Here is a 57,540-nt window from a genome sequence, read left to right as displayed (position 1 = left end):
CATCCACTCGCTGGGCGCGTCCGAGGTCGAGCACATGGCGCGGATCTCGGACGTGACGGTCGAGGAGGCCATCACCCGTATCCACGCGGCCGGCCTCGACTCCTTCGCCGGCGCCGGCGCCGAGCTGCTCCCCGCGCGTCCGCGCAAGGCCATCGCCCCGCTCAAGGAGTCCGGCGAGCGCTGGCTGGAGATCATGGAGATCGCGCACGGGCTGGGCGTCGAGTCGACGTCCACCATGCTGATGGGCACCGGCGAGACCAACGCCGAGCGCATCGAGCACCTGCGGATGATCCGTGAGGTGCAGGACCGTACGGGCGGCTTCCGGGCCTTCATCCCGTACACGTACCAGCCCGAGAACAACCACCTGAAGGGCCGCACCCAGGCGACCCTCTTCGAGTACCTGCGGATGATCGCGATCGCGCGCCTGTTCCTCGACAACGTCCGTCACATCCAGGGCTCCTGGCTGACGACGGGCAAGGAGGTCGGCCAGCTCTCCCTGCACTACGGCGCGGACGACCTCGGCTCGATCATGCTGGAGGAGAACGTCGTCTCGTCGGCCGGCGCCAAGCACCGCTCCAACCGCATGGAGATCATCGACCTGATCCGGAAGGCGGGCCGCGTCCCGGCGCAGCGCGCTACGACGTACGAACACCTCGTCGTCCACGACGATCCGGCGAACGACCCGGTCGACGAGCGGGTCATGAGCCACATCTCGTCCACGGCGATCGCGGGCGGCACGGCGCACCCCGAGCTGAAGCTGCTCGCGTCCAACTAGCCCGCGCATGCTGACCATTCACGCGGACTCCCGAGGCCGGGCGCTCGCCGTCAAGGGCGCGTGGATCGCCGGCGCCGGATCGCCTGAGGAACTCCTCGCCGCCCACCCGGGCGCGCGGGTGCGGTCCTGGCCCGGCATCCTCACGCCCGGGCTGATCAACCTGCACGGCAACGAGCTGCTGGAGGAGGCGTACCACCCCGACCCGCGCGAGGCCGACGACCTGGGCGTCGAACCGCTGACCGGGGACGCGTTGGCGGCGCTGGCCCTGGACGACGTCCGCTGGGGTGCGAGCGCCCGGCGCGGGGTGCAGCGCATGCTGGCGCACGGCACGGTCAGCGCGGCCTGCGAGGAACTGCGCAACCGTGCGGTGCGCGATGCCGTGCACCGTACCGGTCTGGCGGTCCTGGGCCGGATCGGGCGCCCGGGCGGGACGCCCTCGCTCGATCCGTACGCCGCCGGGCTGCCGGTGGAGTTCGCGCCGCCGCGCGAGCGGAACGACGCGGCCCGGTTCGCGGTGTTCGACGTACGGGACGAGGCCGAGCTCGCGGAGCGTGGTGCCGGCACGTGCGTCGCCACGGTGCTGGACGGCCGCCTCGTGTACAGACGCCGGTAGAACCCCCCTCGGCTGCACGGGCCGACCGGTCGTCCGCCGGCAGCATCCCGCCTCGACGGCCGGGTGTCCGGCGCACCCTCTGCTTCGGCGGCCGGCTGCCCGGCCGCCCGCTCGCCTGGTCGTCTACTTCGAGAACGCCTCCGCGAACGCGCCCGAACTCTGTGCGACGCCACTGCAGTCGGTGAGGGCGTCGTTCCTGGCCGAGTCGGCGGCCGAGCATTGCTGGTCGCGGAACGTCGACCACATGGAGACCCAGGAGATCCCCTTCGCCACGGCGAACGCCCGCACCTGAGCCGCGTCCGCGAGCGAGAACGTCTCGTTGGCGACGTCGTTCGTCCCGATCATCGACGTGAGGGCCATTCCCTTCCACGCGCCGGCGTCCGTCGTGCCGAACACCTTCTTCAGCTGCGCCTGCGCCGCGGTCGCCGAGGCGATCGCGTATCCGCCCATGTCACCGGCGTAGGACTCGCCGTAGTTCATCGTCATGAGGTTGACGGTGGAGACCTGGACGTCGTACTTGTTCGCCGACGCCAGCAGCGCCAGGCCGTCGGAGTCCAGCCCGGCGGGCATCACCGGGAGCGTGAAGGAGACCTCCAGGCCGGGGCGTTCCTTCTGGAGCGCGGCGATCGCCTGGGAGCGCAGGGCCACCGAGTCGGAGTCGGTCAACTCGTCGCCCTCGATGTCGAAGTCGGCCTGGGTGGAGCCGGCCGCGTCGAGCGCCCGGCCGTACGCCTGTGCCAGTTCGGAGACGCTGTCACAGGTGGCCGCGAGCTCCTCGCCCGAGGAGCCGCCGAAGGAGACGCGCGCGGTGGCGTCCGACTTCGTCAGCGCCGAGACGCGGGACTTCACGGCCGGGTCGCCGATGGCGTTCGTGCCGTTCCACGTCGGTGTGCAGGTGCTGCCGCCCGTGATGACGAACGCCAGGTTGTACGCCGTCGGCGAGCCGGCCGAGTCGTTGTCCGAGGCCTCCACCGCGCTCACGTACGGCGCGTACGAGGTGCCGGCGGCGTCGTCCGCGGGGGAGGGCGAGGCCGAGGACGAGGGCGAAGGACTGCCGCCGGCCCGCCCGGTGGCCGGGGGAGCCGCGTCCGGCGCGCCGTCGGATCCCGCGGAGCATCCCGTGAAGGCCAGGGCGAACAGACAGGCGACCCCGACCCTCGGCATCAGGAAACTCCTCATTGCGCATGCACCCGCTCTCATGACTTCTGTTTCAGGCCGGAAACAATGCGTGCTTCCGAAAGGGAAATGTCTCACATGGGGGCGGATCGCGCGGGAACAGTGGGCACACAGTCAGTTCATGGACGCAAGCGCGCAAAAGGTGATAACCACCCTTCCAAAAGGGACGATCAACCCTCCCAGGTAAGAGCCGGGTTGCGCAGCGGTTCCCTGGATCTCTCAGTCAAAGGACAGGTTCACGCGTTTCTCATCGGCAGCTCACAAGCAGTGCAGAGTTTGCGCCACATAAAGGCTCCCTAATATCCGGGGAATGCAATCCGAGCCTGCCATCGAAAGCCGTGCCGCCGCTCGCGGCAGCCGTCGCGGCCGCAAACGTGACGACGCCTCCGCCGAGGGGCCCGTGTTCGTTGACAACTCCGGACGCAGATCGAGGCTGCTGCGCCGGTTCGGTCTCCTGCTGGGCGTCGGCTGCCTCGCGTACGCCGCCGTGCTGGGCGCCGCGTTCATGGGCTGGGGCACCTCGTTGACCCCGTCCTCGCTTCTGCCGTTCGGCGACGGGGGCCCGCGCGGCGCCCAGAACTCCGGCCCCGGCGGCATCGAGCCCCAGGGCGGTGCCGGCACTCCGCCCGCCCGGCCCACCGGCGCCCCGCCCGCGGGCACCGCCACCGGCGAGGCGCCCAGCTCCGCCCCGACCGCGACCGCCTCCGCGGCCGCCAACTGACCGGAGCACAGCCACTTTCATGACGACCACCACCTCTCGCGGCCGCCGCCGCGCGCCGACCCGCATGGAGCGCGCGGCGGGCAGGGCCGCGGCGCTGCAGAAACCGCGCGTCATCCTCGCCCTGCTGCTTCTGCTCGCGCTGTCCAGCGTGATGCTCCTCGACGGCTATCTGCGCGCCGAGGTCGGCGGCGACCAGCGCGTGCGCACCGGGGCCAGTTCCAGCGAGGTTCCCGACGACGTCCTCGACGGCGGCCCCATCCTGACCTTCCGGGGCGGCCGGGCCGTGACGGTCTCGGTGCCGGACAAGACCATCGCGCTGACCTTCGACGACGGCCCCAACCCGACCTGGACGCCCCAGGTGCTGGAGATCCTCCGGGAGTACGACGTGCCCGGCACGTTCTTCCTCGTCGGCTCGATGGTCTCCCGCTACCCGGGGATCGTGCGGGACATGGTGGGGCAGGGCGACGAGGTGGGCATCCACACCTTCACCCACGTCGACCTCTCCTACCAGTCGCACGCTCGCGTCCGGCGCGAGATGACGCAGACCCAGCTGGCCCTGGCCGGCGCGGCCGGCATCACCACGACGCTGTTCCGGGCCCCGTACTCGTCGGAGACCGACGCCATCGACAACTACAGCTGGCCGGTCTACAAGGAACTCGGCGAGGACGGCTACACCAGCGTCTTCGTCGACACCGACAGCGACGACTGGAAGCGGCCGGGCGTCTCGAAGATCGTCAAGTGGGCCACGCCGGACGCCGGCAAGGGCGCGTCGGTGCTCTTCCACGACGCCGGCGGCGAGCGTTCGCAGACGATCAAGGCGCTGCCGGCCTACATCAAGAAGATGAAGGCCGCGGGCTACACCTTCACCACCATCAGCGGTGTGCTGCAGCAGCAGAACGCGGCGGCCCGCACCGCCTCGAACACCGCCCGGCAGCAGTCCACGGACACGACGGGAACCCCGGGGACGACGGGGACGACGGGGACGACGGGGACGACGGGGACGACGGGGACGACGGGGACGACGGGGACGTCGGGGGCCGCAGGCCCGACGGGGACGCCTGGGACGCCGGGGGAGCAGTCCGCCGGGCTGCCCGACGGCGCCGGCGGGACGGCCGATCGTCTGCAGGCCGCCCACCGCGAGGCGACCGGCGTCACCCTCTACGAGGGCAAGGCCCTCATCGCCGCCGTCACCCTCGCCGAGTGGACCGTGCCGACGCTGTCCGTGGGACTGATGGTCGTCGGCGTGGCCGTCATGGGCCGCTTCGGGATGATGCTGCTCCTCGCCCGCCGCCACTACAGGCGCCGCAACAGGCGCCGCTTCAGCTGGGGCGCCACCGTCACCCGGCCGGTGAGCGTGATCGTCCCGGCGTACAACGAGAAGGAGTGCATCGCCAACACCCTGAAGTCGCTGGCGAAGAGCACCCACCCCATCGAGATCATCGTCGTGGACGACGGCTCGACCGACGACACCTCGGCGATCGCCCGCGATGCGGCGGCGACCCTCGGCATGACGAACGTCCGGGTCATCCGCCAGGAGAACGCGGGCAAGCCCGCCGCCCTCAACAACGGCGTCCGCAGCGCGAGTCACGACATCGTCGTGATGATGGACGGCGACACCGTCTTCGAGCCGGAGGCCGTGCACCAGCTGGTGCAGCCCTTCGCGAACCCGAAGGTCGGCGCGGTCGCCGGCAACGCCAAGGTCGGCAACCGCGACACGGTCATCGGCGCCTGGCAGCACATCGAGTACGTGATGGGCTTCAACCTCGACCGCCGCATGTACGACGTGCTGCGCTGCATGCCCACCATCCCCGGCGCGATCGGGGCGTTCCGCCGCGACGCCGTGCTGGAGGTCGGCGGCATGAGCGAGGACACCCTCGCCGAGGACACGGACATCACCATCGCCATGCACCGCGCGGGCTGGCAGGTCGTCTACCAGGAGCACGCCAAGGCCTGGACGGAGGCCCCGGGCTCCCTGAAACAACTGTGGTCCCAGCGCTACCGCTGGTCCTACGGCACGATGCAGGCGCTGTGGAAGCACCGCAAGTCCCTGACGGACAAGGGGCCGTCGGGCCGCTTCGGCCGGGTGGGCATGCCGCTCGTGGTGCTCTTCCAGATCGTCACGCCGGTCTTCGCGCCGCTCATCGACGTCTTCACCGTCTACTCGATGATCTTCGTCGACTTCCGGGCCGCCCTGCTGGCGTGGTTCGCGGTCCTCGGCGTGCAACTCGGCTGCGCGGCCTACGCGTTCCGCCTGGACCGCGAGAGGTACCGGTACCTGCTCATGATGCCGCTCCAGCAGCTGGCCTACCGCCAGATGATGTACCTCGTCCTCATCCACTCCTGCATCACCGCCCTCACCGGCGGCCGTCTGCGCTGGCAGAAACTGAAGCGCACGGGCGAGGTCGGCACCCCGGCCGGGGTGAGCCGATGAGCTGGGACCAGCCGCAGGGCGACGGACATCAGCCGTACGCACACCCCGAGCCGTATCCGCAGCAGTACGCGGGCTACGGGGAGCACGGGACCTACGGGGACTTCGAGACCAACAGGGGCCACGGGGACTACGGGACCTACGGGGAGCACGGGACCTACGGGGACTCCGAGACCAACAGGGGTCACGAGGCCTACGGGGACTTCAAGACCTACGGGGACTACGGGGACTACGGGACCACCTGCGTGCAGGGAGCCGTCGTCGAAGAGACGGCCATCCTGCCGACGGCCGAGCCGGAGCCGGAGTCTGGGCAGGGGCAGGGGCAGGGGCAGGGGCAGGGGCCCGGGGTCAAGGAGTCCGGGCCCGCCACCCCCCAGCGCGACCGCTACTTCGACACCCTCCGCGCCCTCGCCCTGATCAGGGTCGTCGCCTATCACACCTTCGGCTGGGCATGGGCCGGGATGGTCTTCCCCTCCATGGGGATCATGTTCGGCCTGGCCGGCACCCTCATGGCCAAGTCGTTGGAGCGTCCGGCCGCGCAGGTGGTCAGGAGCCGTCTGCGCCGACTCCTTCCCCCCTTCTGGTTCTGGGGCGTCTTCGTCGTCCTGGCGATGCTGGTGCACGGCTGGATGCCGGGCTGGGAGATCGTCTACTGGATCGTGCCGCTGGGCGACCCGCCGGGCAACGCCTGGGGCGAGCAGGCCTGGGAGATTCTCTGGTACCTGCGGACGTACCTCTGGTTCGTCCTGCTCTCGCCGCTGCTGCTGCGGCTGTTCCGGCTCGCGCCGGTCCCCGTGCTGGCGCTCTCCCTCCTGCCGGTCCTGGTGCTGACCTTCGTCTGGGCGGGGCCCGAGAACCGGGCCGGCGCCGCCCTGTGGGACCTGTCGACGTACCTCTTCTGCTGGATCCTCGGCTTCGCGCACCGCGACGGAGTCCTGCAGCGCATGAAGCCGGCCCTGGTGGTCGTGGCGTCCCTGGCGGCGATCGGGTTCGGTGGCTGGTACGCCTTCACGCACCAGGCCGACGCCGGCACCTACGACCTGGACGAGAACCCGCTCGCACAGGCCTTCTGGTCGGCCGGCTTCGTCATGCTCCTGATGTGGGCGAAGGCCCGCTTCGGGATCGACTTCGCCTGGCTCACCCGCTTCCGGCGGACGAACCGGATCGTGACCGTCTTCAACGCCCGGGCGGTGACGGTCTACCTCTGGCACGAGATCGCCCTGATCCTGGCCGTCCCGCTGATCGACCGGTTCTGGGACGTCCCCGCGTTCGAGACGTACCTGCCGCTGGACAGCCAGTGGTTCATGTTCGGCGTGGGCTGGCTGCTGATCGGCGTCTTCGTGCTGCTGTGCGGGTGGGTCGAGGACGTCGCGGCACGGAAGAAGCCGAGGCTCCTGCCGTGAGCCGCCGGGGGCAGGGCTGCCACAATGGACGGGTGACCCGCGCTTCCCTGAACAAGCAGCCCAACGAAGTCGCCTCGATGTTCGACCGCGTGGCGGAACGGTACGACGTGACCAACGACGTGCTGTCCCTCGGCCAGGACCGCAGGTGGCGCAAGGAGGTCGCGAAGGCGGTCGGCGCCCGGCCCGCGCAGAAGGTCCTGGACCTCGCCGCCGGCACGGCCACCTCCTCACTGCCCTTCGCGCAGGCCGGCGCCTACGTCGTCCCCTGCGACTTCTCCCTCGGCATGCTCCAGGTCGGCAAGAAGAAGCACACCTGGCTGCCGTTCACGGCCGGGGACGCGACGAGGCTGCCCTTCAAGGACGACGCCTTCGACGCCGTCACCATCTCCTTCGGCCTGCGCAACGTGCGGGACTTCGACACGGCGCTGCGCGAGATGCACCGGGTGACCAGGCCCGGCGGCCGAGTCGTGATCTGCGAGTTCTCACACCCGACCTGGGCGCCCTTCCGGACCGTCTACACCGAGTACCTGATGCGCGCCCTGCCGCCGGTCGCCCGCGCGGTCTCCTCCAACCCCGACGCCTACGTCTACCTCGCCGAGTCCATCCGGGCCTGGCCCGACCAGCCCGCTCTCGCCGAGCACCTGCGCGAGGCCGGCTGGTCGAAGGTCGCCTGGCGCAACCTGACGGGCGGCGTGGTCACCCTGCACCGGGGCTTCAAGAACGCCTGATCTGTGCCGCCCGGCATCCGCGGCCAAGCGTCTGGCGTCTGCCTTCTCCCGTCTGCCTTCTCCCGTCTGCCGTCTGCCACCCGGGATTCGCGGTCCCGGGGGCAGACGTCCGGCATCGGGCGTCCGTCCGACATCCGTCCGGCGTCCGACCGGCATCCGGCATCCGGCGTCCAGCCGGCGTCCGACCGGCATCCGGCATCCGTCCGGCATCCGGCATCCGTCCGGCATCCGGCATCCGTCCGGCGTCCAGTCGGCGTCCGGCATCTGTCCGGCGTCCGTCCGGTTGCGCCGCCGTCACCCCGTGATCGCCGCGAAGGGGTCTCGGGGCCGGTCCAGTTCGCGCTGCAGCCCGCCCCCGCCCGGTCTCGGCACGCGCGGCTCGCGCACGCCCGCGCCACCGCCGCCCTCCCCCTCGGGGAAGTCGAACCACACGGTGACCACGGCGCCGCGCGGCACCTCGACGCCTGGCGGCGGGTACTGCCGCACGACGTGGTCGACGACCGCGTGGCGGAAGTCGGGCCGGTCCGGTGCGGCCAGCAGCACGCCCCGAGCCGCCGCCGTCTCGCGCGCGTCCATGGCCATCAGGCCGACGAGCCTGGGCACGCGCACGTCGGGTGTTTTGAACGGTATGGCCACAGATGTCACCCCCAGCGGTACTGGCAGGGTAGCCGTCCGGGGGGCGGTCCGGAAGCGTCAGGTGTCTTTCCGTAGCCGAGTACTACTCAGGGTCACCAGGCGAGGCGGTAGCAGTGCCCTTCCCGGTCCGACTCCGGGGTGGTGAAGACCTCCGCCAGCCGCATCCCCAGCCGCTGCGCGACGGCGATGGACCGTTCGTTGCGCGCGTCGACCATCGCCACCACTCCCGGTGTCCCGGCCGCCCTCACCCGCTCCAGGGTCATCTGCGCCGCCGCCGTCACATACCCGTGGCCCCAGTGCTGCCGCCCCAGTCGCCAGCCGATCTCGATCTCGTCCTTGGGGCCCCACTCCCACGGCCACGGCTGGGCGCCGGTGAACCCGAGCACCCGGTCGTCGCCGTCCAGCACCGTCCACAGGCAGAACCCGCGTTCGGCGTCGTGCCGGCGCTGGCGGGCGGTGAGCTCCTCGTAGACCGACAGCTCCGCCGATCTGCCGCCCTGGAACTCCATGACGTCCCGGTCGTCGAAGACCCGGTGCCAGGCCACCGCGTCCTCGTCCGTCGGAACGCGCAGCCGTACTACGGGCAGAGCTCGGTTCACGGGGCAGCCCTTCAGCCGGGTGATCAATTCTGCTGAATAGACTGCCCATGTCCAGTGCCGGTCGGCACGCAGATTCCGAACTTGGGGAGATCCCGCCGTGACCGCCGTGAACGAGCCCCACGCCGAGCCCTTCTCCGAGACCACCGCCGATGTGATCGTCGTCGGCGCGGGCCCGGCCGGCTCCACGACCGCCTACTACCTCGCCAAGGCCGGACTCGACGTACTCCTGCTCGAGAAGACCGAGTTCCCGCGCGAGAAGGTCTGCGGCGACGGCCTCACCCCGCGGGCCACGAAGCAGCTCGTGGCCATGGGCATCGACATCTCCGAAGAGGCCGGCTGGCTGCGCAACAAGGGCCTCAGGATCATCGGCGGCGGGGTGCGGCTGCAGCTCGACTGGCCGGATCTCGCCTCCTTCCCCGACTACGGCCTCGTCCGCAAGCGCGACGACTTCGACGAGCAGCTCGCCCGACAGGCCCAGAAGGCCGGCGCCCGCCTCTACGAGCGCTGCAACGTCGGCGCCCCGATCCTCGACGAGCGCACCGGCCGCATCACCGGCGTGCACGCCAAGCTGGGGGAGGAGAAGCGGGAAGTCACCTTCCGCGCGCCGCTCGTGGTGGCCGCCGACGGCAACTCCACCCGCCTCTCCCTCGCGATGGGCCTGCACCGCCGTGAGGACCGCCCGATGGGCGTCGCGGTCCGGACCTACTTCACCTCCCCGCGCCACGAGGACGACTACCTGGAGTCATGGCTGGAGCTGTGGGACCGCCGCGGTCCGGGCGAGGACCGGCTGCTGCCCGGCTACGGCTGGATCTTCGGCATGGGCGACGGGACGTCGAACGTCGGCCTGGGCGTGCTGAACACCTCGGACTCCTTCAAGGAGCTCGACTGGCGCGAGGTCCTCAAGGCCTGGTGCGCGTCCATGCCGGAGGACTGGGGCTACACCCCCGAAAACATGACCGGCCCGATCCGCGGCGCGGCCCTCCCGATGGCCTTCAACCGCAAGCCGCACTACACCAAGGGTCTGCTGCTCGTCGGCGACGCCGGCGGCCTGGTGAACCCGTTCAACGGCGAGGGCATCGCCTACGCGATGGAATCCGGCCAGATCGCCGCCGACGTCATCGTCCAGGCCCACGCCCGCGCCACCCCGGGCCAGCGCGAACTCGCCCTGCAGCGCTATCCGCAGATCCTCGCGGACACCTACGGCGGCTATTACACGCTGGGCCGCGCCTTCGTGAAGCTCATCGGCAACCCGAAGGTGATGAAGATCGCCGCCCAGCGCGGTCTGACCCACCCGCTGCTGATGAAGTTCACCCTGAAGATGCTCGCCAACCTGACGGACCCCACGGGCGGCGACGCGATGGACCGCATCATCAACGGCCTGAGCAAGGTGGCCCCCAAGGCCTGACCTCTCGGCAGAGCCGCCCGGCCGCCCCGGCGCCGGTCGGCAGCCAGGCCGTCACGGTCGGACGGAGGGCCTGGCCTCACGTGACGATGTGTCGGACATGTCGGACACATCGCGGTCTCGGCGTCTGTGGTCGAACGGCCACCGGCGGACACCGACTTGGCGCACCGGAGTTGCTGCGCACCGGAGGGCCTGGGCGGGCCGAGCACTCGGGCATGCCGAGCACTCGGGCGTACGGGGGCACTCGGACGTGTCGGGGCACTCGGACGTGTCGGGGCGTCTGCGCGTGCCGGAACTTCCGCCGCGCAGCGGAGCTCTGTGCGCGGCGAGCGTCGGCGTTCGACTCAGGGCCGTCCGCGCTGACCGGGGAGGCCGCGCGACGCCCCCCGGGTCCTTCGGGCCCGTTCCGGCCCGCACAGGGCCCGTTGTGGGCCGTGTCGGGCCGCGTCAGGGGAGCCCGAAGGGCCGCTGCCCCCCGAGCGGCTGCGGCCCTTGCGTGCGTGCGGCGCCCTCCCGGGCGTCGAGGGGAGCGTCAGAGCACCCGCACCGCGCCGGTCGGCGGGTCGTAGGACAGCGGCTTCTCCGCCACGCCCGTGGAGGGGTTCTGCGCGCCGACGAACATGCCGTCACCGACGTACACCGCCACGTGGTAGGCGCTGCCCGCGCTGCCCCAGTACAGGATGTCGCCCGGCTGCAGGTTGTCCAGGGACACCTGGGTGCCCGCGGTCGACTGGTCCTGCGAGACACGCGGCAGGTCGATGCCGACCTGCTTGAAGGCGGTCTGCACCAGCCCCGAGCAGTCCCACGAGTTGGGACCGGTGCCGCCGGAGACGTAGGCGTCGCCGACCTGGGCCTTCACGAAGGCGAGGACGGCCGCGGCCGAACCGGTCGCCGTGGAGGTGCTGGTGCTGGTGCTGGCGCTGGTGACGTTGTTGCTGCTCGCCGTGGTGGAGAGCGTGGTCCGCTCGGCGGCGCGCGTGGCCCGCTCGGCGGCGGCCTTGCGGGCGGCCTCGGCCTTCTTGGTGGCCTCGGCCTTGGCGTGCGCGAGGTCCTTCTTGGCTTCCTTCGCGGCTGCGGCGGCGGCCGCGTCGCGCTCGGCGTGCAGCTGGTAGTTCGCCGCGGCCTGCTGTGTGGCCTGAGCGGACTGCGCGACCTGGGCGGCCAGGTCGCCGGTGAGCACGGGCAGTTCGAGCGTCTGCGTCACCGGCTCGGCGGCGTTGGCCGTGCCGGCTGCTGCGGCGACGGCCAGCGTGCCGAGGACACCACTGGCGACTCCGGCCCGCATCGCGATCGTCGACGCGCTGCGGCGGGGTTTCCGGTGGCTGCGTATGTGAGCGGTGTGGGACATGGGTACTACCGGTATCAGGGGCTCCTCCATACCTTCAAGAAACGTGTGCTGCGCCACAGTTGTTCAATGGACGCCTCAAATTCCTGTTCCCCCGTTCTTTATTGACGCCGTAACGGACATTGCGGACGCAGGTGATCAAGCCTGTGATCATGGGCTTTCGCCGTTACGTCCGGATTGCCCGCCGCCTACCATCGGTCACGACCGTTGGCCAAGCCCGCTTCTTAAGCGGGTCCGACGAGTGTGGTGGAGGTCACGGAACGGTTACCGGAGCGGCCGCGTCCCGCGCATGCGGCGCGGTGGGTTCCGCTCGTGAACGTGTGCACGCGTCCACGTCCCGCGCCGGACTCCCTCTGATGTGTGAACGCGGACCACTATCAGTACCCGGCGTCCAGCTCCAATTTGCATGCAAGGGAAGCCTCTTGATATTGAGACGGCCCTCGCAGCCTGCGGTGACAAGCGAAAATGTCACTTCTTGTGATCACTCCGACGCTTCGCGTATGAAGATCACCACAGATACGACTTCATGATCGTTCGTCAGGTGGTGGAGATCACAAAGCTTGTGTAATACCCCGTGTCGCAGATCACAGAGCGGCGGGCATAGGATGCGAGGCAGTTGGGCTTGTGACCTGCTTCACATGTTCGCGATCTTCGTCAGGACGGACGGAATCGACGGCGGGTGGGGCGGCCCCGAGTCCGACGCCATCGCCAGCAGTCAGTGCCGACTGAGAGGAGCGAGGAGCGGTGAACGCTTATGCGCCCATCCTCGTACTGGGAGCCCTCGGAGCAGGCTTTGCGATCTTCTCCGTGGTCATGGCCACGCTGATCGGGCCGAAGCGCTACAACCGCGCCAAGCTCGAGGCCTATGAGTGCGGAATCGAGCCGACCCCCACGCCGGCCGGCGGCGGGCGCTTCCCCATCAAGTACTACCTGACGGCGATGCTCTTCATCGTCTTCGACATCGAGATCGTCTTCCTCTACCCCTGGGCCGTCACCTTCGACGCCCTGGGTGTTTTCGGGCTCGTGGAGATGCTGCTCTTCGTGCTCACCGTCTTCGTCGCGTACGCGTACGTATGGCGGCGCGGCGGCCTGGAATGGGACTGAGGGGCCTTTAACGTCATGGGACTCGAAGAAAAGCTGCCGAGCGGCTTCCTGCTGACCACCGTCGAGCAGGCCGCGGGCTGGGTGCGCAAGGCGTCGGTCTTCCCCGCCACCTTCGGCCTCGCCTGCTGTGCCATCGAGATGATGACCACCGGCGCCGGCCGTTACGACCTGGCGCGCTTCGGCATGGAGGTCTTCCGCGGTTCGCCCCGCCAGGCGGACCTGATGATCGTCGCCGGCCGGGTGAGCCAGAAGATGGCGCCGGTGCTGCGGCAGGTCTACGACCAGATGCCCAACCCCAAGTGGGTCATCTCCATGGGCGTGTGCGCCTCCTCCGGCGGCATGTTCAACAACTACGCGATCGTCCAGGGCGTCGATCACATCGTCCCCGTGGACATCTATCTCCCGGGCTGCCCGCCGCGCCCCGAGATGCTGATGGACGCCATCCTCAAGCTCCACCAGAAGATCCAGAACACCAAGCTGGGCGTGAACGCCGAGGAGGCGGACCGCGAGGCGGAGGAAGCGGCGCTCAAGGCCCTGCCCCTGATCGAGATGAAGGGGCTGCTGCGGTGAGCGACGCGAACGGCGCCCAGAGCGCGAACGGTTCCACGAACGGGGTGAACCCCGAGAAGGACCTCTCCGCCTCCAACCTTCCCGGCCAGCGCGGCCAGGGCGGGGAGGAGGTCCGCGTCCAGCGCGGCATGTTCGGCGCCGACAACGGCGGCGACACCTCCGGCTACGGAGGCCTGGTCCGCTCGATCCGGCTCCCGGGAGCGGCGAGCCGCCCCTACGGCGGCTGGTTCGACGAGGTCGCCGACGAACTGGAGGGCGCTCTGGAGGAACAGGGGCTGCTGCCCGAGAACGCGATCGAGAAGACGGTCGTCGACCGCGGTGAGCTCACCTTCCACATCGAGCGCGAGCACCTGCTGCGGGTCGCCCGCACCCTGCGCGACGACCCGGCGCTGCGCTTCGAACTGTGCACCGGCGTCGGCGGCGTCCACTACCCGAACGACAAGGGGCGCGAGCTGCACGCCGTCTACCACCTGCGCTCGATCACCCACAACCGGCTGATCCGCCTGGAGGTCAGCGCCCCGGACGCCGACCCGCGCATCCCGTCCCTGGTCCCCGTGTACCCCACGAACGACTGGCACGAGCGCGAGACCTACGACTTCTTCGGCATCGTCTTCGACGGTCACCCGGCCCTGACGCGGATCATGATGCCCGACGACTGGCCGGGCCATCCGCAGCGCAAGGACTACCCCCTCGGCGGCATCCCCGTCGAGTACAAGGGCGCCCAGATCCCGGCTCCGGACCAGCGGAGGTCGTACTCATGAGCACTCCCAACCCGTCGCCCGGCCACCACCCCTCATCGAGTCCCTCCGGGACCACCTCCTCGATGGCTTCCGCCCGTGAGACCACCGAGGGCACGGTATACACGGTCACCGGTGGCGACTGGGACGAGGTCGTGCAGTCCGCGGCCCGCGCCGACGACGAGCGCATCGTCGTCAACATGGGCCCCCAGCACCCCTCCACCCATGGAGTGCTCCGCCTCATCCTGGAGATCGAGGGCGAGACGGTCACCGAGGCCCGCTGCGGCATCGGCTACCTGCACACCGGCATCGAGAAGAACCTCGAATACCGCACGTGGACGCAGGGCACCACGTTCGTCACGCGCATGGATTACCTGACGTCCTTCTTCAACGAGACCGCCTACTGTCTCGCCGTCGAGAAGCTGCTGGGCGTCGAGGACCAGATCACCGAACGAGCCAAGATCATCCGGGTGCTCCTGATGGAGCTGAACCGGATGTCCTCCCACCTGGTGTGCATCGCCACCGGCGGCATGGAACTCGGCGCCACCACGATCATGATCTACGGATTCCGTGATCGTGAAATGATTCTCGACATCTACGAGCTCATCACGGGCCTGCGGATGAACCACGCGTACATCCGCCCCGGCGGACTCGCCCAGGACCTGCCGCCCGGCGCGGTGGACCAGATCCGCGAGTTCGTGAAGAAGATGAAGAAGAACCTCCCCGAGTACGACAAGCTCGCCACCGGGAACCCCATCTTCAAGGCCCGTATGCAGGACGTCGGCTACCTCGACCTGGCCGGCTGCATGGCCCTCGGCGCCACCGGCCCGATCCTGCGCTCCACCGGCCTGCCCCACGACCTGCGCAAGGCGCAGCCCTACTGCGACTACGAGACGTACGACTTCGACGTACCGACCGCCGACTCGTGCGACTCCTACGGCCGCTTCCTCATCCGCCTAGAGGAGATGCGGCAGTCCCTGCGGATCGTGGAGCAGTGCCTGGACCGGCTGCAGCCCGGCCCGGTCATGGTCGCCGACCGGAAGATCGCCTGGCCCGCCCAGCTCGCCCTGGGCCCCGACGGTCTCGGCAACTCCCTCGACCACATCAAGAAGATCATGGGCACCTCCATGGAGGCCTTGATCCACCACTTCAAGCTGGTCACCGAGGGATTCCGCGTACCGCCGGGACAGGCGTACGCGGCGGTCGAGTCGCCCAAGGGCGAACTCGGGGTGCACGCCGTCTCCGACGGAGGCACCCGCCCCTACCGGGTCCATTTCCGGGACCCGTCGTTCACCAACCTGCAGGCCATGGCGGCGATGTGCGAGGGCGGCCAGGTCGCCGACGTCATCGTCGCCGTCGCGTCCATCGACCCCGTGATGGGAGGCGTCGACCGGTGACCACCTCTTCTTCCGAGCGGGGCGTCAGCCTGGGCATGCCCGAACTGCCCGCGCCCGCCTACCCGGACGACGTCCGAGCCCGGCTGGAGGCGGACGCGCGCGAGATCATCGCCCGCTACCCCGACTCCCGGTCCGCGCTCCTGCCGTTGCTGCACCTCGTGCAGTCGGAGGAGGGGCACGTCACGCGCACGGGGATGCGGTTCTGCGCGGACGTGCTGGACCTGACCACGGCCGAGGTCACGGCCGTCGCCACCTTCTACACGATGTACCGCCGCCGTCCCAGCGGCGACTACCAGGTGGGCGTCTGCACCAACACGCTGTGCGCGGTCATGGGCGGCGACGCGATCTTCGAGGGGCTCCAGGAGTACCTGGGTGTCGGCAACGGTGAGACCACCGACGACGGAAAGATCACTCTGGAGCACATCGAGTGCAACGCGGCCTGCGACTTCGCGCCGGTCGTGATGGTCAACTGGGAGTTCTTCGACAACCAGACCGTGCAGAGCGCCAAGCGCCTGGTCGACGACCTGCGGGTCGGACGCACCGTCTCACCCACGCGAGGTGCGCCGCTGTGCACCTTCAAGGAGACCGCCCGGATCCTGGCGGGCTTCCCCGACGAGCGGGAGGGGGCCGTCGAAGCGAGCGGCGGCGCCGGACCGGCGTCGCTGGTGGGTCTTCGCCTGGCAAGGGGAGAGACCGCACCCGCGCGCGTGGTCCATCCGCGCGACGGCGGGCCGCACGACGAACCCCAGGTCCGGACGCCGAGCGACGCCACACCGCACGAGCCGTCGCCCACCGAGCACCTGAGTTCGCATGACGCGCCGCAGGACACGTCGGCCTCCGACCCGGCCCACCCGGCAGGGCCTACCGCCGAGGAGGGGGAGTGATGACCTTGGCACCCGAGCTGAAAGGCAGCAGCCCCGAGAAGCTGCTCGCACCCGTGCTGTCGGCCTTCTGGGACGAGGACAGGTCCTGGAGCCTCGACGTCTACCGAAGGCACGAAGGATACGAGGGCCTTCGCAAGGCGCTCGCCATGTCGCCGGACGACCTGATCGCGTACGTCAAGGACTCCGGTCTGCGCGGGCGGGGCGGCGCGGGATTCCCCACGGGAATGAAATGGCAGTTCATTCCCCAGGGGGATGGAAAGCCGCACTATCTAGTTGTCAACGCCGACGAATCGGAGCCTGGGACCTGCAAGGACATCCCGCTCCTCTTCGCGAACCCGCACAGCCTCATCGAGGGCATCGTCATCGCGTGTTATGCCATCAGGTCGTCTCATGCCTTCATCTATCTGAGGGGTGAGGTCGTCCCTGTTCTGCGGCGGTTGCACGAGGCCGTGCGCGAGGCCTACGCGGCGGGCTACCTCGGCGAGAACATCCTGGGCAGCGGACTCGACCTCGAACTCACCGTGCACGCCGGCGCCGGCGCGTACATCTGCGGTGAGGAGACCGCGCTGCTCGACTCGCTCGAAGGCCGCCGTGGTCAACCGCGGCTCCGTCCCCCCTTTCCTGCGGTCGCGGGCCTCTATGCGTGCCCGACTGTGGTGAATAACGTCGAGTCGATCGCGTCAGTTCCCGCCATTCTGCAAAAAGGCAAGGAATGGTTCAGGTCGATGGGAAGCGAGAAGTCCCCGGGCTTCACGCTCTACTCCCTGAGCGGCCATGTCGCCAGCCCCGGCCAGTACGAGGCCCCGCTCGGCATCACCCTGCGCCAGCTGCTGGAGATGAGCGGCGGCATGCGACCCGGGCACCGGCTCAAGTTCTGGACTCCCGGCGGTTCCTCGACGCCGATGTTCACCGACGAGCACCTCGACGTCCCTCTTGACTACGAAGGAGTGGGCGCCGCGGGTTCCATGCTCGGCACGAAAGCCCTGCAGTGCTTCGACGAGACGACGTGCGTCGTGCGGGCCGTGACCCGCTGGACCGAGTTCTACGCCCACGAGTCCTGCGGCAAGTGCACCCCCTGCCGCGAAGGCACCTACTGGCTCGTGCAGCTGCTGCGGGACATCGAGGCCGGCAAGGGAGTCCTCTCCGACCTCGACAAGCTCAACGACATCGCCGACAACATCAACGGCAAGTCCTTCTGCGCCCTCGGCGACGGCGCCGCCTCGCCGATCTTCTCCTCCCTGAAGTACTTCCGCGAGGAGTACGAGGAGCACATCACGGGCCGAGGCTGCCCCTTCGACCCGGCCAGGTCGACGGCCTGGGCCGACCAGCACACGGAGGTGAACGCATGACGGTGACCACCAGCGCTCCCTCCGGGGGCGGCGAGGCGGCGGTCCCGCCGGAGGATCTCGTCACGCTGAGCATCGACGGCGCCGAGATCAGCGTGCCCAAGGGCACCCTGGTCATCCGGGCCGCCGAGCAGCTCGGCATCGAGATCCCGCGCTTTTGCGACCATCCCCTCCTCGACCCGGCCGGCGCGTGCCGGCAGTGCATCGTCGAGGTGGAGGGCCAGCGCAAGCCCATGGCGTCCTGCACCATCACCTGCACGGACGGCATGGTGGTGAAGACCCACCTCACCTCGCCCGTGGCGGAGAAGGCCCAGCACGGCGTGATGGAACTGCTCCTCATCAACCACCCGCTGGACTGTCCGGTCTGCGACAAGGGCGGTGAGTGCCCCCTGCAGAACCAGGCCATGTCGCACGGCCAGGCCGAGTCCCGGTTCGAGGGCCGCAAGCGCACCTACGAGAAGCCCGTGGCGATCTCCACGCAGGTGCTGCTCGACCGCGAGCGGTGCGTGCTGTGCGCCCGCTGCACCCGGTTCTCCAACCAGGTCGCGGGCGACCCGATGATCGAGCTGATCGAACGGGGCGCGCTCCAGCAGGTCGGCACCGGCGAGGGCGACCCCTTCGCGTCGTACTTCTCCGGCAACACCATCCAGATCTGCCCGGTCGGCGCGCTGACCTCGGCGGCCTACCGGTTCCGGTCGCGGCCCTTCGACCTGGTCTCCTCCCCGTCGGTCTGCGAGCACTGCTCCGGCGGCTGCGCCACCCGCACCGACCACCGGCGCGGCAAGGTCATGCGGCGCCTGGCCGCCGACGACCCCGAGGTCAACGAGGAGTGGATCTGCGACAAGGGGCGCTTCGCGTTCCGGTACGCGCAGCAGCGGGACCGGCTCGAGACGCCCCTGGTGCGCAACGCCGAGGGAGACCTCGTTCCGGCTTCGTGGCCGGAGGCGTTGCAGATCGCGGCCCAGGGACTGCTGGCCTCGCGCGGCAGGACCGGCGTCCTGACCGGCGGCCGTCTCACCATCGAGGACGCCTACGCGTACAGCAAGTTCGCGCGCGTGGCGCTCGACACCAACGACATCGACTTCCGCGCGCGGGCGCACAGCAGCGAGGAGGCCGACTTCCTGGCCGCGCACGTCGCCGGCCGAGGCCGTGACCTCGACGGCGGGGGCGTCACGTACACGCTCCTGGAGAAGGCGCCCGCGGTCCTGCTGGCCGGATTCGAGTCGGAGGAGGAGGCGCCCGGCGTCTTCCTGCGGCTGCGCAAGGCCTGGCGCAAGCACGGGCAGCGGGTGTTCTCGCTGGGCACCCATGTCACCCGGGGGCTGGAGAAGGCCGGCGGCACGCTGCTGCCGGCGGCTCCGGGCACCGAGACGGAGTGGCTGGACGCGCTCGCGAGCGGTGTGGGCCTGCAGGACGCCGGCGGCACGGCCGCCGAGGCGCTGCGGGCCGACGGCGCGGTGATCGTCGTCGGCGAGAGGCTGGCCGGGGTGGCCGGCGGGCTGACCGCCGCGGTGCGGGCCGCCTCGGCCACCGGCGCCCGGTTGGTGTGGATTCCGCGCCGGGCGGGTGAGCGGGGCGCCGTCGAGGCGGGCGCGCTGCCGTCGCTGCTGCCGGGCGGCCGTCCGGCCACCGACCCCCGTGCGCGGGACGAGGTCGCCGCGGCCTGGGGCCTGGCCGAACTCCCGCACCGCTACGGCCGCGACACCGGACAGATCGTCGAGGCGGCGGCGTCCGGCGAGCTTCAGGCGCTGCTCGTCGCGGGGGTCGAGGTCGCGGACCTGCCCGACCCGGCACGCGCGCGTGCGGCGCTGGCCGAGGCCGGCTTCGTGGTGTCGCTGGAGCTGCGGCCCGGCGAGGTCACCGAGCACGCCGACGTCGTCCTGCCGGTTGCCGCGGTCGCCGAGAAGGCCGGCGCGTTCCTCAACTGGGAGGGCAGGGTGCGCTTCTTCGAGGCGGCGCTGAAGCCCGACCAGATGACCCGCCGGGGGGCGCCGGCCGACGCGCGCGTGCTGCAGATGCTCGCGGACGCCATGGACGTCCATCTCGGACTGCCGGACCTGCGCACCGCGCGCGCGGAGCTCGACCGGCTCGGCGCCTGGGACGGCCCGCGGGCCGGGGCCCCCCGGGAGACGGCCGCGCGGCTGCCGCGACCCGCTGCCGGGGAGGCGGTGCTCGCCGGGCACCGTCTGCTGCTCGACCAGGGCGTCCTCCAGCAGGGCGACGAGGCGCTCGCCGGGACCCGGCACGCGGCACGCGCGCGGGTGTCGGCCGCCACGGCCGCCGAGGCCGGTGTCAAGGACGGCGACCTGCTCGCCGTCACCGGTCCCGCCGGAGCGGTCGAACTGCCGCTGCAGATCACCGAGATGCCCGACCGCGTGGTGTGGCTGCCGCTGAACTCCACCGGCCGGGGCGTCGCATCCGACGCCGGGGTCACGCCCGGCTCTCTCGTTCGCATCGGCCCGGCGACGCTCACCGCCGACGCTCCCGAGGAGGTGGAGGCATGAGCCCGTACTTCGCCGCTGAAGACCTCTCGATGTTCGGCCGCGACCCCTGGTGGCTGGTCGTCGTCAAGGCGGTGTTCTGCTTCGCCTTCCTGATGGTGACCGTGCTGTTCTCCATCGTGTGGGAGCGCAAGGTCGTCGCCTGGATGCAGTTGCGCATCGGCCCCAACCGGCACGGCCCCTGGGGCATGCTGCAGTCGCTCGCCGACGGCATCAAGCTGATGCTGAAGGAAGACCTCATCGTCAAACGCGCGGACAAGGTGGTGTACGTCCTCGCGCCGATCGTCGCGGCGATCCCGGCGTTCATGGCGATCGCGGTGATCCCCTTCGGGCCCGCCGACAACGAGGTCTCGATCTTCGGCCAGCGCACCACGATGCAGCTCACCGACCTGCCGATCGCGATGCTCTACATCCTCGCGGTCGCCTCGGTCGGCATCTACGGCATCGTCCTGGCGGGGTGGAGCTCCGGCTCCACGTACCCGCTGCTGGGCGGCCTGCGGTCGTGCGCGCAGATGATCTCCTACGAGATCGCCATGGGCGCCGCCTTCGCGTCGGTGTTCCTCTACTCGGGGTCGATGTCGACGTCGACGATCGTGGAGCAGCAGCACGACCGCTGGTACATCCTCCTGCTGCCGGTCTCCTTCATCCTGTACATCGTCACGATGGTCGGCGAGACCAACCGCGCCCCCTTCGACATGCCGGAGTCGGAGGGCGACCTGGTCGGCGGCTTCAACACCGAGTACTCGTCGATCAAGTTCGCGATGTTCATGCTCGCCGAGTACGTGAACATGGTGACGGTCTCCGCCGTCTCGACCACGCTGTTCCTCGGCGGTTGGCGGGCGCCCTGGCCGATCAGCGCCTTCTGGGAGGGCGCGAACCACGGCTGGTGGCCGATGCTCTGGTTCGTCGTCAAGGTGCAGCTGCTGCTGTTCTTCTTCATCTGGCTGCGCGGCACGCTTCCCCGCGTCCGCTACGACCAGCTGATGAAGCTCGGCTGGAAGGTCCTGATCCCCGTCTCGGTGACCTGGCTGATGCTCGTCGCCACGGTGCGCACGCTGCGCAACGAGAACTACGACTTCGCCGACATCTTCCTCTACGTCGGCGGCGGGGTCCTGGTCCTGCTGTTGCTCTCCTTCGTCGTGGACGCGTTCCGCAGCGGAGGGAAGGGCGCGCAGGCGCCGGCCGAGGCCCCCGCCGGCTTCGACCCCATGGCGGGCGGCTTCCCCGTTCCGCCGATGCCGGGGCAGGAGCTTCCGCCGGTGCCCAGGCGCAGTCCGCGCCGGGAGCGGGAGCTGATTGTCAGTGGCGGAGTGGACACTGTGAGTGACGGAACTCTGGATGGAAAGGAGGCGTCCGATGGCTGAGGAGCCCAAGGAGGCCGGGCAGACGACGCCCGGCTTCCAGAACCCGGTGGCCGGCTTCGGCGTGACCTTCAAGGCCATGTTCAAGAAGCGGCTGACCGAGCAGTACCCGGAGCAGGAGAAGACCACGGCTCCCCGGTTCCACGGGCGGCACCAGCTCAACCGCCATCCGGACGGGCTGGAGAAGTGCGTCGGCTGCGAGCTGTGCGCCTGGGCCTGCCCCGCGGACGCCATCTACGTGGAGGGCGCCGACAACACCGACGAGGAGCGTTACTCGCCGGGTGAGCGGTACGGGCGCGTCTATCAGATCAACTACGCCCGGTGCATCCTGTGCGGCCTGTGCATCGAGGCGTGCCCCACACGCGCGTTGACGATGACGAACGAGTTCGAGCTCGCCGACTCCAGCCGCGCCAACCTGATCTACACCAAGGAGCAGCTGCTCGCCGGCCTCGACGACGGCATGGTGGACTCCCCGCACGCCATCTACCCCGGCACGGACGAACAGGACTACTACCGGGGCCTGGTGACGGAGGCCGCACCCGGCACGGAGCGCCAGGTGGCCGTCTCCGAGGGCGAGGCGCCGCAGGACGCCGCCTCCACGTTCGGGCCGGACGAGCCCGCCTCCGAGGAGGTGATCCGCCGATGAGCGCGCAGCTCGCCGCCTACTCCACCTCCACCGGTGAGGCGTTCCAGTTCTGGGTGCTCGGCACGGTCGCGGTGATCGGCGCGCTGTGCACCGTCTTCATGAGGAAGGCCGTGCACAGCGCGCTGTGTCTGGCCGGCACCATGATCGTCCTGGCGGTGTTCTACCTCGCCAACGGCGCGTACTTCCTGGGCATCGTGCAGATCGTGGTCTACACCGGCGCGATCATGATGCTGTTCCTGTTCGTGGTGATGCTGGTCGGCGTCACCGCGGCGGACTCCCTGAAGGAGACCATCAAGGGGCAGCGCTGGCTGGCCCTCCTCAGCGGCCTGGGCTTCGGCGTCCTGCTGATCGCCGGCATCGGCCACGCCTCCCTGACGGAGTTCGACGGCCTCGGCGAGGCGAACGCGAACGGCAATGTGGCGGGCCTCGCCGCCCTCATCTTCACCAAGTACGTGTTCGCCTTCGAGATCACCGGCGCCCTGCTCATCACGGCCGCCGTCGGCGCCATGGTGCTCACCCACCGCGAGCGCACCGAGCGCGCCCCGACCCAGCGCGAGCTGGCCGAGCGGCGGGTGCGCGAAGGCACGCACGTGCCGCCGCTGCCGGCGCCGGGCGTGTACGCGCGCCACAACGCCGTGGACGTCCAGGGCCTGCTGCCCGACGGCACGCCCTCGGAGCTCACGGTCAGCAGGACGCTGCGCGAGCGCGGTCAGATCCGGGACGTGTCCGCCGAGGCGCTCAACGACCTCAAGGCCCTGGAGCAGCGCGCAGAGGAACGCCTGGAGCGGGCCGCGATCGAGCCGCCCCATCTGAAGCGGACCGAGGAGGCGTCGAAGTGAACCCCGTCAACTACCTCTACCTCGCGGCACTGTTGTTCACGATCGGTGCGACGGGCGTGCTGATCAGGCGCAACGCGATCGTCGTCTTCATGTGCATCGAGCTCATGCTCAACGCCTGCAACCTCGCGTTCGTCACCTTCTCCCGGATGCACGGCAATCTCGACGGCCAGATCATCGCCTTCTTCACGATGGTCGTCGCCGCCGCGGAGGTCGTGGTCGGACTCGCGATCATCGTGTCGCTGTTCCGTTCCCGCCACTCGGCCTCGGTCGACGACGCCAGCCTGATGAAGCTGTAAGGGGTCGGAAGAAACGTGGAGAACCTGATCGCGCTGCTGATCGCGGCGCCCCTGCTCGGAGCGGCCGTCCTTCTGGTCGGCGGCCGTCGGCTCGACGCCGTCGGCCACTGGATCGGCACGCTCCTGTCGACCGTGTCCTTCGTGCTCGGTCTCGTCCTGTTCGCCGACCTGCTGGGCAAGGGAGCCGAGGACCGGACGCTGACGCAGCACCTGTTCAGCTGGATCCCGGTCGAAGGCTTCCAGGCGGACGTCGGCTTCCGCCTCGACCAGTTGTCGATGACGTTCGTGCTGCTGATCACGGGCGTCGGCTCGCTGATCCACCTGTACTCGGTCGGGTACATGGAGCACGACGAGCGGCGCCGCCGCTTCTTCGGCTACCTGAACCTGTTCCTCGCGGCGATGCTGCTGCTCGTCCTCGCCGACAACTACCTCCTGCTGTACGTCGGCTGGGAGGGCGTGGGCCTCGCGTCCTACCTGCTCATCGGCTTCTGGCAGCACAAGCCCAGCGCCGCCACCGCCGCGAAGAAGGCCTTCCTGGTCAACCGCGTCGGCGACATGGGCCTGTCCATCGCCATCATGCTGATGTTCACCACGTTCGGGACGTTCGCCTTCGGCCCGCTGCTCGGGGCGGAGGGGCACCCTGGCATCGCCGGGGACGCGACGGAGGGCAAGCTCACGGCGATCGCGCTGATGCTGCTGCTCGCCGCCTGCGGCAAGTCCGCCCAGGTGCCGCTGCAGTCCTGGCTCGGGGACGCCATGGAAGGCCCGACCCCGGTCTCCGCCCTCATCCACGCGGCGACCATGGTCACCGCCGGCGTCTACCTGATCGTCCGGTCCGCCGCGATCTTCAACGGCGCTCCCGACGCGCAACTGGTCGTCACCGTCGTCGGCGCGGTCACGCTGCTGTTCGGCGCCATCGTCGGTTGCGCGAAGGACGACATCAAGAAGGCCCTGGCCGGCTCGACCATGTCGCAGATCGGCTACATGGTGCTGGCCGCGGGTCTCGGTCCCATCGGCTACGTCTTCGCGATCATGCACCTGGTGACGCACGGCTTCTTCAAGGCCGGGCTGTTCCTCGGCGCCGGTTCGGTCATGCACGGCATGAACGACGAGGTCGACATGAGGAAGTACGGCGGCCTCAGGAAGTACATGCCGATCACCTTCGTCACCTTCGGCCTCGGCTACCTCGCCATCATCGGCTTCCCGGGACTGTCCGGCTTCTTCTCCAAGGACAAGATCATCGAGGCGGCTTTCGCCAAGGGCGGGACCGAGGGCTGGATCCTCGGCGGCTGCGCCCTGCTCGGCGCGGCCATCACCGCGTACTACATGACGCGCGTGATGCTGATGACGTTCTTCGGCGAGGAGCGCTGGAGGCATCAGCCCACCCGGTCCCCCGAGGCGCCCAGCGCGGAGCCCGCGGCCGAGCACCAGGGCGAGCACGCGGAGCCGCACCCGCACGAGTCGCCCAAGGTCATGACGATCCCCATGATCGTGCTGGCGTTCGGGTCGGTCTTCGCCGGCGGGTTCTTCAGCATCGGCGACCGCTTCCTGCACTGGCTGGAGCCCGTCACCGGGCACTCGCACGGCGACTCACCGGTCAGCGCCCTGACGGTCACCCTGGCCACCATGGTGGTGCTCGTCGTCGGCGTGGCCGTCGCCTACGCCCAGTACGGCCGCCGCCCCGTCCCCGTCGTCGCCCCGCGCGGGTCGCTGCTCACCCGGGCCGCCCGGCGGGATCTGCTGCAGGACGACTTCAACCACGTCGTCCTGGTGCGCGGCGGGGAACACCTGACGCGCTCCCTGGTCTACGTCGACCACACCCTGGTCGACGGCGTCGTCAACGGCACGGCGGCCTCGGTCGGCGGCCTCTCCGGGCGGCTGCGCCGACTGCAGAACGGCTTCGTGCGCTCGTACGCGGTCTCGATGTTCGGCGGTGCGGCGGTCCTCGTCGCCGCGACCCTGCTGATGAGGGCGGTCTGATACCGATGTCCTTTCCTCTGCTGACAGCGACGGCGGCGCTCCCGGCGATCGGGGCGGTCGCCACGGCCGCCGTCCCGGCCGCCCGGCGCAACGCGGCCAAAGCGCTGGCCCTGCTGTTCTCCCTCGCGACGCTGGCCCTGGCGATCGTCGTCCTGGTCCGCTTCGACCCGGACGGCGGCCGCTACCAGCTCACCGAGTCCCACTCCTGGATCGCGGACTTCGGGGTCAGGTACGAGCTGGGCGTGGACGGCATCGGGGTCGCGCTCGTCGCGCTGACCGCGCTGCTGATCCCGTTCGTCATCCTCGCGGGCTGGCACGACGCCGACCCGCTGGAGACGGGCGACGCATCTCTCAGCAGCTTCGCTGCGGGGCGCTGGCGGCCGACGCAGGGCTTCTTCGCCCTGATCCTGGCCGTCGAGGCGATGGTGATCCTCTCCTTCGAGGCCACCGACGTCTTCCTCTTCTACATCTTCTTCGAAGCCATGCTCATCCCGATGTACTTCCTCATCGGCGGCTTCGGGGACCGTGCCCACGAGCACGGCGAGGAGGCGGCGTCCACGCAACGGTCGTACGCGGCCGTGAAGTTCCTCCTGTACAACCTGGTCGGCGGCCTGATCATGCTGGCCGCGGTGATCGGCCTGTACGTGGTCGCGGGGAACTTCTCGCTCGCGGAGATCGCCCAGGCCCGGGCCGACGGCACCCTCCACATGGCGACGAGCACCGAACGCTGGCTGTTCCTCGGCTTCTTCTTCGCCTTCGCGGTGAAGGCGCCGCTGTGGCCGCTGCACACCTGGCTGCCCAACGCCATGGGGGAGGCCACCGCCCCGGTCGCCGTCCTCATCACGGCCGTCGTCGACAAGGTGGGCACCTTCGCGATGCTCCGCTTCTGCCTCCAGCTGTTCCCGGAGGCGAGCAAGTGGGCGACGCCCGTCATCCTCGTCCTCGCGGTGATCAGCGTCGTCTACGGGGCGCTGCTCGCCGTGGGACAGCGGGACATCAAGCGCCTGGTGGCGTACGCGTCGATCTCGCACTTCGGGTTCATCATCCTGGGCATCTTCGCGATGACCAGCCAGGGCCAGTCCGGCGCGACGCTGTACATGGTCAACCATGGCATCTCGACGGCCGCCCTGATGCTGGTCGCAGGATTCCTGATCTCGCGGCGCGGCTCGCGTCTCATCGCCGACTACGGCGGTGTGCAGAAGGTGGCTCCGGTGCTCGCCGGCACGTTCCTGATCGGCGGTCTGGCGACGCTGTCGCTGCCGGGGCTGGCGCCCTTCGTGAGTGAGTTCCTCGTCCTGGTGGGCACGTTCGAGCGCTATCCGGCGATCGGCATCGTCGCCACCTTCGGCATCGTGCTCGCCGCGCTCTACACGCTGGTGCTCTACCAGCGGACGATGACCGGCCCGGTGAAACCCCAGCTCGCCGCGATGCCGGACCTGCGCGCGCGGGAGCTCGTGGTCGTCACCCCGCTGATCGTGCTGCTGATCTTCCTGGGCGTCTATCCGAAGCCCGTCACCGACATCGTGAACCCGGCGGTCAAGCAGACGCTGTCCGACGTACACAAGAAGGACCCCAAGCCCGAGGTGGAGGCGGCCAAGTGAGCGCATCAGCCGTCCACAGCCTGTGGACAACGGCGGCAGCCGCGACCGGACCGATCTCGAAGATCGACTCCCCGAAGATCGAATACGGGCAGTTGTCACCCACCCTGATCGTGGTGGGCGCGGCGATCATCGGGGTGCTGGTCGAGGCGTTCGTGCCGCGCAAGCACCGCTACTACGCACAGCTGTTCGTGTCCGTCGTCGCCCTGGTCGCGGCGTTCGCCGCGGTGGTCGCGCTGGCGGAGGGCGGGTACGGCACCACGAAGGCACGTATCGCGGCCATGGGCGCGATCGCGGTGGACGGGCCGGCTCTCTTCCTCCAGGGCACCATTCTGCTGGCCGCCCTGGTCGGCCTGTTCACCTTCGCCGAACGGCGCCTGGACCCCGAGGCACACGGCAACAGGGTCGACTCCTTCGCCGCCCAGGCGGCCTCCGTGCCCGGCAGCGAAAGCGAACAGGCCGCCGTCAAAGCCGGTTTCACCACGACCGAGGTCTTCCCGCTGCTGCTCTTCGCGGTCGCCGGCATGCTGGTCTTCCCGTCGGCCAACGACCTGCTGACCCTCTTCATCGCCCTGGAGGTCTTCTCTCTGCCCCTGTACCTCCTGTGCGCGCTGGCCCGCCGCAAGCGGCTCATGTCGCAGGAGGCCGCGGTCAAGTACTTCCTCCTCGGCGCGTTCGCCTCGGCGTTCACCCTCTTCGGCATCGCCCTGCTGTACGGGTACGCGGGATCGGTGTCGTACGGCACGATCGCGCAGGTCGTCGACGGCACCGTCCAGAACGTGAACCCGGCGCTCGCCGACACCATGGGCAACGACGCGCTGCTCCTCATCGGCACGGCGATGATCGTCATGGGCCTGCTGTTCAAGGTGGGCGCGGTGCCGTTCCACATGTGGACGCCCGACGTCTACCAGGGCGCGCCGACCCCGGTGACCGGGTTCATGGCCGCGGCGACCAAGGTGGCCGCCTTCGGCGCGCTGCTGCGGATCCTGTACGTCGTCCTGCCCGGCCTGCGCTGGGACTGGCGGCCGGTCATGTGGGGCGTCGCGATCGTCACCATGCTGGGCGGCGCGATCGTCGCGATCACGCAGACCGACATCAAGCGGCTGCTGGCGTACTCGTCCATCGCGCACGCCGGGTTCATCCTCGCGGGCGTCATCGCGACCACGCCGGACGGCGTCTCGTCCGTCCTCTTCTACCTGGCCGCGTACTCGTTCGTGACGATCGGCGCCTTCGCCGTGGTCACCCTCGTGCGCGACGCCGGCGGAGAGGCGACGCACCTGTCCAAGTGGGCGGGGCTCGGGCGCAGGTCGCCGCTGGTGGCGGCCGTGTTCGCGGTGTTCCTGCTGGCCTTCGCCGGCATCCCGCTGACCAGCGGGTTCGCCGGTAAGTTCGCCGTGTTCAAGGCGGCGGCGGAGGGCGGCGCGGCTCCGCTGGTCGTGGTCGGCGTGATCTCTTCGGCGATCGCCGCCTTCTTCTACATCCGGGTGATCGTGCTGATGTTCTTCAGCGAGCCGCGGCCCGACGGCCCGACCGTCGCCGTTCCCTCGCCGCTGACGATGGCGGCGATCGGCGTGGGGGTGGCGGTGACGCTGGTGCTCGGCGTGGCGCCGCAGTACTTCCTGGACCTGGCGAACCAGGCGGGAGTCTTCGTGCGCTGAGCCGCGGTGCCGCTGACCTGCGGTGGTCTGTCCGGTGGGCCCGGTTTCCCGCGAGGGAACCGGGCCCACCGGCGTATCCGCCACAAGGCCCGTCGCTTGTCCGCCCCCGGGGCCCATGGGCGTGTTTCGCCTCCGAGCCACCGCGTTCCCACCGGTTCGCGCCCCGCTGAGCCGGCCCGGGCGGGGCGGCCGGTTTCAGGGAGCGGCCACGCAGCGTCACCGGAAAGAGCCTGTGGATAACTCGGGCGCTGTCAGTCCGGACCCCTATCGTGGAGGCAGTGGTCGAGAGACGACGTACGGGGGACCAGTCGATGGGCGGGACGGGCGGGATCAGCGAGATGACAGGTATCACCGGGACACCGGAGCGGACCGAGAGCGAGGCGCTGGCCACGCTGCACCGGGTCTTCGGATACGACGCCTTCCGCGGCGAGCAGGAAGCGGTCATCGAGCACGTGGTGGCCGGTGGGGATGCGGTGGTCCTCATGCCCACCGGCGGCGGCAAGTCGCTGTGCTATCAGATCCCGGCGCTGGTCAGACCCGGTACGGGCATCGTCGTCTCCCCGCTGATCGCGCTGATGCAGGACCAGGTGGACGCGCTGCGGGCGCTCGGCGTGAACGCCGGGTTCATGAACTCCACGCAGGACTTCGACGAGCGGCGTGTGGTGGAAGCCGAGTTCCTCGCCGGTGAGCTGGACCTGCTGTATCTGGCGCCGGAGCGACTGCGTCTGCAGTCCACCCTCGACCTTCTGTCCCGGGGCAAGATCGCGGTCTTCGCGATCGACGAGGCGCACTGTGTGTCCCAGTGGGGTCACGACTTCCGCCCCGACTACCTGTCCCTGTCGCTGCTCGGCGAGCGCTGGCCGGACGTCCCGCGGATCGCGCTCACCGCGACGGCCACCCACGCCACGCACCAGGAGATCACCCAGCGGCTGAACATGCCGGCGGCCCGGCACTTCGTGGCGAGCTTCGACCGGCCCAACATCCAGTACCGGATCGTTCCGAAGGCCGACCCCAAGAAGCAGCTCCTGAGCTTTCTGCGTGAGGAGCACGCGGGCGACGCGGGCATCGTGTACTGCCTCTCGCGCAACTCCGTGGAGAAGACGGCCGAGTTCCTCTCCCGCAACGGCGTCGAGGCGGTGCCCTACCACGCCGGCCTGGATGCGGGCACGCGTGCGGCGCACCAGTCCCGGTTCCTCAGGGAGGAGGGCCTGGTGGTGTGCGCGACGATCGCCTTCGGCATGGGCATCGACAAGCCGGACGTGCGGTTCGTCGCCCACCTCGACCTGCCCAAGTCGATCGAGGGCTACTACCAGGAGACGGGGCGTGGCGGACGCGACGGACTGCCCTCCACCGCGTGGATGGCCTACGGCCTCAACGACGTCATTCAGCAGCGCAAGCTGATCCAGACCGGTGAGGGCGACGAAGCCTTCCGCCGGCGGGCCGGCGCGCACCTGGAATCGATGCTGGCGCTGTGCGAGACCGTCCAGTGCCGCCGCGGACAGCTCCTCGCCTACTTCGGCCAGGAACCGGACGCGGCGGGCTGCGGCAACTGTGACACCTGTCTGGCCCCGCCGGAGACCTGGGACGGCACCGTCGCGGCCCAGAAGGTGCTGTCGACGATCGTGCGGCTGCAGCGGGAGCGCGGGCAGAAGTTCGGCGCCGTGCAGATCGTCGACATCCTGATGGGCAAGCGCACGGCCAAGGTCATCCAGTTCGACCATGACCAGCTGTCCGTGTTCGGCATCGGTGAGGATCTCACCGAGGGCGAATGGCGCGGAGTGGTAAGGCAGTTGCTGGCCCAGGGCCTGCTCGCGGTCGAGGGGGACTACGGCACCCTGGTGCTGACGGAGGCCAGCGGGGCCGTGCTGCGCCGGGAGCGAGACGTCCCGCTGCGCAAGGAGCCGAAGAAGCCGTTGACGTCGAAGGCGTCGGGCTCCTCCTCGTCCGGCCGCGGCAAGGGCAAGGCCGCCGCCGTGGTCGAGTTGCCCGAGGAACTGCTGCCCGCCTTCGAGGCGCTGCGCGCCTGGCGCGCCGAACAGGCTCGGGAACAGGGCGTTCCGGCGTACGTCATCTTCCACGACGCCACGCTGCGGGAGATCGCCACGGCGTGGCCGACGTCGGTGGAGCAGCTCGGCGGTATCAGCGGCGTCGGCGAGAAGAAGCGGGTGACGTACGGCGAGGGTGTTCTGGCGGTCCTGACCTCACTGGGCGCAAGACCGGCCCCAGCCGCCGCGCCCCCCGCCCCAGCCGCCGCCGCGCCCGCCCGCACCCGTGCCCAACCGGATGCGAGCGATCCGGACCACTGGCCCGAGATGGACGAGGAGCCGGAACCCGAGGACTGGATATAGCGGCCCCGCCCTACAGGGCCCGCGTCGCGTAGGCCCGGACGTCGGCGTCGGCGTCCGTCGTCGCCGTGGCGAGGGCCGCCCGGGCTGCCGGGGATTCCCGGTGACGGGTCAGGGCCAGGACCGAGGCCTTGCGGACGTCGGCGTTCGGGTCCGCGAGGGCCTTGGCCAGGACCGGGACGGCCGTGTCGGGACGGGCCACGGACAGCGCGGTGGCCGCGCCGGCCCGTACCTGCCAGGCCGGGTCGGACAGCGCGGTCACGGCCCGGGCGGCCAGCGGCAGCGGGCAGCCGGTCGCTCCCAACGCCCCGTAGGCGGCAGCCCGCACGAGGGCGTCCGGGTCGCCGACGAGAGCCACGAGAGCCGTGTGCACGGCATCGGCCTCGGGAACGCCGCCCGCCGTCGCGCTTGCGCCCGCGCCGGGGACGGAGCCCGAGGCGGAGATGGTCGACGGGTCGGGGTGCGGGGCGGAGATGGTCGACGGGACGGAGCCCGGGACGGAGCCCGAGGCGGAGATGGTCGACGGGTCGGGGGGCGGGGCGTCGTGCGGGCGGTCGTCCAGGCGGCCGGCGGCCACCGTGGCGAGGGACTTGGCGATCGTGACACGGACCTCGCGGGACGGGTCGGCGGTGGCCGCACGGGCCAGTTCGTCGGCGGCGTCGACGGAGACCAGGGCGCGGACGGCCTCGATGCGGACGGCGATGTCGGCGTCGGCGAGGGCGCCGGCGAACAGGCCGGCGTCGCCCAGGCGCAGTGCGCGCAGCACGTCCAGGGCCGCGGCGCGCACCACGGGGTCGGACTCGGCCAGCGTGGCGGCGAGGCCGTCCCGCAGGGCGGGTTCGGGCGGCAGGGTCTCGACGAGTTCCCGCAGCGAGGCCGCGGCGGCCGCGCGCACCTCCGCGGCCGGGTCGCGCAGCGCGGCGGCGAGCGCGGGGCCGGTGCCCGAGGGCACCGTCTCGGTGAGGACGGCGACCGCCTCGCGCCGCACGGCGGGCGCCGGGTCGGTCAAGTAAGGGAGCAACGCGTCGAGTTCGGGCTCCTCCTCGGCGAGGGCCACGAGTTCGAGGAGCCGGGAGGAGGACCGGGGGGAGGAGGACGGCTCGGCTTCGGACGGGAGGCCTGGCCCGGACGGTGAAGACGCCGAGGCGCCGGCCGCCGCCGTGTCGGCCGCTTCCAAACCGGCCTCGGCGCCGGCGGCGACGGGCGCCACGTCCCGCGACCCGGCCGTGGCCACGTCCTCGGGGTGGACCTCGCCGATATGCCGCGAAGGGCCGCCGACGGGAGCGAACTCGTCGACCGGAACCAGATAGGGAGCCACGGGTCTGGCCGTGAACTCCATCGCACCGGAGGGGGACTTGTGCAGATCGAGATGGTGGAACCAGGAGTCGTCGTCGCGACGGGGGTGGTCGAGACGGTCGTGGTAGAGGCCCCAGCGGGACTCGGTACGGGCCAGGGAGGCGCGCGCGGCCATCTCCGCGCAGTCGCGGATGAAGGTGACTTCGGCGCAGCGCATCAGCTCGTGCGGGGTGCGGGCGCCCATCGCGGCGATGTCGTCACGCATCCGCTCGAAGGCCTCCAGGGCCAGCGACAGCCGCGCGCCCGACTTCGGCGGGGCCACGTAGTCGTTCACGAAGCGGCGCAGTTTGTACTCGACCTGGGGCTGCGGCGGACCGTCCGGGTTGCGCAGCGGGCGGTAGATCAGCTCGTGCGCCTCGCGCAGCTGGTCGGCGGGCAGCTCGCCGTCGTAGGCCGTGTACCGGGCCGCGTCCGCGCCCGCGAGGTCGCCGAAGACGAACGCGCCGATCATGTAGTTGTGCGGGACGCAGGCCAGGTCGCCGGCCGCGTACAGGCGGGGGACGGTCGTGCGGGCGTGCTCGTCCACCCGGACGCCCGAGGCCGAGTGGCCGCCGCACAGGCCGATCTCCGAGATGTGCATCTCGATGTCGTGGGTGCGGTAGTCGTGGCCGCGGCCGGAGTGGAAGGTGCCCCGGGTCGGGCGCTCGGTGGAGTGCAGGATCGACTCCAGGGCGGAGAGCGACTCCTCGGGCAGGTGGCTCAGCTTCAGGTAGACGGGACCGCGGTCGCTCGCCACCTCGGCCGCGAACTCGGCCATCATCTGCCCCGACCAGTAGTCGGAGTCGACGAAGCGTTCGCCATGCCGGTTGACCTGGTAGCCGCCGAAGGGGTTGGCGACGTAGGCGCAGGCGGGGCCGTTGTAGTCCTTGATCAGCGGGTTGATCTGGAAGCACTCGATGCCGGTCAGCTCGGCGCCCGCGTGGTAGGCCATGGCGTAGCCGTCGCCCGCGTTGGTCGGGTTCTCGTACGTGCCGTACAGGTAGCCGGAGGCGGGCAGTCCGAGGCGGCCGCAGGCCCCGGTCGCGAGGACGACCCCGCCCGCGCGGACGGTGACGAACCGCCCTGTGCGGGTGTTGAAGCCGACCGCGCCGATGGCGCGCCCGTCCTCGGGGGAGGTCAGCACGCGTACCGGCATCACCCGGTTCTCGATGCGGATCCGCTCTCGCATCTCGCGCCGCCGCAACTGCCGGTACAGGACCTTCTTGACGTCCTTGCCCTCCGGCATCGGCAGGACGTAGGAGCCGGAGCGGTGGACCTGGCGGACCGCGTAGTCGCCGTGCTCGTCCTTCTCGAACTTGACGCCGTAGGACTCCAGTCGCTGCACCATGGCGAAGCCGCGGGTGGCGGTCTGGCGGACGGTGGACTGGTCGACGATGCCGTCGTTGGCGCGGGTGATCTCGGCGACGTAGTCGTCGGGCTCGGCGCGGCCGGGCACGACCGCGTTGTTGACGCCGTCCATGCCCATCGCGAGCGCGCCGGAGTGGCGGACGTGGGCCTTCTCCAGGAGCAGCACGTCGGCGCCGCGCTCGGCGGCGGTCAGTGCCGCCATGGTGCCGGCGGTGCCGCCGCCGATGACGAGGACGTCGCAGGTCAGCTCCTCGGCGTCGCCGAGCGCGGGGATCTGCACAGGGGTGTCCACCGGGGTGCCTTTCAGGTGCTCAGTGAGGTCAGGACGGCACGCCGCAGGGCCACGCGCGCGAGGTCGTCGTGGGCGGCGCGGTCGCGCGGGCGGGGTACGTCCCGTACGGCGACGAGGCGGCCCGCGCCCAGGAGTGCCACGCGGTCGCCGAGGAACAGGGCCTCGTCCACGTCATGGGTGACGAAGACGACGGTCGCGCCGGTGCCGCGCAGCACGTCGACCAGCAGGTCCTGCATGCCGGCGCGGGTCTGGGCGTCGAGGGCGCCGAACGGTTCGTCCATGAGGACGGCGCGGGGGCCGGCGGCGAGGGCTCGGGCGAGTTGCGCGCGCTGGCGCTGGCCTCCCGAGACGCGGTGCGGCAACTGCCGCGCGCGGTCGGCGAGTCCGACCCGTTCGAGCCAGCCGGTGGCCTGCTTCCTGCGTTCCGTGCGCGGCGTGCCCCGGATGGCGAGGGGGAGTTCGACGTTGGCCAGCAGGGTGCGCCAGGGCAGGAGGGCGTCCTCCTGGAAGACGAGCGCGCGGTCAGCGGCGGGCCCGTCGATCGGTCGGCCGTCCTGCTCGACGGCGCCCGAGAGCGCGGGCAGCAGTCCGGCCAGGGTGCGCAGCAGCGTCGACTTGCCGCAGCCGGAGGGGCCGACGACGGTGAGGATCTCGCCCGGGGAGACGTCCAGGTCGACGTCGGCCAGGGCGGCGGCGTCGGGGCGGCCGAGGGTGGCCGTTCGCAGGGTGAGCCGGGTGCCGCGCACGGTGACGGCGGGGTTCTCGCCGGCGGCCGGGCCGGTGGTCGCGGCGGTGGCCGGACCGGTGGTCGCGGCGGTGGCCGGACCGCTGGGCGCGCCGCTCGTCTCGCGGGTGTCAGACGAGGTGCTCATCGCGCGCCTCCTCGGGCTCGGTTCCGGTTCCGGTGGGGCCGGCGGCGGAGCCCGCCGGAGCCGCGGCGGCCGGTGCGGGCCTCGGCGTCCGGGGCCGCCCGGCGGGGACGTACGACGTACGGGGCAGCCAGCGGGTCAGACGGCGGCCGAGGAGTTCCACGGCCGTGGAGGTGGCCCAGCCGAGCACGCCGATCGTGACCATGCCGACGAACACGCCCGGGTAGTCCACGACCGTGTAGTCCTGCCAGGTGCGGTAGCCGACGCCGTACTGGCCGGAGATCATCTCGGCGGAGATCACGCAGATCCAGGAGACGCCGAGGCCGACGGAGAGGCCTCCGAAGATGCCGGGCAGCGCGCCGGGCAGGACGACCGAGCCGAGGATCCGCCACCGGCCGCCGCCCATGGTGCGCACGGCCTCCTCCCAGCCGGGGGCCAGCGCGCGGACCGCGTGCCGGGTGGAGACCATGACCGGGAAGAAGGCGGCGGTGAAGGTGATGAAGACGATGCCCTGTTCGTTGGAGGGGAAGAGCAGGATCGCGACGGGGACCAGGGCGATCGCGGGGATGGGGCGGACGATTTCGAGGACCGGCCCGAGCAGGTCCTCGGCGAGCCGCGAGCGCGCCACGAGCACGCCCGTGGCCACGCCCACCACGGCGGCGAGAAGGAAGCCGGTGAGGATGCGGGTGAGGCTGTCGGTGAGGTCGGTCCAGTAGTCGTCGCCGGCCACCCGGTCGGCGAAGGTGCGGGCCACGTCCGCGACGGTGGGGAACTGCGAGAAGCGCAGCCACAGGTCGACGTCCAGGCTGGTCAGCAGCTGCCACACGCCCAGGGCGGCCGCGACCGACGCCACCCGCAGCGCATACCGGGTCACGACGCGCGCCCCAGGGCGTCGGCGTACGTGACGATCCGGGAGCCGCCGTGGCCGTCGACGTAGGCCTGTGCGGTCGCCGGGGCGACGAACGGCAGGAGTTTCGTGCCGTCGGCCACCCAGACGGCCTTGTCGGCGAACCACAGGGTGCCCGTGGTGGCGTCGGGGACGTACGCGGCGCGGATGCCGTCCTTGTGCCCGGCGACGTACGCGAGCAGTTCGGCCGGCGTCGCGAAGGCACGGGTCTGCGCAGCTCCGTCGGGCCACACCTCGCTCGCGGCGGGAGCGGGCTCGGCGGCGAGCTGCCGGGCGTAGGACGGGCCGAGCGCCTTCTTGACGTACTGGTCGTCGACGAAGGAGTCCACGTCGACGTCTCCGGTCAGCTTCGCCGCCTTGAGGACCGACACGTCCTCCTTGAGCGCGGAGACGAGCCGTGGTTTGACGGCGGGGTCGAAGGTGGAGATGCCGTGGGCGCCGTTGTACAGGTAGACGACCTCGGCGGGCAGGCCGGTGGCCTTCGCGACGCTCTCGGCGGCCGCCACGGGGTGCCCGTCGAGGTAGGCGGTGGCCTGCGCCTGCGCCTTGAGGAACGCCTCCAGCACGGCCGGGCGCTTCTTCGCGAAGTCCTCGCGGGCGGTCACGCCGTGGAAGGTCGGCAGGTCCAGCTGGGCGCCGTCGTAGAGGGCCTTCGCCTTGCCCTGGTAGGCGAGCAGACCGGGCCAGGCGACGAACTGCGAGAGCGCGTCCGCGCTGCCCGCGGTGAGCGCCGACGCGCCGACGGCGGGCTGCTGGTTGAGCTTCTCGATGCCGTCGTCGGGGTCGATGCCGGCGCGTTGCAGCGCCCGCACCAGGGTGCCGTCGGCGGCGGAGCCCACGCTCGTGGAGACCTTCCGGCCCTTGAGATCGGCGAGCGAGACGAGCGGGGAGTCGGGCGCGGTGACGATGGTGTTGAGGCCGCCGCGCAGGTTGTAGCCGGTGACCGACACCAGGCGGGTGGGCTTGCCGAGCTGTTTGCCGCGGGCCGCGTTGATCAGGAGCGGGAAGTCGCCCATCGAGCCGATGTCGATCTTCCCGGCGGTCATCTGCGCCGTGATGGGCGCGCCGGTGGCGTAGTCCTGCCAGTCCACCTTGTAGGTCTTGCCGTCGCCGAGGGCGTTCAGCTGCTTCTCGAAGTAGCCGAGGGAGCGCAGGAGCGTGCCTGCCGTGACCGTGTTGATGGTCTTGGACTGGTAGCCGACGGTGACCGTGACCGTGGAGCCGCTGCCGGCCTCGGCGCTGCCGCATCCGGTGAGGGGGAGCAGCAGGAGGGCGGCGGACGCGGCGGCTGTTCGGGGTTTCATCGGGATTCGGGCCTTTCACCGGAGCAGGTAGGGCATGTTGACCGTGACGGCTCCGGTGGGACAGCGGGCCGCGCACGGGCCGCAGTACCAGCACTCGTCGACGTGCATGTAGGCCTTGCCGTTGCTCTCGTCGATGGCGAGGGAGTCCAGCGGGCACATGTCCACGCACAGGGTGCAGCCGTCGATGCACTTCGACTCGTCGATGGTCACGGGCACGTCGGCCCGCTGGGGCGCCAGGGTCATGGCTGTCTCCAGAGAAGTCCCGGGGAAAGGGTTCAGAGCGAGCGGTGGAGCAGACCGCCCATCGAGATGCGGTCACCGCGGAAGCGGATGAACTCCAGGTCCACCGGCCGGCCGTCGGCGAGGTGGGTGAGGCGTTCGAGCATCAGGACGGCCGCGCCGCGCGGCGCCTCCAGGACGGCCGCGGAGTGGGCGTCCGCGTTCACGGCCTCCAGGGTGATCTCGGCGTGGCCGAGACGCTGCCCGGTGAGGGCTTCCAGGAGCCGGAAGACGTCGGTGTTCTCCAGGTCGGCTCCGAGCAGGTCGGCGCCGACGTCGAGCGGGATGTAGGTGAGGTCGAGGGAGAGGGGGAGGCCGCCCAGGCGGCGCAGGCGTTCGATGTAGAGGACGTCGGCGCCGGGCTGGACCTGGAGGCGTTCGGCGACCGGGGCGGGCGCGGCGACGGGGCCCACCGTGCGGACCTCGTTGGTCACGCGCCCGTGCTCGTGCAGGGTCTCCGCGAGGCCCATCAGACGGTCCAGACCGTGGGGGTATTTCTGTGCCACGACGACCGTGCCGACGCCGGGCAGGCGCTCCACCAGGCCCTCGGCGCGCAGCAGGTCGAGTGCCTGCCGGACGGTGTTGCGCGAGGCCCGGTAGTCGCCGGCGAGGGCCGACTCGTGGGGGAGCGTGCCCGCCGGGAAGCCGCCGGTGAGCAGTTGGCGGCGCAGGATGTCGGCGAGCTGACGGGCCTGGTCCGCGCGCAGCCGACGGCGCGCACGGTGGGCGGCGACGGTGGTCGCGCCCTGGCCGGCGTGCTCTCGGACACGGTCGCTGGATGGCATGGTTCGAACCATAGCGAGGAGGTAGGGAAACCTGTGTTGCCAGAGTGTTGCGCCACCTGCGGACACGTCAGAAAACGCGCTGACCTGCTAAAACACTGGATCGCCGAGCAAGATCTGCCAGCTCAGGACAACGCGGCCAGGCCCGGGACGAACGTGATCAGCAGGGGCAGGAGAGGCACCAGCGCGGCCGCCGTCGTCGTCAGCGCGCGCTGTCGTCGCAGCAGGCGCGGGGGCGGCTGGAGCAGCCGGTCCACGCGCTCGCCCAGAAGGCGGCGGCTGGAGGCGCAGGACAGCACGCCCCGGTGCTGGTTCAGCTCGATCAGGGCCAGCGCCGTCGTCAGGTGACCGCAGCGGCGCGACGCCGTGTCGTCGGCGGCCAGTTCGACCAGGCGGTGCGTCTGGTCGCAGAAGTGAGCGAAGAGCGGAACGCGGGGGAAGCCGGTGGCGAGGGCGGTGGACAGGTGGAGCAGCCAGTCGTGGTGGGCGCGGGCGTGGCCGCGCTCATGAGTGAGGACGGCGTCCAGCTGGTGGGAGGTGAGGCGGTGCAGCGCGCCGGTCGTCACGATCAACTGGGCCGGGCTGCCCGGCATCCACCAGGCGTCGGGGTACTCGTCCTCCAGGACGAGGAGCGGGCCCCGGGCCGGCGGCAGACCGGCGGGCAGGTCGGGGGCGCGTTCCCGCAGCAGCGCCCTGGCCCGGCCGCGGCGCCGGCGCGCCTCGAACAGCTCGCGGGCCAGCATCGCGGTGGTCCAGGCCGCCCCACAGGCCAGCAGCAGGGTCAGCGCCGTCGCCCACAGCGGGGCGGCGGACAGGTCGTACGCCTCGGTGACCGAGGGCGGCGCGGGGGCGAAGACCCGCGCGCGGACGGTGTGGAAGACGGCGGCGGCGCCCAGCACCAGGGCGGTCAGACAGCACAGCAGGACCGTGGCGACCAGGCACTGCCACACCCACAGTCCCACCACGGGCTCCCGCTCGGGCCACGCGGAGCGGGTGAGCGCACGCGGGGCCGGGACGGCAGCCGTCAGGGCGACGACGCTCAGCAGGAGCAGGCAGTACGTCATGCCGGCGGCTCCGGATCCTGGTCGGAAAGGGACGGGCGTGCCGGTTGCGCGCGGGTCCTGCCGCTCGCCCGCGTGCGCGCGGTCCGCCACAGGCGGCGGGCGCGGCCCGAGAACCGTGCCCGCCGCCAGTATGACGGCGGTTGCTCCGGGAGTCAGCCCACGACGACGCTCCGATTCGGCCGCGCCGAGACCGTGTCGGCCTCGCCGAGACCGGTCGGCGCAGGCGAGCCCCGGTCGGACCCGCCGGGTCCCGGGTGCCGGCGGGGCCCCGCACGGCGTCACCCCTGGCCGTGCCGCCCCCTTTTCAACTGGTGCCGCCCGGGCTTCGGCTCCGGCTCCGGCTCCGGCTTCGGCTCCGGCTTCGGCTCCGGCTCCGGCTCCGGCCCGGGCCTCGGCTCCGGCCTCGGCTCCGGCCTCGGCCTTGGCTCCGGCCTCGGCCTTGGCTCCGGACCCGGCCCCTGCCCCGGTTCCGGTTCCGGCCCCTGCCCCTGCCCCTGCCCCGGCTTCGGCTTCGGCTCCGGCCCCTGCCCCTGCCCCTGCCCCGGCTTCGGCTCCGGCCCCTGCCCCTGCCCCGGCTTCGGCTTGGGCTTCGGTTCCGGCCCCTGCCCCTGCCCTGGCTTCGGCTTCGGCTTCGGCTTCGGCTCCGGCCCCTGCCCCGGCTCCGGCCCGGGCCTCGGCTCCGGCTCCGGTTCCGGTCCCGGCCCCGGCCCCGGCGCTGTACGCCTCACCCGTCCGGGTCCGGGCGCTACCCGGGGATCACCCGTCCGCTCACTTCGCCCAGGCCCACCGGGACGCCGTCGGGGCCCGGGGCCCAGGCGGAGAGGGTCACCACGTCGCCGTCCTCCAGGAACGTCCTTTTGCCGTCGGGGAGTTCCAGCGGGTCACGGCCGTTCCAGGTCAGCTCCAGGAGGGAGCCGCGCCGGTCCGGCTCGGGGCCGCTCACCGTGCCCGAGCCGTACAGGTCGCCGGTGCGCAGGGACGCGCCGTTGACGGTGAGGTGGGCGAGCTGCTGGGCGGCCGTCCAGTACATGGTGGCGAAGGGCGGCTCGGAGACCGTGTGACCGTTGAGCGCGACGGAGATCCGCAGGTCGTAGCCGGCGGGTTCGGCGGCCGTGTCGTCCAGGTAGGGGAGGAGGGGATGGGTGCGCGCCGGGGGCGCCACCCGCGCGTCGTCCAGCGCGTCCAGCGGGGTGATCCACGCCGAGACGGAGGTCGCGAACGACTTGGCGAGGAACGGGCCGAGGGGGACGTACTCCCACGCCTGGAGGTCACGGGCCGACCAGTCGTTGAGCAGGCACAGACCGAACACGTGCTCGCGGAAGTCGCCCAGCGCGACCGGGCTGCCCTGAGGCGAGGGCACGCCGACCACGAAACCGACCTCGGCCTCGATGTCGAGCCGCACGGACGGGCCGAACACGGGGGCCGGCTCGTCGGGCGCCTTGCGCTGTCCCGAGGGCCGCACGACGTCCGTGCCGGAGACGACGACCGTCCCGGACCGCCCGTGGTAACCGATCGGCAGATGCTTCCAGTTGGGCAGCAGGGTGTCGGCGGTGTCCGGGCGGAAGATCGCTCCGACGTTTCGCGCGTGGTGCTCGGAGGAGTAGAAGTCGACGTAGTCGGCGACCTCGAACGGGAGGTGCAGGGTCACCGCCGAGAGGGGACGGAACAGCGGCTCGACGGCGGCGCGGTGCGACGGGCTCGTCACCCACTCCGTCAGCTCTCGGCGCACCTGCGTCCAGACCGTGCGGCCCGCCGCCAGCAGTGGGTTCAGGTTCGGCGCGGCGAGCAGCCCGGCGTGCGGCGAGCCGAGCGCGCGGGCCGCGGCTCCCGCGTCGAGGACGTGGCCGCCGAGCCGGACGCCGACGGTGCGCTCCGCGGAGCCCGGCAGCGAGAAGACGCCGTACGGCAGGTTGTGCGGACCGAAGGGATCGCCCTCGGCAAGGTCGAAGGGGGGCATCGGGTACTGCCTCTCTTTCGTGCGCTCTTGGTGCTCGCCTGGTGTGCTCGCCGGACGCCGGGCGGATGTCGCGCGGGTGCGTCGAGCCGCGCCACACGTTACGGCCGACCTCGGCGAAGCGACACGGGACGGGACCGTCGAGGCGGAGAAGGCGGACGACGCCCTCGAGGCGGACGAGGCAAGAGCGCGTGAAACCGTCCGCTGCCAGGTACCGGCGTACCTGGTGTCCTGGCGCACGGGCACAGTCGGCGATCTGGCAGAAAACCGTTGCTTTGATCCAGCCGTCAACCACAACGTGTCAGTCAACGAAGGGGAGTTGACAGAACAGGGAAGGACTTGGCCGCTGTTCGGGCGGCGTCGAACCGGAGGGGTGCGGCATCCGTATTCTCTGATCATGGCCGCACCCCTCGCATATGCCGCGCGCACCGCGTACTCCCTCATCGCCACCGACCTGGACGGAACGCTGCTCCGCGGCGACGACACGTTCTCCGACCGGTCGCTCGACGCGCTCGCGCGGGTGGCGGTCGCCGGCGCACGCCACCTGGTGGTGACGGGCCGCCCCGCGCCCCGCGTGCGGTCGCTGCTCGACCGTCTGCACAGCAGGGGGCTCGCGGTGTGCGGACAGGGCGCGCAGTTGTACGACGCCGGCGCGGACCGCCTGCTGTGGTCGGTCACCCTGGACCGGGAACTGGCGGAGACCGCGCTCGGCAAGATCGAGGCGGAGGTGGGGCAGCTGTACGCGGCCGTCGACCAGGACGGCGTCGACGGGCTGACGCTCATCGAGCCGGGCTACCGGATGCCGCACCCCACGCTGCCCGCCCTGCGCGTCGGCCATCGCGACGACTTGTGGTGCGAGCCGATCAGCAAGGTGCTGCTGCGCCACCCGTTCCTGTCCGACGACGAGTTGGCGGCGACGGCCCGCTCGGTGGTCGGCTCGCTCGCCACCGTCACCATGTCGGGGCCGGGCACGGTGGAGCTCCAGCCCTGCGGCGTCACCAAGGCGACGGGACTGGCCCTGGCCGCCGAACACCTGGGTCTGCGGCCCGAGGACACCGTCGCCTTCGGGGACATGCCCAACGACATCCCCATGTTCGACTGGGCCGCGCGCGGGGTCGCGATGGCCAACGCGCACCCCGAACTCAAGGCGGTGGCCGACGAGGTCACGACGTCGAACGAGGACGACGGCGTGGCCGTCGTCCTCGAAAGACTGTTTCCGTGAGCCCAGGCCCCGTCAGTACGCGCTGAAGACGTTGTCGATGGAGCCGTAGCGCGCGGCCGCGTAATTGCAGGCGGCGGTGATGTTCGCGACCGGGTCGTAGGAGTCCCAGGACGTGCCGTCGACGTGGTAGGCGCGGAAGGTCGGGTCGATGACCTGCAGCAGCCCCTTGGACGGGATGCCCGCGGCTGCGTTGGAGTCCCAGAGGTTGATGGCGTAGGGGTTGCCGGAGGACTCGCGGATGACGTTGCGGTAGATGCCGTTGTACGTCCCCGGGATGCCGTGCTGCGCCATGACGTGGAGCGAGGCGCGGATCCACCCGTCGAGGTTGTTGGCGTATCCCAGGCTGGAGGCGGTGGCGACGGTCGGGGTCGCGGCGGAGGCTCCGGTGGCTCCGATCAGCGGGAGCGCCAGCACGGCGACTCCGGTGCCGGCGACGGCGAGCTTGCGGGCGAGGCGGGCGGTGCGAGTGCGGCGGTGAGCGGCAGCGGGCATGACGAATTTCCTCTCCAGCGCCTGCGAGGTGAGCTGTCGGGTTCGGGCGGGGAGCTGCCCGGTCGCGTCCTCGACGGTCGCGACTTCACCCCGAGCCGCAAGCGCATGTCCGAAACATCCGGAAAATCCGGGATGTTAGGAACACCCGCTGCGGCGACTTACCTGGTTCCCCCGCTCCTGCCGTGCGTTATCGATGGGTGTCATGGGCGGCGGCAGGATTAGGCGTCCGCCCGACAGGCCGGGAACGTATGCGAGAGCACATGTCCGGAACAAGTAGCGGATTCACAGATCACCCCTATTGACCTTGGTCTGTGGCCTATGGGGTGCTTGATCCTTTGTGGGTGCAAAGCGTCAACTTGCTTGAGGGATGCGGAGGATCGGTGAGGATCGGTGAAGGAGGGGTGGACGGGGACCGGCCCGGCCGAGTGAGCCAACTCACCAGCCTCCACAAGGGCGGCGAAACGGGCATTAAGCCCAACTCATGCTTAAACGAGCGGGGATGAGCTGACGTCTCCGTCGCCGTCTCGCGCCACCCGGCTCGGCGTCGCCCGCGCCCCGTCCTTTCGGACTCGAGTCGCATCTGGGGGAGCGGGATCCGCGGTGCGCACGTGATAGTCGTCACGCCGGACGGGGTGAAGCGGGTGAGGGGTGCGGTGAGGGCGTGGGCCGGAACGAGGCGGTCCGGAGGGCGCGGGGGTGAGGGGCGTGCCGCCGGTCCCGGATGCGGGAGGGCGGAGGCGCGGAAGCTTCGGTATGCGCCTGGACGCCGGGACGTCTGGATGCCCGGACGTCTGGACGCCTGGACGCCGGGACGTCTGGATGCCCGGACGCCTGGACGCCGGGACGTCTGGACATCTGGATGCCCGGAAGGACCCGGACGGCCCGGAAGGACCGGACGCCCGGAAGGGACCGGGCGCCCGGACGCCTGGGTCGTGGGCGGGGCCGGGGCGGAGTACCGGGTTCCGGGGTCGGCCGTTCCCGCGGCGGCTGCGGTGCCGGGGGGCCGCGAGCATGAAACGCTACTCCCGGGTAATCCGATGGATGTCCGTGCATATGAGCTGATCAGGAACTTAGCGGGTGTAATCCGGTACCGCCCGGCCTGAGGGAGGCACCCGCTGGGCGAGTCCATTCGAGCCTGGGGGACGTGGGGGCTATCGGTGATCGAAACGTGACCGGATACGCTGACTTGAGTGAGGGCAGCGACCTATCGACAAACCGCGTAATCGCCAGTGGACACCAGCAGACAGGAGACCCCTCGTGACCGTCGTCGGGCCGTTCGGGCTGAGCGTGCGGGACCAGGCTCTGGAAGCCGATGTCCAGGCCGGATTGGCGGCTGTCGAGGAAGGCTTGCTCGAAGCCACCAAGAGTGAGGTCCCCTTCATCACGGAGGCCGCCCAGCACCTCGTGCGGGCGGGCGGAAAGCGGTTCAGGCCGCTGCTCGTGGTGCTCGCGTCGCAGTTCGGGGACAAGTACGCGCCGGGTGTCGTGCCCTCGGCCGTGGTGGTGGAGCTGACCCACCTGGCCACCCTGTACCACGACGACGTCATGGACGAGGCCGCCGTGCGGCGCGGGGTGCCCAGCGCCAACGCCCGCTGGGGCAACTCCGTCGCCGTCCTCACGGGTGACTTCCTCTTCGCCCGCGCCTCCCACATCCTGGCCGACCTCGGTCCGGAGGCGGTGCGCGTGCAGGCGGAGGCGTTCGAGCGGCTGGTCACCGGCCAGATCCTGGAGACGGCCGGCCCGACGGACGGCCGGGACCCGGTCGAGCACTACCTCGACGTGCTCGGCGGCAAGACGGGCTCGCTGGTGGCGGTGGCCTGCCGGTTCGGCGCCATGATGTCGGGCGCCGACGAGACGGTCGTCGACGTCCTGACACAGTACGGCGAGCGGCTGGGCGTCGCGTTCCAGCTGGCGGACGACGTCCTGGACATCGCGTCCGACTCGCGCGAGTCGGGCAAGACGCCCGGCACGGATCTGCGCGAGGGCGTTCCCACGCTGCCGGTGCTGCGGCTGCGGGAGCGGGCGGCACGGCTGGCGCTGCCCGAGGACATCGCGCTGTGCGAGCTGCTGGACTCCGACCTGAGCGACGACGCCCGGCTCGACCAGGCCCTGGAGGCGCTCCGCGCCCACCCGGCGCTGGAGCAGGCCCGCCGGGACGCGGTCCGGTACGCCAAGGACGCGCGCTCCGCCCTGGCGCCGCTGCGGGAGTGCGACGCGAAGGCCGCCCTGATGGAGCTCTGCGACGCGGTGGTCCACCGAGCGGGCTGACCCCCGCCGGTGGCGCGGGCGCCCGACCGGTGGCTCGGGTGCCCGGTCGGCGGCGCGGGTCCCTGGCCGGTGGCTCGGGTCCCCGGTCGGCGGCGCGGGTGCCCGGCCGGTGGCTCGGTGTCCGGGCTCGGACGAACCGGCGCTGTCGTCCTCCCCGCCTCTCCCCGCCTCCCCGCCTCTCCCCGCCACCCCGCCCCTCACCGCCTCCCCTCCGGTTCTGTCCCTCGGTTCTGTCCCTCCCCGCCCCGGCCTCGGTCGTCTCCCCACACCGCACCCCTACGGGTAGGGGCTGTCGTATCGGGGTCGTGTCATACCGCAGGAGTACGCGGAGTTGAGTCCACGGGTTGACGCTTGTGCGTGGCTGATTTGGTCAGATGGGGACTACGGAAAACACCACTCCTCACCGATTGGGGTGAGAATGGCGGCTTGGGGCGGGGAACGCAGCGTGAGATGACCAGCCGCCGCCGACGACGGAGGTAAGGCACACATGGCACCGAAGGCATCCGACGACACCGTGACCGGCGGGGAGGCGACCGGCGGGGAGGCCGACGACCTGCGCCTCCGACGCCGCAAGGCCGCGCGGTACATCGTCCCGGTCACCGTGATCGGTGTCGCCGCGGCGACGATCGGGCTCGTTCCGGCACTCGCCGACTCGGGCGACCCCGACCTGCCGAAGATCACCGCACAGCAGCTCCTCGACAAGATCGCCGCCTCGGACGTGGAACAGCTGTCCGGAACGGTGAAGATCACCACCGACCTCGGGCTGCCCGACCTCGGCGGGCTGGAGAGCGGGCTCCTCTCCGGAGCCGCGCAGGGCGACGACGGTTCGTCCGCCGACCCCTCGGCCAAGCTCACCGAGCTCGCCTCCGGCACCCACACCCTGCGCGTCGCCGCCGACGGCCCGGACAGGCAGAAGGTCTCGCTGCTGGAGAAGGCCGCCGAATACAGCGTCATCCACAACGGCAAGAACGTGTGGGGGTACGACAGCGGCTCCAACGAGGTCTACCACTCCACCGTCGACGAGAGCGCGGGCAAGGGCTCCGGCACGGCGGAGACGCCGGTTCCCGCCACGCCCAAGGACCTCACCGAGGACGCCCTGAAGGCCGTGGACGACACGACGTCCGTGACGGTCGACGGCACCGTCCAGGTCGCGGGCCGTGACGCCTACAAGCTGCTCGTCGAGCCGAAGCAGTCCGGCTCCACGGTCGGTGCGATCAGCGTGGCCGTCGACGCAGAGACGGGCCTGCCGCTGAAGTTCACGCTGACCCCGGCGAGCGGCGGCGCCGCCGTCGTGGACGCGGGCTTCACCCAGGTCAGCTTCGCCAGGCCCGCCGCGTCCACCTTCGACTTCACCGCCCCCAAGGGCGCGAAGGTCACCGAGGGCGGCGCGGCCGCCAAGGGCGGGGACGGCGACGAGGGCGGCAAGGGAGCCAGGCCGGCTCCCGGGCACGGCGGGTCCGACGGCTTCGCCGGGGGCTTCGGCGGCGCGGCCGGTCCCGCGGGCCTCGACGTCATCGGCGAGGGCTGGACGTCCGTCGCGACCTTCGACACCGGCGGCGAGGGTGTGCCCTCGGGGTCCGGGGCCGGCGGCGACCTCGGCGGCGACCTCGGCGGCTTCCTGGGCTCCTTCGGCGACAAGGTCAGCGGCAAGTTCGGCTCCGGCACCGTCTTCTCCACCCGCCTGGTCAACGCCCTGATCACGGACGACGGGAAGGTCTACGCCGGAGCGGTCACCAAGGACGCGCTCGTGAAGGCGGCGAACACCGGAAAGTGACGCGGGCGCCGGGGATCCGGCAGCCACGAACCAGCCGGCGGCCGGGAACCACCCGGCGGTCGGCTGGGACGGCCGGGGGCGACGGAATCGGTGAGGGAGGTCGAGGGTGGCGGAGTCGGCGGCGGACCCGGCTGCGGAGTCGGCGCGGGAGTCCGCGGACGACGGCGCCGTCATCCGCACCCGCGCCCTCACCAAGCGCTACCGCGGCGGCCAGCTCGCCGTCGACGGCCTCGACCTGACCGTCCCGGCGGGCAGCGTCTTCGGCTTCCTCGGCCCCAACGGCTCCGGCAAGACCACCACCATCCGCATGCTGATGGGGCTCATCGAGCCCACGGCCGGCTCGGCCCGCGTCCTGGGACACCCCATGCCGCGGGCCGCTCGCGCCGTGCTCCCGCACGTCGGGGCGCTCATCGAGGGACCCGCCCTGTACGGCTTCCTCTCCGGCCGCGACAACCTGCTCCGTTACGACGCCGCCGACCCGACCGCCGACCCGCGCACCCGGCGGGCGAGGGTCACGACCGCGCTGGAGCGGGTGGGGCTGACGGCCGCCGCCGGCAAGAAGGCGAAGGCGTACTCGCTCGGCATGAAACAGCGGCTGGGCCTGGCGGCCGCCCTGCTCCAGCCCCGCCGCCTGCTCGTTCTCGACGAGCCGACCAACGGCCTGGACCCGCAGGGCATGCGGGAGATCCGCTCGCTGGTCCGGGAGCTGGCCTCGGAGGGCACCACCGTCTTCCTCTCCTCGCACCTGCTCGACGAGATCGAACAGGTGTGCACCCACGCGGCCGTGATGGCGCAGGGCCGGCTGATCGTCCAGGGCTTGGTGGCGGACCTCGCGGCGGGCGCCCGGGGCCGGCTGGTCGTGACGACCCCGGATCCAGCCGACGCGGCCCGGGTGCTGAAGGAGCACGGTGTGGGCGATGTCGTCCTGGCGGAGGACCGGGTCAGCGCGGAGGCGCCGCCCGCGGACCGTGATCTCGCCGATCTGAACAGCGCGTTGGTGACGGCGGGGGTGCGCGTGCGCGGCTTCACCGTCGAACGCGCCTCCCTTGAGGACGCGTTCGTGGCTCTCACGGGGGAGGGGTTCGATGTCGCGGGCTGAGAGCGGGGTGGCCGACGACCGGAACCCGGCCTCGACCCCGACCGGGGCCTCACCGATTTCCCGGAATTCCAACCCCGGCGGGACCTCCCGGAATTCCGCCATCGCCGGGGTCTGCGGAACCTCCCCAGCTTCCGGGACCTCCCGGCCTTCCCGGGCCCGGTTCTGGACCTTCGGGATCCTGCGGAGCGAACTGCTGACCACTTTCCGGCGCTGGCGCACCCTCGCCCTGCTGGGCGTGCTCGCGGCCGTGCCGGTCCTGGTGGGGATCGCCGTGAAGATGGAGACGAGCGACGGGCCGTCCGGCGGGCGCGGCGGCGGGGGAGGGGGCGGCGCGGGCCCCGCGTTCATCGCGCAGGTCACCAACAACGGCCTGTTCCTGGTCTTCACCGCGCTGGCGGTGACCCTGCCGTTCTTCCTGCCGATGGCCGTCGGCGTCGTCGCGGGCGACGCGATCGCCGGCGAGGCGAACGCCGGCACCCTGCGCTACCTCCTGGTCGCCCCGGCCGGCCGCACCCGGCTGCTGCTGACCAAGTACGCGACCGTCATGATCTTCTGCCTGGCCGCCACCCTCGTGGTCGCGCTCTCGGCGCTCGCGGTCGGAGCGCTGCTCTTCCCGCTCGGCGATCCGACGACGATCTCCGGCACCCGGATCGACTTCGCGGACGGCCTGCTCCGGGCGCTGCTGATCGCCGTGGTCGTCGCCGCGTCGCTGACCGGCCTGGGGGCGCTCGGGCTGTTCGTCTCCACGCTCACGAGCAGTGGCATCGCGGCGATGGCGACGACCGTCGGTCTGCTGATCACCGTCCAGATCCTCGACCAGATCCCCCAGCTCCACGCCCTGCAGCCGTACTTCTTCTCGCACTACTGGCTGTCCTTCGCCGACCTCATGCGCGAGCCGGTCTACTGGGACGACCTGCAGAAGAACCTCGGCCTGCAGGCGCTCTACGCGGCCGTCTTCGGCTCGGCGGCCTGGGCGCGCTTCACGACGAAGGACGTCACGGCGTAGGGCTGGGGGGCTCAAGCGGCTCGGGGGCTCAGGCGGTTTCGTGCGGGAAACGGGCCGGCGGCGCCTCCCGCGCGAAGAACGTCTTCGCGTTCGCCAGCGCCTCCGTGTCCGACAGGACGTCCCCGGGCTTGCTGCCGTTGCCGAGCAGCACTCCGCCGAAGCGCATCCTCAGGTAGGCGGCCGAGTTGCGGAGTGTGCCGGCGAGCGGGTCGGCCACCGCGGGCTCGCCGTCCGCGAGCACGGTGACGCCCCAGAGGGTGCGCCCGGCGAGGGCCGCCCTGAAGTCGAGACCGGGGGTGCGCAGCCAGCCCGCCCAGTGGTCCAGGTAGCGCTTGGTCTGGGCGGAGACCGAGTACCAGTAGAGCGGGGACGCGATCACGATGTCCGTCGCGGCGAGGGTGGCGTCGAGCAGCAGTGCCGTGTTGCCCGCCGTGGGCCGGACGCGGTCGCTGTCGTGCCGCAGGTCCTCGAAGTCGGGCAAGGGGTGGCGGGCCAGACTGATCCACTGCTGCTCCACGTCGGCGGGCAGCTGCTCGGCGGCCGCGCGGGCCAGTGCCTCGGTGTTGCCGTCCGGACGGCTGCTGCCCAGTACGAACAGGAAACGGCGACGCGTCATGATGATCCCCCAGGTAGTAAGCGTACGAGGGTAGTCTGCACCTGCATTATATGTGTGCGCAAGTAGTTAGCCTCAGTCCCGGCGGCGTCGCGTCTCCGCGGCTCGGGCGGTCGCCAGCAGGGTCGTCTCCTCGCCCCGTGCCGCGACGATCTGCAGCCCCACCGGACAGCCGTCCGCCCCCAACCCCGCCGGGACGCTGATCGCCGGATGTCCGCTCAGGTTGAACGCCCAGGTGAGCGCCGTCGAGTAGCGGTCGCCCGGACCCTCGTGGCCGTGCGCCTCATTCGGGGTCGTGGGCGTCAGCAGCAGCTCGGCGCGGGCGAAGAATCCGGCCAGCAACCGGTCGTTCACCTCCCGGACCCGTGCGGCCGCGGACAGATCCGCGCCTTCGGTGCGCAGCGCCAGCCAGGCCGGGGCCGGGTCCCGCAGCCGCACGGGCGCGTCGCACGGCGGCAACCTGATGACACCGGCGTCGGCGAGGCGCCGGGCGGCGGCGCGGGCGGCGGCGAGCGGCCCGGGGTCGGGACCGGCGAAACCGAGGTCGGGGGAGAAGGCGGCGGTGACCGGCTCCGGGGGAAGCCGCTCCGGGTGACGCCGGTCCAGGGGAGGCGGATCCGAGGGCCGCCGTCCCGGGGGCTCGCCTTCCAGGGTCATCGCCCTCCAGTACGCCTCGGCGTCCGCCGCGTACCGCACCAGCACACCGGCCGCAGTCAGCCCCGTCCGCTCCGACGCCGTCGGTCCCGTCCGGTCGGGCGGCATCGGTCCCGTCCGGTCGGGCGGCATCGGTCCGTCGCCGGCGTCCGGGGGCGTCGGCCGTCCGTTCGTGACCTTCAGGCCGAGCACACCGCACCAGGCGGCCGGGATGCGCACCGACCCCGCCCCGTCGCTGCCGGTCGCCATGGGGACGAGTCCCGCGGCCACCGCTGCCGCCGAGCCGGCCGAGGAACCGCCCGGTGTGCGGTCGACGCGCCACGGGTTGACGGTCCGACCGTGGGCCCCGAGGCCCCAGGTCTGCCAGGAAGTGCCCGGGCCCGGCACCGAGGTCGCTCCCACGGGCACGCATCCGGCGGCGATCAACGGTCCCGCCGTCCGCAGGCCGTGACGTCCTTTCACGCCGATCGGCACGCCGGCCAGCGGCAGCCGTTCACCCGACGCGACCCGTAGGCCGACCTCACGGGCGCACGCCCGCGCCCGCTCCTCCCACACCTCGGCGAAGGCGCCCAGGAAGGGGTCGGCCCGGGCGATCCGTGCGAGCGCCTCGTCGACGACGTCCACGGCCCGCAGTCGCCCCGCCCGCACGGCCGCGGCGATCTCCACCGCCGGGAGCCACTCCTGGAAGCCGCTCTGCGGAACCACTCCGGGCCACCCCCCTGGATCCGGGCCCGGGGCTGCGGCCGTCAGCGTGTCCTTCCGCCCGCCGCTCCGGTGAGCCGGGCCAGCGGGGCCGTGTCCCGCGGCGGAGCGCCGGCCAGGTCGCCGAGGCGCCAGTCGGTCACCCACGGGACCCGGTACACGTCGATGGCGGACTCGATCGCCCGCACCCGCTGCGCGAGCGGCCGGGGCAACCGGCCCGGCGCGTCCGCCACGAGCACGACCGAGTCCAGGTCGAGCCCCGCCGGGGCCTCCCCGCGCCGGAAGGCCTCCAGGGTCCGCAGGACGGACTCCAGCCCCGCCGCATGGGTGCGGGCGACCAGCAGCACGGACGGCGGTTCGCCGGCGCCGGGCCACTGGCGGCCGCTGTCGTGGCCGCCGTAGACCGCGGCGAGCGTGGTGCTGCCGGCTCCGCCGTGCGTGGCCACCCACGAGAAGCGTCGGGGCGTCGCGGCGGAGGCGTACGGCATCGGCGCCGGTTCCGGATCCGGTACGGTCACCGGACCGCGGATCCAGATCTCCGGTCCCCGCAGCCCGTCCGTCGTCCCCATCCCGGTGTTCCTCCCACTCGTCGCCGTCCCTCCGGGGGACGCCCCCGATCCTGGCGGTCCCGGAAGGCCCCCCGGGAGAGGGACGTGAGTTCCTGGAACGAGGCTGTGACGTCGCGGTGACGTGAGGATCGGCAGCGCTCGGAGAGACTCAACAGTACGTGTACACGTACACGGACCTGGACGACCGGATCGTGACGGCGCATCCGAGTGAGGAACCGATGTCTCGACTCAGCCGCGAGAAGAAGCGGGAACAGAAGTACGTCGGCGGTGTGGCCGCCGGCGTGGCGCCGCTCGACGTCCACGTCCGCGGGGGCGGGACGGCGACCATAGGCGGCGTGCCCGTCGTGGCGGCCGACGGCGAGGAGATCCAGCGCGCGGTGCTGAGCCGCCTCCACCGCATCGCCCTCGCCACCGGACACCCGGTCCTCGCCGCGGTGCACGACGAACGCATCGGCTACGTCGTCCCCTTGCGCGTGGAGACCGACGGCTCCAGTCACTTCACCGCGGAACCCCGGCGAACGCAGGCCCTGCCCCACGCGCCGGCTCCGGTCGCGCCGTCGGCACCGGCCGCGGTTCCCGCCCCGCCGCCGGCCGCACCCTCAGCCCCGGCCGGGACGCGGGAGGGGGAGGCGGGCTCGGACGGGCGAGGCGTCGACTCCGCCCCCGCGGTCTCCGACGAGCCGCGGACGTTCCCGCCGGGCCGCGACAAGGCCACGCACCTGCTGCGCAAGGTGTCCGAGCCGGTGCGGGACGCGACCCCGACGTTCCCCCTGCGCGCGGTGCCCGAGCCCGAGCCGACCCCCGAAACGACGACGGAACCGGAGGTCCAGGACGCGGTCGCCCCGCTCGGCACGGTCACCGCCCCGACCGGCGTGTTCGGTCCGCCCCCAGCGATGGACGAGCAACCGGATCCCGACACCACCCCGGACCTCGACACCACCTTCGGCCTCACCGCCACCCCGGCCCCGCCGCCCCCCGTCTCCACTCCCACTCCGCTCCCGCTGCCCGGGCCCGCCGCCTCCCTCTCCGCCGGGGCCGCCGCTCCCGCGGCCGCTGCCGCGTCGGCTCTCAACCCCCTGCTCCCCGACGGACTCGTCTCCGATCACGACCCCGACTTCAGGCCCACCCCCGCCCGCGGCTTCGACGCCGTCGCGGAGGCGGTGCTCGGGGACGACCCCCGCACCCTGCACGGCGTCGGCGCCGCACCCGCCCTCCTGGGGGAGCCGATGGCGCAGATCAACGAGGCCGTCCGGGCGGGCCGCACGGACACGGCGGCCGCGCTCGCGGAGCGCACCGTGCTGGAGGCGTCCGGGACGCTGGGACCGGAGCACTTCGAAGTGCTCCGGCTGCGCGAACTCATGGCGTACATCGCCTACCTGGCGGGCGATCCGCTGCGCGCCTTCCACGTCTCCCTCGACCTGGCGCGCATCGGCCGCCGAGCCGGTGACGCGGAGGCCGCGTACGGCAACGTCCAGAGCGCGGCGACGGCCTGGCGTGCCGTGCGCGACCCGCTGCAGGGACTGAACCTGGGGACCGAGCTCCTCGCCCTGTGGACGGAGCTCGCCGCCGAGGAGGGCCCGGCCGCCGACGACGTCGACGAGTTGGAGTCGGCCCGTGCGCGCATGCTCCGGCTGGCCGAACGCGCCCGCAGGGCAGGCGCGTAGCGGCCGACCGTACGATCCCCGCTCCTTGTGCCCGTCCCCGCCCCGGCCCCGTCCCCGACCCCACCCTCCTGCCCGGCCCCCGGTCAGGAGTTCCGGTCAGGGGACAGCGTTCAGGGGCCAGGGGACAGGTGGCACGGGACAGGTGACAGGGCCAGGAGTCAGGGGCCGAGCGGTCAGGACGACAGCGTCCAGACCGCGTAGGCGACGGCGTCCGCGTGACGGTTCAGGGCGGTGTCGTTGATGTTGGCGGAGGTGTCGCAGGAGGAGTGGTAGCAGCGGTCGAAGGCCTGTCCGGCCGTGCCGCCCCACTTGGCCGCCTGCGCCGCCGTCTTGACGTAGTCGGCGCCGCTGAACAGTCCTCCCACCGGGATGCCCGCGTTCTTGAAGGGGGCGTGATCGGAGCGGCCGTCGCCCTCGGTCTCGACCTCCGTCGCCACGCCGAGGCCGGTGAAGTAGTCCTTGAAGGTCTTCTCGATGGCCGGGTCGTCGTCGTAGACGAAGTAGCCGGGGTTCGGTGAGCCGATCATGTCGAAGTTGAGGTAGCCGCTGATGCGGGCGCGGTTCGCGGCGGAGAGGCTGTTGACGTAGGAGCGCGACCCGACCATGCCCAGCTCCTCCGCTCCCCACCAGGCGAACCGCAGATGCCTGGTGGGGTGGTAGCCGGCCCGGGACACCGCGAGGGCCGTCTCCAGCACGGCCGCCGAACCGGATCCGTTGTCGTTGATGCCCGCCCCGGCCGTGACGCTGTCGAGGTGGGAGCCGGCCATGACGACGTGGCCCGTGTCGCCGCCGGGCCAGTCGGCGATCAGGTTGTAACCGGTGCGCCCGGACGAGGTGAACTGCTGGACGGCGGTGGTGAAGCCGGCGGCGTCCAGTTTGGCCTTCACGTAGTCGAGCGAGGCCTTGTAGCCGGTGCGGCCGTGGGCGCGGTTGCCGCCGTTGGCGGTGGCGATGGACTGCAGCTGGGTCAGATGCGCCTTGACGTTGGCCAGGGGGATGTCGGGCGCGGCGCCGAGCGCGGCGGACCCGGGTGCGGGAGCCGCCCCCGCTATGGATCCACCGGTCAGGAGCATGACAATCGTGACGCCGCCGGCGACCGCGGTGCGACGGGAAACGGGGAGCTTCATGTGGGGGGCTCCGAATTCCTCGGGGATCGCCGGGTCGCGGCGATTCCACTGTGAGTGGGGTTCCAGGGATGGTGAACGCGCCACTGACTTCGCGTCAAGAGCGATATCCGGACATCGAGTCCACCTACCGGACGGGAGGGAGCCGCCCCGGGAATCCCCGACGGCTCCCGGCCGGTCCCTCGAACCGGCCTAGTGCACGCAGAACTCGTTCCCCTCCGGGTCCGCCATCACCGTCCACGCACCGGACGGCTCCTTCACCTCCCGCAGCACGCTCGCGCCGAGGCCCGTCAGCCGCTCGACCTCCTCGGCCCGCCGGCCCGCGCCGGGATGCAGATCGATGTGCAGCCGGTTCTTCACCGACTTCGCCTCCGGCACCCGCTGGAACAGCAGCCGGCGTCCTTGGCCGGTCCCGCTGTCGGGGTCGTGGGGGTCGTCCGGGTGGCGTACGGCGATGAGGTCGCGGAAGGCGGGACGGCCGTGGAACTCCAGCGTCGCCGCGCCGGGCAGCGCGCCCAGCTCCAGCAGGCGCTCGATCAGCGCGCTGTTGTCCTCGGTCTCGTAGTGCAGCGCGGCCGCCCAGAAATCGGCCTGGGCGTGCGGATCGGCGGCGTCGACGACGAGCTTCCAGTGCACGGGCACGGGCGTCGCCCCGGGCTCTGCGGGTGTGTCGGTCATGCAGTCACTAGTAGCAGGCCCGGGCCGCCGCGGCCTCCGGTACGCCGTGGTCCGCCGGCCGTCGTGCCGTGATCCGTCGGGCCCCGCGATCCGCCGGCCCGGGCGGCTACGGCTTCGTCAGGGGAGGGGCCTTCGTCGCCGGAGCGGAAGCCGCCGTGGCCGGAGCCTCGGGCGGCGGGGCCTGCGGTGCGCCCGACGCGGCCGGGGCCGCCTCCTGCGCGCGGATCCGGGCGAGCTCGGCGGCCGACGCCCGCGACGTCCGGCGCGAGGTGCGCAGCGCGTCGCCGGTCAGCAGCACCAGCGCCAGCCACACCAGGGCGAACCCGGCCCAGCGCTCCGGCGGCATGTCCTCGCCGAAGTAGACGACGCCGAGCAGGAACTGGAAGACGGGCGCCAGGTACTGCAGCAGGCCCAGCGTGGACAGCGGCACGCGGATCGCCGCCGCGCCGAAGCAGACGAGGGGCAGTGCGGTGACGACGCCCGTGGAGGCGAGCAGCGCCGCGTGGCCCGGGCCCTCGGCCGTGAAAGTGGCGTCGCCGTGCGCGGACAGCCACAGCAGGTAGCCGAGCGCGGGCAGGAACTGGACGGCGGTCTCGGCGGCCAGCGACTCGACCCCGCCGAGGTTGACCTTCTTCTTCACCAGCCCGTAGGTGGCGAAGGAGAACGCCAGGCAGAGGGAGATCCACGGCGGCCGGCCGTAGCCGACGGTCAGGACCACCACCGCCAGGAGGCCGACCCCGACCGCCGCCCACTGAACGGGCCGCAGCCGCTCCTTCAGGAGCAGCACCCCCATCGCGATGGTGACCAGCGGGTTGATGAAGTACCCGAGGGACGCCTCGACCACCTGTCCGCTGTTCACGGCCCAGATGTAGACGCCCCAGTTCACCGTGATGACGGCCGCGGCGACCACCACGAGCGCCAGCCGGCGCGGCTGCCGCAGCAGCTCGCCCGCCCACGCCCAGCGCCGCACGAAGAGCAGCGCGGCCGCGACGAAGAGAAGGGACCAGACCATGCGGTGGGCGAGTATCTCGGTCGCCCCGGCCGGCTTGAGCAGCGGCCAGAACAGGGGGACCAGGCCCCACATCCCGTAGGCGGCGAAGCCGTTCAGCAGGCCTGTCCGGCTCTCGGTCCTGGGCGTCCCGGCCACGGGCTCCTCCTTCTCACGTCAGGCATGCGTGGACGAAGGTAACGCCGGGCGCCCCGGTCTGTCATGCCCGTATCGTCATACGGTCATGACAGACCGGGGCGAGGGGTGTGGCGCGCCGGCGGGAACGTCAGCCCTTGAGCGCCGCCGTGATCGCCTCCGCCAGCGGTGTGGTCGGGCGGCCGGCCAGCCGGGAGAGGTCGCCGCCGGAGACGACCAGCTCGCCCTTCTCGATGGAGGCGTCCACGCCGGCCAGGACGGCGGCCAGCGGTGCGGGCAGCCCGGCGCCGGTCAGGATGCCGGTGAGCGCCTCGGTGGACACGGCGTTGTAGGCGATCTCCTTGCCGGTCTGCCGGCTCAGCTCAGCGGCGTATTCGGCGAAGCTCCACGCCTCGTCGCCGCCCAGTTCGTACGTCTTGTCCTCGTGGCCCTCGCCGGTCAGCACGGCGACGGCGGCGGCCGCGTAGTCGGCGCGCGAGGCGGAGGAGACGCGGCCCTGGCCGGCGGCCGCGACGACGGCGTCGTGCTCCAGCACCGGGGCCAGGTTCTCGGTGTAGTTCTCGTGGTACCAGCCGTTGCGCAGCAGCGTGTACGGCAGACCCGAGGCGAGCAGCGCCTGCTCGGTGACGCGGTGGTCGTCCGCCAGCGCCGCGGTCAGCGAGCCCGGCGCGCTGGTGTAGGCGAGGAGCGCGACCCCGGCCGCCTTCGCCGCGTCGATGACGACCTGGTGCTGGGCCGGGCGGCCCTTGTCGAACTCGTTGCCCGAGATCAGCAGCACCTTGTCGCCGGCGGCGAAGACGCTGCCGAAGGTCTCGGGGACGTTGTAGTCGGCGACGGCGAGCCGCACGCCGCGCGCCGCGAGGTCGGCGGCCTTGGCCTCGTCCCGTACGACGGCCGTGACCTGGTCCGCGGGGACCTTCTCCAGCAGCTGCTCGACGACGTGGCGGCCGAGGTGTCCGGTGGCTCCGGTGACGACGATGCTCATGGCTGGGTACTCCTTGGTGGGGATCGGCGGGTCTGTCTCCGACCCTACGAGAAGCACTAACTGAAAGAAAGTACCCACTTTGGAGTAAGGTACTGGCATGACGGTAAGCAAGCAGCTCAGTCAGGTGGACCCCGCCGAGGCCGAGGCCATGTGCCCGCATCGGCTCGTGCTCGAACACCTCACCAGCCGTTGGGGCGTCCTGGTGCTGATCGAGCTGCTCGAGCGCTCGCACCGGTTCGGCGAACTGCGCCGGGCGGTCAGCCAGGTCGGCCGGCCGGTCAGCGAGAAGATGCTCACCCAGACC

At 71.5% G+C, this 57,540-nt stretch carries 49 protein-coding genes and 1 riboswitch (1 of these 50 running past the window's edge); of the genes, 29 read left to right on the top strand and 20 right to left on the bottom strand.

The window, feature by feature from the left end; genetic code table 11:
- Together mqnC and ACFVYK_RS06825 are read left to right on the top strand one after the other, a co-directional pair.
- Positions 1–775: the 3' portion of a cyclic dehypoxanthinyl futalosine synthase gene (gene mqnC, locus ACFVYK_RS06830; protein ID WP_389769475.1), read on the top strand. Its footprint begins 425 nt before the window's first position; 775 of the gene's 1,200 nt are visible here — the last part of the coding sequence; the start codon falls outside the window, past its left edge; its stop codon occupies positions 773–775.
- A gap of 7 nt (positions 776–782) precedes the next feature.
- Positions 783–1,388, top strand: coding sequence for a hypothetical protein (locus tag ACFVYK_RS06825; protein ID WP_389769472.1), 606 nt, complete (start codon positions 783–785; stop codon positions 1,386–1,388).
- Positions 1,389–1,511: 123 nt separating this feature from the next.
- On the opposite strand, the gene ACFVYK_RS06820 is transcribed toward ACFVYK_RS06825, so the two are convergent.
- Positions 1,512–2,567: a chitinase gene (locus tag ACFVYK_RS06820; protein ID WP_389769470.1), complete on the bottom strand. Its 1,056-nt coding sequence runs from the start codon at positions 2,565–2,567 to the stop codon at positions 1,512–1,514.
- Between the two features lie 307 nt (positions 2,568–2,874).
- On the opposite strand from ACFVYK_RS06820, the gene ACFVYK_RS06815 reads away from it, so the two are divergent.
- Genes ACFVYK_RS06815 through ACFVYK_RS06800 form a run of 4 tightly spaced genes read left to right on the top strand, consistent with a single transcriptional unit; the run spans position 2,875 to position 7,844 of the window.
- A complete protein-coding gene (locus ACFVYK_RS06815; RefSeq protein WP_389769467.1) occupies positions 2,875–3,285 on the top strand; it encodes a hypothetical protein in 411 nt (136 codons plus the stop codon).
- Positions 3,286–3,304: 19 nt separating this feature from the next.
- Positions 3,305–5,716 (top strand): bifunctional polysaccharide deacetylase/glycosyltransferase family 2 protein, encoded by a 2,412-nt coding sequence (locus ACFVYK_RS06810; protein ID WP_389769465.1) that lies wholly within the window; start codon positions 3,305–3,307, stop codon positions 5,714–5,716.
- Positions 5,713–7,116: an acyltransferase gene (locus ACFVYK_RS06805; protein WP_389769462.1), complete on the top strand. Its 1,404-nt coding sequence runs from the start codon at positions 5,713–5,715 to the stop codon at positions 7,114–7,116. Before ACFVYK_RS06810 ends, ACFVYK_RS06805 begins: the two co-directional genes overlap by 4 nt.
- A 32-nt stretch (positions 7,117–7,148) precedes the next feature.
- A complete protein-coding gene (locus ACFVYK_RS06800) occupies positions 7,149–7,844 on the top strand; it encodes a demethylmenaquinone methyltransferase (protein ID WP_389769459.1) in 696 nt (231 codons plus the stop codon).
- A 294-nt stretch (positions 7,845–8,138) separates the two neighbouring features.
- Here the strand turns inward: ACFVYK_RS06800 and ACFVYK_RS06795 are convergent, their stop codons facing one another.
- Complete coding sequence (locus ACFVYK_RS06795) at positions 8,139–8,489, bottom strand: PASTA domain-containing protein (protein ID WP_389769457.1); 351 nt, start codon at positions 8,487–8,489, stop codon at positions 8,139–8,141.
- Positions 8,490–8,572: 83 nt separating this feature from the next.
- The gene (locus ACFVYK_RS06790) at positions 8,573–9,079 is read right to left on the bottom strand and encodes a GNAT family N-acetyltransferase (protein ID WP_389769454.1); all 507 of its coding nucleotides are present in this window, start codon (positions 9,077–9,079) and stop codon (positions 8,573–8,575) included.
- Positions 9,080–9,176: 97 nt separating this feature from the next.
- Between ACFVYK_RS06790 and ACFVYK_RS06785 the strand changes: the two genes are divergently transcribed.
- The gene (locus tag ACFVYK_RS06785) at positions 9,177–10,484 is read left to right on the top strand and encodes a geranylgeranyl reductase family protein (protein ID WP_370745778.1); all 1,308 of its coding nucleotides are present in this window, start codon (positions 9,177–9,179) and stop codon (positions 10,482–10,484) included.
- Between the two features lie 529 nt (positions 10,485–11,013).
- Here ACFVYK_RS06785 and ACFVYK_RS06780 read toward each other — a convergent pair.
- Entirely contained in the window at positions 11,014–11,829 is an 816-nt protein-coding gene (locus ACFVYK_RS06780) for a C40 family peptidase (RefSeq protein ID WP_389769451.1), read from the bottom strand.
- Positions 11,830–12,570: 741 nt separating this feature from the next.
- On the opposite strand from ACFVYK_RS06780, the gene ACFVYK_RS06775 reads away from it, so the two are divergent.
- The 15 genes from ACFVYK_RS06775 (at position 12,571) to recQ (ending at position 31,091) form a co-directional block, all read left to right on the top strand.
- Positions 12,571–12,930, top strand: coding sequence for an NADH-quinone oxidoreductase subunit A (locus ACFVYK_RS06775; protein ID WP_007383963.1), 360 nt, complete (start codon positions 12,571–12,573; stop codon positions 12,928–12,930).
- A 15-nt stretch (positions 12,931–12,945) separates the two neighbouring features.
- Complete coding sequence (locus ACFVYK_RS06770; RefSeq protein ID WP_389769449.1) at positions 12,946–13,500, top strand: NuoB/complex I 20 kDa subunit family protein; 555 nt, start codon at positions 12,946–12,948, stop codon at positions 13,498–13,500.
- Positions 13,497–14,261 (top strand): NADH-quinone oxidoreductase subunit C, encoded by a 765-nt coding sequence (locus tag ACFVYK_RS06765; protein WP_389769446.1) that lies wholly within the window; start codon positions 13,497–13,499, stop codon positions 14,259–14,261. The genes ACFVYK_RS06770 and ACFVYK_RS06765 overlap by 4 nt, the downstream gene beginning before the upstream one ends.
- Positions 14,258–15,634 (top strand): NADH-quinone oxidoreductase subunit D, encoded by a 1,377-nt coding sequence (locus ACFVYK_RS06760; protein WP_389769443.1) that lies wholly within the window; start codon positions 14,258–14,260, stop codon positions 15,632–15,634. Before ACFVYK_RS06765 ends, ACFVYK_RS06760 begins: the two co-directional genes overlap by 4 nt.
- Positions 15,631–16,518 carry an NADH-quinone oxidoreductase subunit NuoE gene (nuoE, locus tag ACFVYK_RS06755; protein ID WP_389769440.1) on the top strand — a complete coding sequence of 296 codons (888 nt, stop codon included), beginning with the start codon at positions 15,631–15,633 and terminating at the stop codon, positions 16,516–16,518. The genes ACFVYK_RS06760 and nuoE overlap by 4 nt, the downstream gene beginning before the upstream one ends.
- Positions 16,515–17,867: an NADH-quinone oxidoreductase subunit NuoF gene (gene nuoF / locus ACFVYK_RS06750; RefSeq protein WP_389769438.1), complete on the top strand. Its 1,353-nt coding sequence runs from the start codon at positions 16,515–16,517 to the stop codon at positions 17,865–17,867. Before nuoE ends, nuoF begins: the two co-directional genes overlap by 4 nt.
- The gene (locus ACFVYK_RS06745) at positions 17,864–20,368 is read left to right on the top strand and encodes an NADH-quinone oxidoreductase subunit G (RefSeq protein ID WP_389769435.1); all 2,505 of its coding nucleotides are present in this window, start codon (positions 17,864–17,866) and stop codon (positions 20,366–20,368) included. The genes nuoF and ACFVYK_RS06745 overlap by 4 nt, the downstream gene beginning before the upstream one ends.
- Positions 20,365–21,729: an NADH-quinone oxidoreductase subunit NuoH gene (gene nuoH, locus ACFVYK_RS06740; protein WP_389769433.1), complete on the top strand. Its 1,365-nt coding sequence runs from the start codon at positions 20,365–20,367 to the stop codon at positions 21,727–21,729. The genes ACFVYK_RS06745 and nuoH overlap by 4 nt, the downstream gene beginning before the upstream one ends.
- Positions 21,722–22,372, top strand: a complete 651-nt coding sequence (gene nuoI, locus ACFVYK_RS06735; protein ID WP_389769431.1) for an NADH-quinone oxidoreductase subunit NuoI — start codon at positions 21,722–21,724, stop codon at positions 22,370–22,372. Before nuoH ends, nuoI begins: the two co-directional genes overlap by 8 nt.
- A complete protein-coding gene (locus ACFVYK_RS06730) occupies positions 22,369–23,211 on the top strand; it encodes an NADH-quinone oxidoreductase subunit J (protein ID WP_389769428.1) in 843 nt (280 codons plus the stop codon). The genes nuoI and ACFVYK_RS06730 overlap by 4 nt, the downstream gene beginning before the upstream one ends.
- Positions 23,208–23,507: an NADH-quinone oxidoreductase subunit NuoK gene (gene nuoK, locus ACFVYK_RS06725; RefSeq protein ID WP_020130147.1), complete on the top strand. Its 300-nt coding sequence runs from the start codon at positions 23,208–23,210 to the stop codon at positions 23,505–23,507. Before ACFVYK_RS06730 ends, nuoK begins: the two co-directional genes overlap by 4 nt.
- A 15-nt stretch (positions 23,508–23,522) precedes the next feature.
- A complete protein-coding gene (nuoL, locus tag ACFVYK_RS06720; RefSeq protein WP_389769425.1) occupies positions 23,523–25,487 on the top strand; it encodes an NADH-quinone oxidoreductase subunit L in 1,965 nt (654 codons plus the stop codon).
- Between the two features lie 5 nt (positions 25,488–25,492).
- Positions 25,493–27,088, top strand: a complete 1,596-nt coding sequence (locus ACFVYK_RS06715) for an NADH-quinone oxidoreductase subunit M (RefSeq protein ID WP_389769423.1) — start codon at positions 25,493–25,495, stop codon at positions 27,086–27,088.
- Positions 27,085–28,743, top strand: a complete 1,659-nt coding sequence (nuoN, locus tag ACFVYK_RS06710; RefSeq protein WP_389769420.1) for an NADH-quinone oxidoreductase subunit NuoN — start codon at positions 27,085–27,087, stop codon at positions 28,741–28,743. The genes ACFVYK_RS06715 and nuoN overlap by 4 nt, the downstream gene beginning before the upstream one ends.
- Positions 28,744–29,054: 311 nt before the next feature.
- Positions 29,055–31,091, top strand: coding sequence for a DNA helicase RecQ (gene recQ / locus ACFVYK_RS06705; RefSeq protein WP_389769644.1), 2,037 nt, complete (start codon positions 29,055–29,057; stop codon positions 31,089–31,091).
- Positions 31,092–31,101: 10 nt separating this feature from the next.
- Here the strand turns inward: recQ and ACFVYK_RS06700 are convergent, their stop codons facing one another.
- The 8 genes from ACFVYK_RS06700 to fahA form a co-directional block, all read right to left on the bottom strand.
- Positions 31,102–34,083: a fumarate reductase/succinate dehydrogenase flavoprotein subunit gene (locus tag ACFVYK_RS06700; RefSeq protein WP_389769418.1), complete on the bottom strand. Its 2,982-nt coding sequence runs from the start codon at positions 34,081–34,083 to the stop codon at positions 31,102–31,104.
- An 11-nt stretch (positions 34,084–34,094) separates the two neighbouring features.
- A complete protein-coding gene (locus ACFVYK_RS06695; protein WP_389769415.1) occupies positions 34,095–34,955 on the bottom strand; it encodes an ABC transporter ATP-binding protein in 861 nt (286 codons plus the stop codon).
- On the bottom strand, positions 34,939–35,826 hold the full coding sequence (locus ACFVYK_RS06690; RefSeq protein WP_389769413.1) for an ABC transporter permease: 888 nt from the start codon (positions 35,824–35,826) through the stop codon (positions 34,939–34,941). Before ACFVYK_RS06690 ends, ACFVYK_RS06695 begins: the two co-directional genes overlap by 17 nt.
- Positions 35,823–37,163: an ABC transporter substrate-binding protein gene (locus ACFVYK_RS06685; RefSeq protein WP_389769410.1), complete on the bottom strand. Its 1,341-nt coding sequence runs from the start codon at positions 37,161–37,163 to the stop codon at positions 35,823–35,825. Before ACFVYK_RS06685 ends, ACFVYK_RS06690 begins: the two co-directional genes overlap by 4 nt.
- A gap of 15 nt (positions 37,164–37,178) precedes the next feature.
- The gene (locus tag ACFVYK_RS06680; protein WP_020130156.1) at positions 37,179–37,406 is read right to left on the bottom strand and encodes a ferredoxin family protein; all 228 of its coding nucleotides are present in this window, start codon (positions 37,404–37,406) and stop codon (positions 37,179–37,181) included.
- A 32-nt stretch (positions 37,407–37,438) separates the two neighbouring features.
- Positions 37,439–38,227, bottom strand: a complete 789-nt coding sequence (locus ACFVYK_RS06675) for a GntR family transcriptional regulator (protein WP_389769407.1) — start codon at positions 38,225–38,227, stop codon at positions 37,439–37,441.
- A gap of 122 nt (positions 38,228–38,349) precedes the next feature.
- A complete protein-coding gene (locus ACFVYK_RS06670; protein WP_389769405.1) occupies positions 38,350–39,288 on the bottom strand; it encodes a M56 family metallopeptidase in 939 nt (312 codons plus the stop codon).
- A 745-nt stretch (positions 39,289–40,033) separates the two neighbouring features.
- The gene (gene fahA, locus ACFVYK_RS06665) at positions 40,034–41,245 is read right to left on the bottom strand and encodes a fumarylacetoacetase (protein ID WP_389769402.1); all 1,212 of its coding nucleotides are present in this window, start codon (positions 41,243–41,245) and stop codon (positions 40,034–40,036) included.
- Between the two features lie 394 nt (positions 41,246–41,639).
- On the opposite strand from fahA, the gene ACFVYK_RS06660 reads away from it, so the two are divergent.
- Positions 41,640–42,464, top strand: coding sequence for an HAD family hydrolase (locus ACFVYK_RS06660; RefSeq protein WP_389769399.1), 825 nt, complete (start codon positions 41,640–41,642; stop codon positions 42,462–42,464).
- 12 nt (positions 42,465–42,476) lie between these two features.
- On the opposite strand, the gene ACFVYK_RS06655 is transcribed toward ACFVYK_RS06660, so the two are convergent.
- Positions 42,477–42,956 (bottom strand): transglycosylase SLT domain-containing protein, encoded by a 480-nt coding sequence (locus ACFVYK_RS06655; RefSeq protein ID WP_389769396.1) that lies wholly within the window; start codon positions 42,954–42,956, stop codon positions 42,477–42,479.
- A 3-nt stretch (positions 42,957–42,959) separates the two neighbouring features.
- A riboswitch (cyclic di-AMP (ydaO/yuaA leader) is annotated at positions 42,960–43,181 on the bottom strand.
- Positions 43,182–44,213: 1,032 nt separating this feature from the next.
- On the opposite strand from ACFVYK_RS06655, the gene ACFVYK_RS06650 reads away from it, so the two are divergent.
- The 4 genes from ACFVYK_RS06650 (at position 44,214) to ACFVYK_RS06635 (ending at position 49,103) form a co-directional block, all read left to right on the top strand.
- Positions 44,214–45,224 (top strand): polyprenyl synthetase family protein, encoded by a 1,011-nt coding sequence (locus ACFVYK_RS06650; RefSeq protein WP_389769394.1) that lies wholly within the window; start codon positions 44,214–44,216, stop codon positions 45,222–45,224.
- Between the two features lie 487 nt (positions 45,225–45,711).
- Complete coding sequence (locus tag ACFVYK_RS06645) at positions 45,712–46,998, top strand: outer membrane lipoprotein carrier protein LolA (protein WP_389769390.1); 1,287 nt, start codon at positions 45,712–45,714, stop codon at positions 46,996–46,998.
- A gap of 172 nt (positions 46,999–47,170) precedes the next feature.
- On the top strand, positions 47,171–48,097 hold the full coding sequence (locus ACFVYK_RS06640; RefSeq protein ID WP_389769642.1) for an ABC transporter ATP-binding protein: 927 nt from the start codon (positions 47,171–47,173) through the stop codon (positions 48,095–48,097).
- Positions 48,084–49,103: an ABC transporter permease gene (locus ACFVYK_RS06635; RefSeq protein WP_389769388.1), complete on the top strand. Its 1,020-nt coding sequence runs from the start codon at positions 48,084–48,086 to the stop codon at positions 49,101–49,103. The genes ACFVYK_RS06640 and ACFVYK_RS06635 overlap by 14 nt, the downstream gene beginning before the upstream one ends.
- A 28-nt stretch (positions 49,104–49,131) precedes the next feature.
- On the opposite strand, the gene ACFVYK_RS06630 is transcribed toward ACFVYK_RS06635, so the two are convergent.
- The 3 genes from ACFVYK_RS06630 to ACFVYK_RS06620 all read right to left on the bottom strand — a co-directional run bounded on the left by ACFVYK_RS06630 (position 49,132) and on the right by ACFVYK_RS06620 (position 51,641).
- Complete coding sequence (locus tag ACFVYK_RS06630; protein ID WP_389769385.1) at positions 49,132–49,719, bottom strand: flavodoxin family protein; 588 nt, start codon at positions 49,717–49,719, stop codon at positions 49,132–49,134.
- Positions 49,720–49,791: 72 nt separating this feature from the next.
- Entirely contained in the window at positions 49,792–51,075 is a 1,284-nt protein-coding gene (locus tag ACFVYK_RS06625; RefSeq protein ID WP_389769382.1) for an amidase family protein, read from the bottom strand.
- Between the two features lie 41 nt (positions 51,076–51,116).
- On the bottom strand, positions 51,117–51,641 hold the full coding sequence (locus ACFVYK_RS06620; protein ID WP_389769380.1) for a hypothetical protein: 525 nt from the start codon (positions 51,639–51,641) through the stop codon (positions 51,117–51,119).
- A 218-nt stretch (positions 51,642–51,859) separates the two neighbouring features.
- Here ACFVYK_RS06620 and ACFVYK_RS06615 point away from each other — a divergent pair, with 218 nt between their 5' ends.
- A complete protein-coding gene (locus ACFVYK_RS06615; protein ID WP_389769377.1) occupies positions 51,860–53,305 on the top strand; it encodes a tetratricopeptide repeat protein in 1,446 nt (481 codons plus the stop codon).
- 173 nt (positions 53,306–53,478) lie between these two features.
- On the opposite strand, the gene ACFVYK_RS06610 is transcribed toward ACFVYK_RS06615, so the two are convergent.
- The 4 genes from ACFVYK_RS06610 to ACFVYK_RS06595 all read right to left on the bottom strand — a co-directional run bounded on the left by ACFVYK_RS06610 (position 53,479) and on the right by ACFVYK_RS06595 (position 57,236).
- Positions 53,479–54,432 (bottom strand): M28 family metallopeptidase, encoded by a 954-nt coding sequence (locus ACFVYK_RS06610; RefSeq protein ID WP_389769374.1) that lies wholly within the window; start codon positions 54,430–54,432, stop codon positions 53,479–53,481.
- Between the two features lie 189 nt (positions 54,433–54,621).
- A complete protein-coding gene (locus tag ACFVYK_RS06605) occupies positions 54,622–55,107 on the bottom strand; it encodes a VOC family protein (protein ID WP_389769372.1) in 486 nt (161 codons plus the stop codon).
- A gap of 106 nt (positions 55,108–55,213) precedes the next feature.
- Positions 55,214–56,254, bottom strand: coding sequence for an EamA family transporter RarD (gene rarD, locus ACFVYK_RS06600; RefSeq protein WP_389769370.1), 1,041 nt, complete (start codon positions 56,252–56,254; stop codon positions 55,214–55,216).
- Between the two features lie 127 nt (positions 56,255–56,381).
- Positions 56,382–57,236: an SDR family oxidoreductase gene (locus ACFVYK_RS06595; protein ID WP_389769368.1), complete on the bottom strand. Its 855-nt coding sequence runs from the start codon at positions 57,234–57,236 to the stop codon at positions 56,382–56,384.
- 97 nt (positions 57,237–57,333) lie between these two features.
- Between ACFVYK_RS06595 and ACFVYK_RS06590 the strand changes: the two genes are divergently transcribed.
- Positions 57,334–57,540 (top strand): winged helix-turn-helix transcriptional regulator (locus ACFVYK_RS06590; protein WP_389769365.1); only part of this gene is annotated, 207 nt, incomplete at its 3' end.

The sequence above is a fragment of the Streptomyces sp. NPDC058291 genome (genome assembly GCF_042880855.1).
In the GTDB taxonomy this organism is placed as follows: domain Bacteria; phylum Actinomycetota; class Actinomycetes; order Streptomycetales; family Streptomycetaceae; genus Streptomyces.
This window is presented reverse-complemented; position numbering and strand designations above follow the sequence as displayed.

Coding starts and splice junctions, on each gene's coding strand:
- ACFVYK_RS06715 (WP_389769423.1), top strand. CDS start 25,493: ATGTCCTTTCCTCTGCTGACAGCGACGGCGGCGCTCCCGGCGATCGGG.
- nuoI (WP_389769431.1), top strand. CDS start 21,722: ATGGCTGAGGAGCCCAAGGAGGCCGGGCAGACGACGCCCGGCTTCCAG.
- ACFVYK_RS06670 (WP_389769405.1), bottom strand. CDS start 39,288: ATGACGTACTGCCTGCTCCTGCTGAGCGTCGTCGCCCTGACGGCTGCC.
- ACFVYK_RS06820 (WP_389769470.1), bottom strand. CDS start 2,567: ATGAGGAGTTTCCTGATGCCGAGGGTCGGGGTCGCCTGTCTGTTCGCC.
- ACFVYK_RS06675 (WP_389769407.1), bottom strand. CDS start 38,227: ATGCCATCCAGCGACCGTGTCCGAGAGCACGCCGGCCAGGGCGCGACC.
- ACFVYK_RS06770 (WP_389769449.1), top strand. CDS start 12,946: ATGGGACTCGAAGAAAAGCTGCCGAGCGGCTTCCTGCTGACCACCGTC.
- ACFVYK_RS06630 (WP_389769385.1), bottom strand. CDS start 49,719: ATGACGCGTCGCCGTTTCCTGTTCGTACTGGGCAGCAGCCGTCCGGAC.
- ACFVYK_RS06810 (WP_389769465.1), top strand. CDS start 3,305: ATGACGACCACCACCTCTCGCGGCCGCCGCCGCGCGCCGACCCGCATG.
- ACFVYK_RS06610 (WP_389769374.1), bottom strand. CDS start 54,432: ATGAAGCTCCCCGTTTCCCGTCGCACCGCGGTCGCCGGCGGCGTCACG.
- ACFVYK_RS06695 (WP_389769415.1), bottom strand. CDS start 34,955: ATGAGCACCTCGTCTGACACCCGCGAGACGAGCGGCGCGCCCAGCGGT.
- recQ (WP_389769644.1), top strand. CDS start 29,055: ATGGGCGGGACGGGCGGGATCAGCGAGATGACAGGTATCACCGGGACA.
- ACFVYK_RS06760 (WP_389769443.1), top strand. CDS start 14,258: ATGAGCACTCCCAACCCGTCGCCCGGCCACCACCCCTCATCGAGTCCC.
- ACFVYK_RS06780 (WP_389769451.1), bottom strand. CDS start 11,829: ATGTCCCACACCGCTCACATACGCAGCCACCGGAAACCCCGCCGCAGC.
- ACFVYK_RS06615 (WP_389769377.1), top strand. CDS start 51,860: ATGTCTCGACTCAGCCGCGAGAAGAAGCGGGAACAGAAGTACGTCGGC.
- ACFVYK_RS06645 (WP_389769390.1), top strand. CDS start 45,712: ATGGCACCGAAGGCATCCGACGACACCGTGACCGGCGGGGAGGCGACC.
- ACFVYK_RS06805 (WP_389769462.1), top strand. CDS start 5,713: ATGAGCTGGGACCAGCCGCAGGGCGACGGACATCAGCCGTACGCACAC.
- ACFVYK_RS06635 (WP_389769388.1), top strand. CDS start 48,084: ATGTCGCGGGCTGAGAGCGGGGTGGCCGACGACCGGAACCCGGCCTCG.
- ACFVYK_RS06815 (WP_389769467.1), top strand. CDS start 2,875: ATGCAATCCGAGCCTGCCATCGAAAGCCGTGCCGCCGCTCGCGGCAGC.
- ACFVYK_RS06595 (WP_389769368.1), bottom strand. CDS start 57,236: ATGAGCATCGTCGTCACCGGAGCCACCGGACACCTCGGCCGCCACGTC.
- ACFVYK_RS06685 (WP_389769410.1), bottom strand. CDS start 37,163: ATGAAACCCCGAACAGCCGCCGCGTCCGCCGCCCTCCTGCTGCTCCCC.
- ACFVYK_RS06655 (WP_389769396.1), bottom strand. CDS start 42,956: ATGCCCGCTGCCGCTCACCGCCGCACTCGCACCGCCCGCCTCGCCCGC.
- ACFVYK_RS06825 (WP_389769472.1), top strand. CDS start 783: ATGCTGACCATTCACGCGGACTCCCGAGGCCGGGCGCTCGCCGTCAAG.
- nuoH (WP_389769433.1), top strand. CDS start 20,365: ATGAGCCCGTACTTCGCCGCTGAAGACCTCTCGATGTTCGGCCGCGAC.
- fahA (WP_389769402.1), bottom strand. CDS start 41,245: ATGCCCCCCTTCGACCTTGCCGAGGGCGATCCCTTCGGTCCGCACAAC.
- ACFVYK_RS06660 (WP_389769399.1), top strand. CDS start 41,640: ATGGCCGCACCCCTCGCATATGCCGCGCGCACCGCGTACTCCCTCATC.
- ACFVYK_RS06680 (WP_020130156.1), bottom strand. CDS start 37,406: ATGACCCTGGCGCCCCAGCGGGCCGACGTGCCCGTGACCATCGACGAG.
- ACFVYK_RS06730 (WP_389769428.1), top strand. CDS start 22,369: ATGAGCGCGCAGCTCGCCGCCTACTCCACCTCCACCGGTGAGGCGTTC.
- ACFVYK_RS06745 (WP_389769435.1), top strand. CDS start 17,864: ATGACGGTGACCACCAGCGCTCCCTCCGGGGGCGGCGAGGCGGCGGTC.
- ACFVYK_RS06605 (WP_389769372.1), bottom strand. CDS start 55,107: ATGACCGACACACCCGCAGAGCCCGGGGCGACGCCCGTGCCCGTGCAC.
- ACFVYK_RS06620 (WP_389769380.1), bottom strand. CDS start 51,641: ATGGGGACGACGGACGGGCTGCGGGGACCGGAGATCTGGATCCGCGGT.